The 46,694-nt window shown below is 69.0% G+C and carries 36 protein-coding genes, 1 tRNA gene and 4 pseudogenes; 26 read left to right on the top strand and 15 right to left on the bottom strand.

The genetic code is table 11. From position 1 onward, the window contains the following. Window positions 1-159 precede the first annotated feature (159 nt). The 16 genes from IEZ21_RS41380 (at window position 160) to IEZ21_RS41305 (ending at window position 20,532) form a co-directional block, all read left to right on the top strand. Complete coding sequence (locus tag IEZ21_RS41380) at window positions 160-1,341, top strand: ROK family transcriptional regulator (RefSeq protein WP_189326998.1); 1,182 nt, start codon at window positions 160-162, stop codon at window positions 1,339-1,341. A gap of 166 nt (window positions 1,342-1,507) precedes the next feature. Then, entirely contained in the window at window positions 1,508-3,025 is a 1,518-nt protein-coding gene (locus tag IEZ21_RS41375; protein WP_189326974.1) for a sugar ABC transporter ATP-binding protein, read from the top strand. After that, entirely contained in the window at window positions 3,022-4,041 is a 1,020-nt protein-coding gene (locus IEZ21_RS41370; protein WP_189326973.1) for an ABC transporter permease, read from the top strand. Before IEZ21_RS41375 ends, IEZ21_RS41370 begins: the two co-directional genes overlap by 4 nt. Window positions 4,042-4,152: 111 nt before the next feature. Next, window positions 4,153-5,190 carry a substrate-binding domain-containing protein gene (locus IEZ21_RS41365; protein WP_189326972.1) on the top strand — a complete coding sequence of 346 codons (1,038 nt, stop codon included), beginning with the start codon at window positions 4,153-4,155 and terminating at the stop codon, window positions 5,188-5,190. A 142-nt stretch (window positions 5,191-5,332) separates the two neighbouring features. Further along, window positions 5,333-6,568 carry a Gfo/Idh/MocA family protein gene (locus IEZ21_RS41360; protein ID WP_189326971.1) on the top strand — a complete coding sequence of 412 codons (1,236 nt, stop codon included), beginning with the start codon at window positions 5,333-5,335 and terminating at the stop codon, window positions 6,566-6,568. A 13-nt stretch (window positions 6,569-6,581) separates the two neighbouring features. Then, the gene (locus tag IEZ21_RS41355) at window positions 6,582-7,586 is read left to right on the top strand and encodes a sugar phosphate isomerase/epimerase family protein (RefSeq protein WP_189326970.1); all 1,005 of its coding nucleotides are present in this window, start codon (window positions 6,582-6,584) and stop codon (window positions 7,584-7,586) included. Between the two features lie 84 nt (window positions 7,587-7,670). Then, window positions 7,671-10,181: a PQQ-dependent sugar dehydrogenase gene (locus IEZ21_RS41350; RefSeq protein WP_189326969.1), complete on the top strand. Its 2,511-nt coding sequence runs from the start codon at window positions 7,671-7,673 to the stop codon at window positions 10,179-10,181. A gap of 15 nt (window positions 10,182-10,196) precedes the next feature. Then, window positions 10,197-11,600, top strand: coding sequence for a ThuA domain-containing protein (locus IEZ21_RS41345; protein ID WP_189326968.1), 1,404 nt, complete (start codon window positions 10,197-10,199; stop codon window positions 11,598-11,600). A 149-nt stretch (window positions 11,601-11,749) separates the two neighbouring features. Further along, on the top strand, window positions 11,750-12,910 hold the full coding sequence (locus IEZ21_RS41340) for an inositol-3-phosphate synthase (protein WP_189326997.1): 1,161 nt from the start codon (window positions 11,750-11,752) through the stop codon (window positions 12,908-12,910). Next, the gene (locus tag IEZ21_RS41335; RefSeq protein ID WP_189326967.1) at window positions 12,907-14,118 is read left to right on the top strand and encodes an SCO3242 family prenyltransferase; all 1,212 of its coding nucleotides are present in this window, start codon (window positions 12,907-12,909) and stop codon (window positions 14,116-14,118) included. The genes IEZ21_RS41340 and IEZ21_RS41335 overlap by 4 nt, the downstream gene beginning before the upstream one ends. Continuing rightward, window positions 14,115-15,203: a sugar phosphate isomerase/epimerase family protein gene (locus tag IEZ21_RS41330; protein WP_189326966.1), complete on the top strand. Its 1,089-nt coding sequence runs from the start codon at window positions 14,115-14,117 to the stop codon at window positions 15,201-15,203. Before IEZ21_RS41335 ends, IEZ21_RS41330 begins: the two co-directional genes overlap by 4 nt. Further along, window positions 15,200-15,919 (top strand): EboA domain-containing protein, encoded by a 720-nt coding sequence (locus tag IEZ21_RS41325; RefSeq protein ID WP_189326965.1) that lies wholly within the window; start codon window positions 15,200-15,202, stop codon window positions 15,917-15,919. Before IEZ21_RS41330 ends, IEZ21_RS41325 begins: the two co-directional genes overlap by 4 nt. Further along, window positions 15,919-16,794 carry a TatD family hydrolase gene (locus tag IEZ21_RS41320; protein WP_189326964.1) on the top strand — a complete coding sequence of 292 codons (876 nt, stop codon included), beginning with the start codon at window positions 15,919-15,921 and terminating at the stop codon, window positions 16,792-16,794. Before IEZ21_RS41325 ends, IEZ21_RS41320 begins: the two co-directional genes overlap by 1 nt. A 3-nt stretch (window positions 16,795-16,797) precedes the next feature. Next, on the top strand, window positions 16,798-17,970 hold the full coding sequence (eboE, locus tag IEZ21_RS41315) for a metabolite traffic protein EboE (protein WP_189326963.1): 1,173 nt from the start codon (window positions 16,798-16,800) through the stop codon (window positions 17,968-17,970). Further along, entirely contained in the window at window positions 17,967-19,364 is a 1,398-nt protein-coding gene (locus IEZ21_RS41310) for an alkaline phosphatase family protein (protein ID WP_189326962.1), read from the top strand. Before eboE ends, IEZ21_RS41310 begins: the two co-directional genes overlap by 4 nt. A gap of 115 nt (window positions 19,365-19,479) precedes the next feature. After that, entirely contained in the window at window positions 19,480-20,532 is a 1,053-nt protein-coding gene (locus tag IEZ21_RS41305; RefSeq protein WP_189326961.1) for a sugar phosphate isomerase/epimerase family protein, read from the top strand. Window positions 20,533-20,612: 80 nt separating this feature from the next. Here IEZ21_RS41305 and IEZ21_RS41300 read toward each other — a convergent pair whose 3' ends face one another. The 4 genes from IEZ21_RS41300 to IEZ21_RS41285 all read right to left on the bottom strand — a co-directional run bounded on the left by IEZ21_RS41300 (window position 20,613) and on the right by IEZ21_RS41285 (window position 27,259). Further along, the gene (locus IEZ21_RS41300) at window positions 20,613-22,007 is read right to left on the bottom strand and encodes an OFA family MFS transporter (RefSeq protein WP_189326960.1); all 1,395 of its coding nucleotides are present in this window, start codon (window positions 22,005-22,007) and stop codon (window positions 20,613-20,615) included. Window positions 22,008-22,119: 112 nt separating this feature from the next. Further along, on the bottom strand, window positions 22,120-24,270 hold the full coding sequence (locus IEZ21_RS41295; protein ID WP_189326959.1) for an acetate--CoA ligase family protein: 2,151 nt from the start codon (window positions 24,268-24,270) through the stop codon (window positions 22,120-22,122). Between the two features lie 3 nt (window positions 24,271-24,273). Next, entirely contained in the window at window positions 24,274-25,563 is a 1,290-nt protein-coding gene (frc, locus tag IEZ21_RS41290; RefSeq protein ID WP_281399676.1) for a formyl-CoA transferase, read from the bottom strand. A gap of 10 nt (window positions 25,564-25,573) precedes the next feature. Next, entirely contained in the window at window positions 25,574-27,259 is a 1,686-nt protein-coding gene (locus IEZ21_RS41285) for a thiamine pyrophosphate-binding protein (RefSeq protein ID WP_189326958.1), read from the bottom strand. A gap of 188 nt (window positions 27,260-27,447) precedes the next feature. On the opposite strand from IEZ21_RS41285, the gene sucC reads away from it, so the two are divergent. The 4 genes from sucC to IEZ21_RS41265 all read left to right on the top strand — a co-directional run bounded on the left by sucC (window position 27,448) and on the right by IEZ21_RS41265 (window position 31,410). Further along, entirely contained in the window at window positions 27,448-28,578 is a 1,131-nt protein-coding gene (sucC, locus tag IEZ21_RS41280) for an ADP-forming succinate--CoA ligase subunit beta (protein ID WP_189326957.1), read from the top strand. An 11-nt stretch (window positions 28,579-28,589) separates the two neighbouring features. Further along, window positions 28,590-29,474, top strand: coding sequence for a succinate--CoA ligase subunit alpha (sucD, locus tag IEZ21_RS41275; RefSeq protein WP_189326956.1), 885 nt, complete (start codon window positions 28,590-28,592; stop codon window positions 29,472-29,474). 99 nt (window positions 29,475-29,573) lie between these two features. Further along, a complete protein-coding gene (locus IEZ21_RS41270) occupies window positions 29,574-31,115 on the top strand; it encodes an aldehyde dehydrogenase family protein (protein WP_189326955.1) in 1,542 nt (513 codons plus the stop codon). Between the two features lie 210 nt (window positions 31,116-31,325). Then, a tRNA-Leu gene (locus IEZ21_RS41265) sits at window positions 31,326-31,410 on the top strand. A 721-nt stretch (window positions 31,411-32,131) separates the two neighbouring features. On the opposite strand, the gene IEZ21_RS41260 is transcribed toward IEZ21_RS41265, so the two are convergent. Next, entirely contained in the window at window positions 32,132-33,082 is a 951-nt protein-coding gene (locus IEZ21_RS41260; RefSeq protein ID WP_189326954.1) for an MBL fold metallo-hydrolase, read from the bottom strand. Between the two features lie 82 nt (window positions 33,083-33,164). On the opposite strand from IEZ21_RS41260, the gene IEZ21_RS41255 reads away from it, so the two are divergent. Then, window positions 33,165-33,881, top strand: coding sequence for a TetR/AcrR family transcriptional regulator (locus IEZ21_RS41255; RefSeq protein ID WP_189326953.1), 717 nt, complete (start codon window positions 33,165-33,167; stop codon window positions 33,879-33,881). 34 nt (window positions 33,882-33,915) lie between these two features. Here the strand turns inward: IEZ21_RS41255 and IEZ21_RS49015 are convergent. After that, window positions 33,916-34,029 (bottom strand): annotated as a pseudogene (locus tag IEZ21_RS49015) (hypothetical protein); the annotation flags it as partial. Window positions 34,030-34,047: 18 nt separating this feature from the next. Then, window positions 34,048-34,266, bottom strand: a complete 219-nt coding sequence (locus IEZ21_RS47240) for a transposase (protein ID WP_220450467.1) — start codon at window positions 34,264-34,266, stop codon at window positions 34,048-34,050. On the opposite strand from IEZ21_RS47240, the gene IEZ21_RS47235 reads away from it, so the two are divergent. Then, window positions 34,259-34,450 carry a hypothetical protein gene (locus IEZ21_RS47235; RefSeq protein ID WP_220450466.1) on the top strand — a complete coding sequence of 64 codons (192 nt, stop codon included), beginning with the start codon at window positions 34,259-34,261 and terminating at the stop codon, window positions 34,448-34,450. The genes IEZ21_RS47240 and IEZ21_RS47235 overlap by 8 nt on opposite strands. Window positions 34,451-34,598: 148 nt before the next feature. Here the strand turns inward: IEZ21_RS47235 and IEZ21_RS41245 are convergent. The 4 genes and pseudogenes from IEZ21_RS41245 to IEZ21_RS41225 all read right to left on the bottom strand — a co-directional run. Then, window positions 34,599-34,689, bottom strand: a pseudogene (locus IEZ21_RS41245) (IS5/IS1182 family transposase); the annotation flags it as partial. A gap of 1,471 nt (window positions 34,690-36,160) precedes the next feature. Then, window positions 36,161-36,376 carry a tautomerase family protein gene (locus IEZ21_RS41235; protein ID WP_189326952.1) on the bottom strand — a complete coding sequence of 72 codons (216 nt, stop codon included), beginning with the start codon at window positions 36,374-36,376 and terminating at the stop codon, window positions 36,161-36,163. A gap of 25 nt (window positions 36,377-36,401) precedes the next feature. Beyond that, window positions 36,402-37,297 (bottom strand): annotated as a pseudogene (locus tag IEZ21_RS41230) (SDR family NAD(P)-dependent oxidoreductase). Between the two features lie 58 nt (window positions 37,298-37,355). Then, window positions 37,356-38,156: an SDR family oxidoreductase gene (locus tag IEZ21_RS41225; protein ID WP_189326951.1), complete on the bottom strand. Its 801-nt coding sequence runs from the start codon at window positions 38,154-38,156 to the stop codon at window positions 37,356-37,358. A 196-nt stretch (window positions 38,157-38,352) separates the two neighbouring features. On the opposite strand from IEZ21_RS41225, the gene IEZ21_RS41220 reads away from it, so the two are divergent. The 4 genes from IEZ21_RS41220 to IEZ21_RS41205 all read left to right on the top strand — a co-directional run bounded on the left by IEZ21_RS41220 (window position 38,353) and on the right by IEZ21_RS41205 (window position 42,135). Continuing rightward, a complete protein-coding gene (locus IEZ21_RS41220; RefSeq protein ID WP_189326950.1) occupies window positions 38,353-39,225 on the top strand; it encodes a helix-turn-helix transcriptional regulator in 873 nt (290 codons plus the stop codon). A gap of 404 nt (window positions 39,226-39,629) precedes the next feature. Beyond that, on the top strand, window positions 39,630-40,502 hold the full coding sequence (locus IEZ21_RS41215) for a helix-turn-helix transcriptional regulator (protein ID WP_189326949.1): 873 nt from the start codon (window positions 39,630-39,632) through the stop codon (window positions 40,500-40,502). A 91-nt stretch (window positions 40,503-40,593) separates the two neighbouring features. Continuing rightward, window positions 40,594-41,454, top strand: coding sequence for an oxidoreductase (locus IEZ21_RS41210; RefSeq protein WP_189326948.1), 861 nt, complete (start codon window positions 40,594-40,596; stop codon window positions 41,452-41,454). 27 nt (window positions 41,455-41,481) lie between these two features. Beyond that, window positions 41,482-42,135: an SDR family NAD(P)-dependent oxidoreductase gene (locus IEZ21_RS41205; protein WP_189326947.1), complete on the top strand. Its 654-nt coding sequence runs from the start codon at window positions 41,482-41,484 to the stop codon at window positions 42,133-42,135. A 248-nt stretch (window positions 42,136-42,383) separates the two neighbouring features. Here IEZ21_RS41205 and IEZ21_RS41200 read toward each other — a convergent pair whose 3' ends face one another. The 4 genes and pseudogenes from IEZ21_RS41200 to IEZ21_RS41185 all read right to left on the bottom strand — a co-directional run. Next, window positions 42,384-43,562: a phthiocerol/phthiodiolone dimycocerosyl transferase family protein gene (locus IEZ21_RS41200; protein WP_189326946.1), complete on the bottom strand. Its 1,179-nt coding sequence runs from the start codon at window positions 43,560-43,562 to the stop codon at window positions 42,384-42,386. 139 nt (window positions 43,563-43,701) lie between these two features. Continuing rightward, window positions 43,702-44,850: a sigma-70 RNA polymerase sigma factor region 4 domain-containing protein gene (locus tag IEZ21_RS41195; RefSeq protein WP_189326945.1), complete on the bottom strand. Its 1,149-nt coding sequence runs from the start codon at window positions 44,848-44,850 to the stop codon at window positions 43,702-43,704. Further along, the gene (locus IEZ21_RS41190; protein WP_189326944.1) at window positions 44,766-45,359 is read right to left on the bottom strand and encodes an ATP-binding protein; all 594 of its coding nucleotides are present in this window, start codon (window positions 45,357-45,359) and stop codon (window positions 44,766-44,768) included. The genes IEZ21_RS41195 and IEZ21_RS41190 overlap by 85 nt, the downstream gene beginning before the upstream one ends. Before the next feature lie 138 nt (window positions 45,360-45,497). Next, window positions 45,498-46,694 (bottom strand): annotated as a pseudogene (locus IEZ21_RS41185) (hypothetical protein); the annotation flags it as partial.

The following is a 46,694-nucleotide window of genomic DNA, read 5'->3' as shown; positions in this document are numbered from 1 at the left end:
GGCACCTGAGTCACCAGACCCCCGTCTTTGTCCTGTCAGTGGAAAAAGTCAGCGCTAATTCCTGCGCAACTTCTTCCCACTCTCGGCAACCGCTGCTACGTTCCCCTCGAAAGCACGACGAAGCTGTGCCGATGAGGCGGGGAGGGGCTCGTGAGACGTATGACGGCGCGACCCGCGAACGCCCACCAGGCGCGGCTGCTCAGGCTGTTGCGTGACGACGGGCCCAACTCCCGTGCCCAGCTGGGCGATCGGGTCGACCTCTCGCGGTCCAAGCTGGCTGTGGAGGTCGAACGTCTCCTGGAGACGGGGCTCGTGGTCGCCGACGGACTCGCCGCCTCGCGCGGTGGCCGACGTTCCCACAACATCCGGCTCGCGCCCGCTCTGCGCTTCCTCGGCGTGGACATCGGCGCGACGTCGATCGATGTGGCCGTCACCAACGCCGAGCTGGAAGTGCTGGGACACATCAACCAGCCCATGGACGTACGCGAGGGCCCGGTCGCGGTCTTCGAGCAAGTCCTGTCCATGGCGGCGAAGTTGAGGGCCTCGGGGCTCGCGGAAGGTTTCGACGGCGCCGGCATCGGCGTACCAGGACCCGTCCGTTTCCCCGAGGGTGTCCCGGTCGCCCCGCCGATCATGCCGGGCTGGGACGGGTTCCCGGTGCGCGAGGCGCTGAGCCAGGACCTCGGCTGCCCCGTCATGGTCGACAACGATGTGAACCTGATGGCCATGGGGGAGCAGCACGCGGGCGTCGCACGCTCCGTGGGCGACTTCCTCTGCGTCAAGATCGGCACCGGTATCGGCTGCGGCATCGTCGTCGGCGGTGAGGTCTACCGCGGTACGACGGGCAGCGCCGGCGACATCGGCCACATCCTCGCGGTACCGGACGGCCGCCAGTGCGCCTGCGGCAACCGGGGCTGCCTGGAAGCCCACTTCAGCGGCGCCGCCCTTGCCCGCGACGCCACGGAAGCCGCCCAGCAGGGGCTGTCGCCGGAGCTCTCCAGCCGCCTGGAGACGAACGGCAGCCTCAGCGCCGTCGACGTCGCCGCCGCGGCCGTCGCGGGCGACACCACCGCGCTCGATCTGATCCGCGAAGGCGGCTTCCGCACCGGCCAGGTCATCGCCGGACTCGTCAGCTTCTTCAACCCCGGCCTGGTGGTGATCGGCGGCGGGGTGACCGGCCTCGGCCACACCCTGCTCGCCGCGATCCGTACCCAGGTCTACCGCCAGTCGCTGCCCCTCGCGACCGGCAACCTCCCGATCGTTCTGGGGGAGTTGGGCCCCACCGCCGGAGTCATCGGCGCGGCCCGGCTCATCAGCGACCACCTGTTCTCACCCGCTTAACGCAGCACGTCAAGCTCACCAGGGCCGCACGTCACGCTCACCAGCGCCACGTAAAGCCACCAGCACGACGACACCCTGCCACCACTCCGACTCAGCACCCCGCACCGCCCCTGCCCTACCCCGCCCTGCCCTGAACCGGCCCGCACGCCCGCCAAGGGGAACCGTCATGGCATCAGAACCACCGCTGCTCACCATGTCCGGGATCACCAAGTCGTTCCCCGGCGTCCGCGCGCTCGACGGCGTCGACCTCGACGTCCAGCCCGGCGAGGTGCACTGTCTGCTCGGCCAGAACGGCGCCGGGAAGTCCACCCTCATCAAGGTCCTGGCCGGCGCCCACCAGCCCGACAACGGCACCATCAACTGGCGCGGCGACCCCGTCACCCTCCGCTCGCCGATCGCCGCGATGCGCCTCGGTATCGCCACCATCTACCAGGAACTCGACCTGGTGGAGGGCCTGTCGGTGGCCGAGAACGTCTACCTGGGCCATGAGCCGACGGCCGCCGGTTTCGTCGTACGACGCAAGGGCGCGCGCTCCTCAACTGCCGCTCTTCTCAAGCGACTTGGCCACCCGGAGATCGATCCGGCCCGGCTCGTCGGCGACCTGTCCGCCGCCCAGCAGCAGATCGTCTCCATGGCGCGGGCGCTCTCCCACGACGTACGCCTCATCGTCATGGACGAGCCGTCCGCCGCACTCGACCCCGACGAGGTCGACAACCTCTTCCGCATCGTCGGCGACCTCACCGCGGACGGCGTCGCCGTCGTCTACATCTCGCACCGCCTGGAGGAGATCCGCCGCATCGGCGACCGCGTCACGGTCCTCAAGGACGGGCGCGCGGTAGCGGGCGGGCTGCCCGCGAAGTCGACGCCGACGCGCGAGGTCGTGGCGCTGATGACGGGACGGAACGTGGAGTACGTCTTCCCCGAGCGGCCGGTGCACGACGCGCTCCCGGATCCGGTGCTCGAGGTCAAAGGCCTTGCGCGGGAAGGGGAGTTCGCACCCCTCGACCTCAGCCTCCGGCCGGGCGAGATCGTCGGCCTTGCCGGACTCGTCGGCTCCGGGCGCTCCGAGATCCTGGAGACCATCTACGGCGCACGCAAACCGACCGCAGGTCAAGTCCTCGTAGACGGAAGGCGGTTGAAGCCGGGCAGCGTACGGGACGCCGTCCGCGCCGGACTGGGACTTGCCCCCGAGGAGCGCAAGGCGCAGGCCCTGCTGATGCTGGAGTCCGTCACGCGGAACGTGTCCGTGTCCTCCATGTCCCGCTTCTCGTACGGGGGTTGGCTGGACCGCAGCGGCGAGCGGGAAGCGGCCCTCAAGGCCACGCGCGAGCTGTCGCTGCGCCCCGACAACCCCTCCGTGCCCGTGCGCACCCTCTCCGGCGGCAACCAGCAGAAGGCCGTACTGGCCCGCTGGCTGCTGCGCGGTTGCCGGGTGCTGCTGCTCGACGAGCCCACCCGCGGCGTCGACGTCGGCGCCCGCGCCGAGCTGTACGCCGTCATCCGCCGCCTCGCCGACGAAGGCCTGGCCGTGCTCCTGGTCTCCAGCGAAGTGCCCGAAGTCCTCGGGCTCGCCGACCGCGTCCTGGTGCTCCGCGAGGGCCACGTCGTGCACACGGCGCCCGCCCGGGAGCTCGACGAACCCCGCGTACTCGACCTCGTCATGGAAGGAACTCCGGCGTCATGACGCAGCACGCATCACCGCCCCGGGATGACACCCCGAAAATGTCGCCGGTGGAGGGACCCAGCCCCTGGCGGGCACTCACCGCCCGCGCCGACGTCCGCACCCTCTCGCTGCTCGGCGTACTCGCCGCCCTGATCATCATCGGCGGCATCACCAAGCCCGACCAGTTCCTCGACACCCGCAACCTCCAACTCGTCCTCACCCAGGCCTCGGTCATCGGTGTCGTCACCGTCGGCATGACCTTCGTCATCGTCTCCGGCGGCATCGACCTGTCCGTCGGCGCGATCGTCGCGCTCGCCTCCGTATGGGCCACGACCGTGGCCACCCAGGAGTACGGCTTCATCGGCATCCTCTTCACCTCGGTGATCGTCGGCGTGGGCTGCGGCCTGGTGAACGGCATGCTGATCGCGTACGGCGCAATGGTCCCGTTCATCGCGACGCTGGCCATGCTCGCCTCGGCCCGCGGGCTCGCCCTGCAGATCACCGACGGAAACACCCAGGTCGTCACGGTCCAGAGCGTGCTGGACCTCGGCGGGCGCGACGCCTACGTCCTGGGCATCCCGCCGCTGGTCATGGTCTTCGCGGTGGTCACCGTCATCGGCTGGCTGCTGCTCAACCGCACCACCTTCGGGCGGCGGACCGTGGCCGTCGGCGGCAATGCGGAAGCCGCCCGGCTCGCGGGTATCGACGTACGCCGGCAGCGGCTGTACCTGTATCTGCTCTCCGGGCTGTGCTGCGGCATCGCCGCCTTCCTGCTGATCGTGCTCGCCGGCTCGGGCCAGAACACCAACGGCAACCTGTACGAACTCGACGCCATCGCCGCCGCGATCATCGGCGGCACGCTGCTCAGCGGCGGGCGCGGCACCATCGTCGGCTCGGTGCTCGGCGTACTGATCTTCACCACGATCACCAACATCTTCGCCTTGAACAACCTGCAGAGCGACGTCCAGCAGATCGCCAAGGGCGCGATCATCGTCGCCGCCGTGCTCGTCCAGCGCCGTACCGCACATACGACTTGACGCCCGTACGGCATCCACGACTTGACGCCAGTACCGCCAGTACGACTTGAAGCCGTAGCACCAGCACGACTTGAGCCGTTTCGCACGTCCTTCACGGAAGGGTCCACCGCCATGCCAGAGTTCACCAGCCGCAGAGGACTGCTCTTCGGCACCGCCGCCGTAGGGGCCGGTGCGCTCCTCACCGGTTGCACGAGTAACGAGTCCAGCGACGAGCCGGCCTCCAACGACCAGCCCGCCGCCGACGACAAGCCAGGCAAGCCCGTCACCATCGGCTTCGCCGGCCCCCAGGCCGACCACGGCTGGCTCAACGCCATCAACGACAACGCCAAGAACCGGGCCAAGAAGTACAAGGACGTGACGCTGGAGATCACCGAGGGCTCCAACGACACCGCCGCGCAGATCGGCCAGATCGAGACCCTGATCAACAAGAAGGTCGACGTCCTGGTGGTTCTGCCCGCCGACGGCAAGGCCCTCACCCAGGTCGGGCTCCAGGCCATGCGCGCCGGCATCCCCGTCGTCAACCTCGACCGGATCTTCAACTCGCCGCAGGCGTACCGCTGTTGGATCGGCGGCGACAACTACGGCATGGGCCTGAACGCCGGTCACTACATCGGCGAGAAGCTCAAGGACAAGAAGAACGCCAAGGTCATCGAGCTCGCGGGCATCGACAACCTGGAGCTGACCCAGCAGCGTACGCAGGGCTTCGACGCGGCCCTCAAGAACTACCCGAACATCAAGAAGGTCGCCCGGCAGTCCGCGGACTTCACCGTCGAGTCCGGCCAGGCCAAGATGTCCCAGCTCCTCCAGGCCCAGTCGAACTTCGACGCCCTGTGGAACCACGACGACGACCAGGGCGTGGGTGCCCTGCGCGCCATCGACCAGGCAGGCCGCGACGACTTCCTGATGGTCGGCGGCGCGGGCGCGCTGTCCGCCTTCCAGGCCATCAAGGCCGACGACGGCGTCCTCAAGGCCACCGTCCTCTACCCGCCCACCATGGCCGCCTCCGCGATCGACCTCGCCCGCGCCCTCGGCCAGGGCAAGGGCGTGGGCGGCCTCGCCGAGTTCGAGATCCCGGCGTCCCTGACGCTCTACTCGGCAGTCGTCGACAAGGAGAACGTCGACCAGTACATGCCTACCGGCTTCAAGTGACGGCGCCCCGTCAGGGCGCGTGAGCGCCCCTTTAGGGGCGCGGGGAACTGCGCGCCCAGCCACAACGAACCCGCAGTCGTCCGACCGCATACGCGCCCCGCTCATACCCCCCACCGCGCCACAACACGAGGAGGACTCCCGCATGGGACAGCCGCAGCAGCCCGATGAGGCAGAGGCCGGGGCAGCGGTCGAGAAGCCCGACGGTGCAAGGCCGCCGCTAGGCATCGGCATGGTCGGATACGCGTTCATGGGCGCCGCCCACTCCCAGGGCTGGCGCACCGTGGGCCGCGTCTTCGACCTGCCACGCCGCCCCGTCCTCGCCGCCGTCTGCGGCCGCGACGGACAGGCCGTACGCGCGGCGGCCGACCGGCTCGGCTGGGCGGCGGCCGAGACCGACTGGCGGGCACTGATCACACGGGACGACGTCGACCTCGTCGACATCTGCACGCCCGGCGACAGCCACGCCGAGATCGCCCTTGCCGCACTGGCCGCCGGCAAGCACGTGCTGTGCGAGAAGCCCCTCGCCAACACGGTGGAGGAGGCCGAGGCGATGACCGAGGCCGCCGAAGCCGCGGCCGCACGCGGCCAGGTGGCGATGGTCGGCTTCAACTACCGCCGGGTGCCCGCCACTTCGCTCGCCCGGAAGATGGTCGCCGAGGGACGGTTGGGCGCCCTGCGCCACGTACGGGTGACGTACCTTCAGGACTGGCTGGTGGACCCACAGTTCCCGCTGACCTGGCGGCTGCGCAAGGAGACGGCGGGCTCGGGCGCGCTCGGCGACCTGGGCGCGCACATCGTCGACCTCGCGCAGTACCTCGTGGGCGAGCCGGTCGTGGGAGTGTCCGCGCTCACCGAGACCTTCGTACGGGACAGGCCGCTGCCCGGCGGACCGACCAGCGGCCTGTCCGCGGTGTCCGCCAACGGAGTCGGCCAGGTCACCGTGGACGACGCCGCCGTCTTCACCGGCCGTTTCGCCTCGGGTGCGCTTGCCTCCTTCGAGGCCACCCGGTACGCCACCGGCCGCAAGAACGTTCTGCGCATCGAACTCAACGGTGAACACGGCTCGTTGGCCTTCGACCTGGAACGGCTCAACGAACTCGAGTACCACGACCACCGCGAGCCCGGCACCCACGCCGGCTTCCGCCGCATCCTCGTCACCGAGCCCGATCACCCCTACCTGGAGGCCTGGTGGCCGCCGGGTCACGGCCTCGGCTACGAGCACTCCTTCGTCCACCAGGCCCGCGACTTGGTGACCGCCATCGCCGAAGGCAGCGCGCCGGTTCCGTCCTTCGCCGACGGACTGCAGGTGCAGCGCGTACTCGCGGCGGTCGAGGAGAGCGCCGCGAAGAACTCCGTATACACCCCCATCCCGAGTTGAGGAGGGCCGTTCCATGCCGCGCAACTTCACGCTCTTCACCGGCCAGTGGGCCGACCTGCCGCTCGAGGAGGTCTGCCGGCTCGCCCGCGACTTCGGCTACGACGGACTCGAACTCGCCTGCTGGGGCGACCACTTCGAGGTCGACAAGGCCCTCGCGGACTCCTCGTACCTGGACTCCCGGCACCAACTGCTCGACAAGTACGGCCTGAAGTGCTGGGCCATCTCCAACCACCTGGTCGGCCAGGCGGTCTGCGACGCCATCATCGACGAACGCCACCAGGCGATCCTCCCGGCCCGCATCTGGGGCGACGGCGAGGCGGAAGGCGTACGACAGCGGGCGGCGTCCGAGATCGCCGACACCGCACGCGCGGCGGCGGCCTTCGGCGTCGACACCGTCATCGGCTTCACGGGCTCCGCGATCTGGCATCTGGTCGCGATGTTCCCGCCCGCCCCCGAGTCGATGATCGAGCGCGGCTACGAGGACTTCGCCACCCGCTGGAACCCGATCCTCGACGTCTTCGACCACGAGGGCGTGCGGTTCGCCCACGAGGTCCACCCGAGCGAGATCGCGTACGACTACTGGACAACCCAGCGCGCTCTGGAGGCAGTTGACCACCGTCCGGCCTTCGGGCTGAACTTCGATCCCTCGCACTTCGTCTGGCAGGACCTCGACCCGGTCGGCTTCCTGTGGGACTTCCGCGACCGGATCTACCACGTCGACTGCAAGGAAGCGCGCAAGCGCCTCGACGGCCGCAACGGACGCCTCGGCTCGCATCTGCCGTGGGGCGACCCGCGCCGCGGCTGGGACTTCGTGTCCGCCGGCCACGGCGACGTCCCCTGGGAGGACGTCTTCCGGATGCTGCGCTCCATCGACTACAAGGGCCCCATCTCGGTCGAGTGGGAGGACGCGGGCATGGACCGCCTCCAGGGCGCGCCCGAGGCACTCACCCGGCTCAAGGCGTACGACTTCGAGCCGCCGACGGCGTCCTTCGACGCGGCGTTCGGCGGTAACGACTGATCTTTTCGGCACACCTCCGGGGTGACGGCGCACCCCGGCGTTCCGCACACACCCGTACGACCAGCCCCATCGTGGAGGCAATTCGTGCACCCGCATGTCAGAAACAGGAACACCAGAAGCCACACCAGACGCCCGAGACTTCGTGGGGCCCTCGCGTTGCTGAGCGGTCTGCTGCTCGCGGGCGCCTCACTCGGCCTTACCGCCCCCGCGGCCGGCGCAGCCGTTGCCGACCCGGGTGGCGCCCCTGCGGCGGCTGCCGAGCCCAAGGCCGAGGACTTCCAGCAGGTCACCCTCGCCAAGGGCGAACCCGAGACCGGCGAGCCCATGTCGCTCGCCGTCCTCCCGGACCGCTCGGTCCTGCACACCTCGCGCGACGGGGAGTTGCGGATCACCGATGCCGCGGGCAACACGAAGCTCGCGGGCAAGCTCGACGTGTACGCGCACGACGAGGAAGGTCTGCAGGGCATCGGCGTCGACCCCGACTTCGCCGACAACCGCTTCATCTACCTCTACTACGCGCCGCCGATGAACACCCCGGCGGGCGACGCCCCGGAGACGGGCACCGCCGCCGACTTCGCGCCCTTCGACGGCGTCAACCGGCTCTCGCGCTTCGTCCTGAAGGCCGACGGCACCCTCGACAAGGCCAGTGAGACGAAGATCCTCGACGTCCCGGCATCCCGCGGTATCTGCTGCCACGTCGGCGGCGACATCGACTTCGACGCGGCGGGGAACCTGTACCTGTCGACCGGTGACGACTCCAACCCGTTCCAGTCGGACGGCTTCACCCCCATCGACGAGCGCGCGAACCGCAACCCGGCCTTCGACGCCCAGCGCACGGCCGGCAACACCAACGACCTGCGCGGCAAGATCCTCCGCGTCAAGGTGAACGCCGACGGCTCCTACGCCATCCCCGACGGCAACCTCTTCGCGCCCGGCACGGACAAGACGCGCCCCGAGATCTACGCGATGGGCCTGCGCAACCCGTTCCGCTTCAGCGTCGACAAGGAGACGGGGATTCTGTACGTGGGCGAGTACGGCCCCGACGCCGGAGCCGCCGACCCCGCCCGTGGACCCGCGGGCCAGGTCGAGTTCGCCCGTATCACCAAGGCCGGCAACTTCGGCTGGCCGTACTGCACAGGCGACAACGACGCCTACAAGGACTACGACTTCGCGACCGGCACTTCGGGCGAGGCCTTCGACTGCGCCGCCCCCAAGAACACCTCGCCGAACAACACCGGCCTGACCGATCTGCCTCCGGCGCAGCCCGCCTGGATCCCGTACGACGGTCCGTCCGTCCCGGAGTTCGGTGACGGTTCCGAGTCCCCGATGGGCGGCCCGGTCTACCACTACGACCCGAACCTTGACTCGCCGGTCAAGTTCCCGGAGGCGTACGACGGCGACTTCTTCGCCGGGGAGTTCGGTCGCCGCTGGATCAAGCGGATCAGTTCGGACGCCGACGGCACCGTGCAGTCCATCAACAACATCCCGTGGACCGGCACCCAGGTGATGGACATGGCCTTCGGCCCGGACGGCGCGCTGTACGTCCTCGACTACGGCCTGGCGTGGTTCGGCGGCGACGAGAACTCCGCTCTGTACCGGATCGAGAACGCGACCGACGGACACTCGCCCGTGGCGCAGGCCGCGGCCGACCGTACGTCCGGACAGGCACCGCTGCGGGTGAAGTTCTCCTCTGCCGGCACCAGTGACGCCGACGGCGACTCCCTCACGTACAGCTGGGACTTCGGCGACGGCGGTACGTCCACGTCGGCGAACCCCACGCACAAGTACACGAAGAACGGGACGTACACGGCGACGCTGACGGCCAAGGACCCCAGCGGCCGTACCGGCAGCGCCAGTGTGCAGATCGTGGTGGGCAACACGGCACCGAAGGTGACCCTGGAACTGCCGCGGGACGGGCAGCTGTTCAGCTTCGGGGACGCCGTGCCGTTCAAGGTGAAGGTCACCGACCCGGAGGACGGGACCATCGACTGCGCCAAGGTCAAGGTCACGTTCATTCTCGGCCACGACAGCCACGGTCACCCGGTGACCTCGGCGAACGGCTGCACCGGCACCATCCAGACCAGCGCCGACGGCGGCCATGACGAGGACGCGAACATCTTCGGCGTCTTCGACGCGGAGTACACCGACGGCGGTGGCGGCGGCCAGGAGGCGCTCACCAGCCACGACCAGTCCGTCGTCCAGCCCACGCACCGCCAGGCCGAGCACTTCGGCAAGGCCTCGGGAGCCAAGGTGCAGACACGTGCCACCGCGCACGGCGGTGAGACCGTCGGCGACATCAACAACGGCGACTGGATCTCCTTCGAGCCCTACGCCCTGAGCAACGCCACGAAGATCACGGCGCGGGTCGCCTCCGCCGGCACGGGCGGAAAGCTCGAGATCCGCGCGGGCTCACCCAAGGGACGCGTCCTCGGCACCGCGACCGTTCCGGTGACGGGCGGCTGGGAGAACTACCAGGACGTCAGTACGTCCCTGAAGGGCGCACCACGCGGGACGACCACGCTCTACCTCGTGTTCAAGGGGCGTGGCACCGGAGCGCTGTACGAGGTCGACGACTTCACGTTCACGACCGGCTGAGGGGGGTGCGACGCGATGCGAGCAACAGGTAGAACGGTGACCGCGCTGTTAGGCGCCGCCCTGCTCATCGGGTGTGTGTCGGGGCCGGCCTCGTCCAAAGGGCCTGAGCCCACGTCGAAGGAGGGCGGCATCAAGGGCCGTGCCGGCGATCGGGTCCTGGTGTTCTCCAAGACCGCCGGGTTCCGGCACGACTCCATCCCGGACGGGATCGCCGCGGTGAAGGACCTCGGCGCCGCGAACGGATTCGCCGTGGACGCGACGGAGGACGGGGCGGCCTTCACCTCCCGCAACCTCGCCAAGTACGACGCCGTCGTGTTCCTGTCCACCACCGGCGATGTGCTCAACGAGATCCAACAGCGCGCCTTCGAGAGCTACGTCCGGCGCGGGGGCGGCTATGTCGGCGTCCATGCCGCCGCCGACACCGAGTACGACTGGGCCTTCTACGGAGGCCTGGTGGGCGCCTACTTCAAGTCGCACCCGGCGATCCAGCCCGCGACTGTCCACGTCGAGGACCATGCGCATCCGGCCACCTCGCACCTGGGCGAGTCCTGGAACCGTACGGACGAGTGGTACGACTACCGCTCCAATCCGCGGGAACGCACCCATGTCCTGGCCTCGCTCGACGAGTCGTCGTACACCGGCGGCACGATGAACGGCGATCATCCGATCGCCTGGTGCCAGAACTACCAGGGCGGCCGTGCCTTCTACACCGGGGTCGGCCACACCAAGGAGTCGTACGCGGATCCCGCCGTCCGGCAGCACCTGCTGGGCGGGGTCCGCTGGGCGATCGGGGCCGCGGAGGCCGACTGCCGCCCGGAGAACGGTTACCAGCCGCTCTTCGACGGCACGGAGGCGTCACTGTCCGCCTGGAAGCAGGCGGGGCCGGGTTCGTTCACCCTCGGCGACGACGGCACGCTGACGTCGTCGGGTGGCCTGGGCATGCTCTGGTACGGCGCCTCGGGGTTCCGTTCGTACTCGCTGAAGCTCGACTGGAAGATGGCGAGTGCCTCCGGTGACGACAACTCCGGTGTCTTCGTGGGCTTCCCGGCCTCCGACGATCCCTGGTCGGCGGTCAACAACGGGTACGAGATCCAGATCGACGCGACCGACGCCCCCGATCGCACCACCGGGGCCGTGTACAGCTTCCAGTCCGCCGACATCAAAAAGCGCGACCGTGCGCTGAACCCGCCGGGGGAGTGGAACACGTACGAGATCCGCGTGGAGGGCGAACGGCTCCGCGTCTATCTCAACGGCGTGAAGATCAACGATTTCACCAACACCGATCCCGCGCGAAGCCTGCGCGACGGTCATGTCGGCATCCAGAACCACGGGGCCGACGACCAGGTGTCCTTCCGCGACATCCGGATCAAGAAACTGCCCGCGAAGACGTCGACACGGTCGGCTCCACCGGGTGACTGAGCGACGGCGGGCGGGGGACGCCGGACTTCCGCCCGCCGTCTTACCTCGTCTTTCCTCGTCTTTTTCCTCTGGTTTCTGTACGGCCGTCTGGTTCGCGTACGACAAGGAGACTGACCATGTCCGCCGAAGCGTTCCCTTCCGAGTCCCGGATGTCCGAGTCGCGGGTGCCCGAGTCACGGGTGGGCGTGTGGTTGATCGGAGCGCGCGGTTCCGTCGCCACCACCGCCGTCGCGGGCTGCGCGGCCATGACCGCGGGCCTGCATCCTCCGACGGGCATGGTCACCGAGACCGACCTCTTCGCCGGCTCCGGACTGCCGACGTTGTCCTCTCTCGTCTTCGGCGGCCACGACACGGAGGACTGCCCCCTGCCCAAGCGCGCGGAGGCCCTGGCCGCCGGGGGAGTCCTGCCGCACGGCCTCCCGACGGCCGTGGCGGCCGAACTCGCCGCCGCGGACCGGGAGATCAGGCCGGGCGGTCCGCTCCCCGGGGACAGCCGGGACATCGAGGAACTGGTGGCTGCCTTCGCCGCGGACATCGGGGACTTCGTACGCCGCCACGGTCTCGCGCGGGCGGTGGTCGTGAACGTCGCCTCCACGGAACCGGCTCCGGTCGGGACCGAGTTGCCCCCGAGCTCGCTCTACGCGGCGGCGGCGTTGCGGGCCGGCTGCCCGTACGTCAACTTCACGCCGTCCACGGGTCTGCACCACCCGGCGCTGGCGTCAGTCGCCGTCGCGTCCGGGCTGCCGTACGCGGGCCGTGACGGCAAGACCGGCCAGACCCTGCTGCGGTCGGTGCTTGGCCCGATGTTCGCTCAGCGCGCGCTGGCGGTCCGCGCCTGGTCCGGCACGAACCTGCTGGGCGGCGGCGACGGTGCGGCCCTGTCCGACCCGGCTGCCGCGGCGGCGAAGAACGCAGGCAAGGAACGCGTCCTCGCCGACACCCTCGCCGCGGTCCCCGAGGGCGAGGTCCACATCGACGACGTACCGGCGCTCGGCGACTGGAAGACCGCCTGGGACCACATCGCCTTCGACGGTTTCCTCGGCACACGCATGATCCTCCAGACCACCTGGCAGGGCTGCGACTCCGCCCTCGCCGCACCCCTGGTCCTGGACCTGGCCCGCCTGGTGGCTCGGGCCCACGAGGCGGGTCTTTCGGGCCCGTTGAGCGAACTCGGCTTCTACTTCAAGGACCCGGTGGGCGACGGGCCTTCGGCTCTGGGGGAGCAGTACGCGGAACTGGGGCGGTTGGCGGGGCGATTGCGGGAGCCAGGGGCGCGGGCGCCGCGAGGGCTTTCGGGGGAGGGGCGATGAGGCGGCTGGGGCGCGGGGTGACGGGTGGCACTGACACACGGCCGTGCGCGACGAGCCCCCGGCCGAACCCCTGGGCCGAACTGCTCCGCCTCCCCGCCCTGTTCACCGTCCCCGGCGACGCACTCGCGGGCGCAGCCGCGGCCGGAGTCCGCCCGACCTCGCGCACCTTGCTCGCCATCGGCTCCTCCCTCTGCCTGTACGAAGCGGGCATGGCCCTGAACGACTGGGCCGACCGCGACGAGGACGCCATCGACCGCCCCCACCGCCCGCTGCCCTCGGGCCGCATCAGCCCACCCGCGGCACTTGCGGCAGCCGGAGGCCTGACGGCTGCGGGCCTGGCTCTGGCAGCCCGCGCGGGCCGCCGACCGCTGGCGGTCGCCGGAACGCTGGCGGCCACGGTCTGGTCGTACGACCTGGTCCTCAAACGCACGGCCGCCGGTCCCGCGGCGATGGCCACCGCCCGAACCCTGGACCTCCTCCTCGGCGCGGCAGCCACTAAGGGCGATACACGCGGAGCATGGCCCTCAGCCCTGACTCTCGGCACCCACACCCTGGCCACCACCACCGTCTCCCGCCACGAAACCCGGGGCGGCACACCCGCAGCCCCCTTGGCCGCCCTCGCCACCACCACAGCGCTGACCTGGGCCATGACGCGCCGCCCTGGGGCGACGGCCCGGGCGGTCGGCGCGAACGGAGACACCGGCTCCGGCACGCGGCCGACCGGAACCCATGGCACCCACCGTGCGGAACCCGCGTCGAGCCGACGCACCGACTCGACGGCGGCCGGCACTGTCGGTCTCGTCAGGGCTCTGGGGTCGCTCAGCGCCCTGCCACCCGCCGGGTCCCTGCCACCCGTCAGGGCCCTCAACCAGGAGCACGGGCGAGACCCGGGACCGGGCCTCGTGGAAAGCCCTGGCTCGGGCCCCGGCCGCAGCCTCGTCTCACGCTCCGCGCAGGCAACCGCCGAAGACGCCATACGCACAGCACTCGCCGTCGCCTACGCCGCGACCTGCGCCCGCCCTCTCTTCCACGCCGCCCTCAACCCGTCGCCCCCGCTCACCCAACGGGCCGTCGGCGGCGGCATCCGAGCCATGATCCCGCTCCAGGCCGCCCTCGCCGCACGCTCGGGCGCCCTCACCACGGCCCTGCTGACGGCCGCCCTCGCCCCGGCGGCCCACAAGTTCGCCCGGAAGGTGAGCGTGACATGAGCCCTCAGCCCAGCCTCCAAGCCACCGGCTCACAGCCGAGCCCCGGAGCCGATACGCCCACCGCCCCTCAGCCGAGCCCTGGCGCCGCCGCCCGCTCCGGACCTCCGCCCGACAATCACCCCCTCCGCTACGGCTACGGCACCAACGGCCTCACCGACCTCCGCCTGAACGACGCACTCTCCCTGCTCGCCGACCTCGGCTACGACGGCGTAGGACTGACCCTCGATCACATGCACCTGGACCCGCTCGCCCCGGACCTCGCGGCCCGCACCCGCCGAGTCGCCCGCAGGTTGGACGAACTCGGACTGAGCGTCACCATTGAGACCGGCGCCCGCTATGTCCTCGACTCGAGGCACAAGCACGGCCCGTCGTTGCTGGACCCGGACCCGGATCAACGGGCCCGACGCGTCAACCTGTTGATCCGGGCGGTCCGGATAGCCACCGACCTGGGTGCCCACGCCGTGCACTGCTTCAGCGGCATCGCCCCCGAGGGCACGGACGAGGACACCGCCTGGAAACGCCTCGCCGAAACACTTGCCCCCGTCCTCGACACCGCCGCCACCGCCGGCATCCCACTCGCCATCGAACCCGAACCAGGCCATCTCCTCGCCACCCTCACCGACTTCCACCGCCTCCGCCGAACCTTGGGCAGCCCCGACGCCCTCGGCCTCACCCTCGACATCGGCCACTGCCAGTGCCTCGAACCCCTCTCACCCGCGGAGTGCGTACGCGCCGCCGCCCCCTGGCTCCGCCATGTCCAGATCGAGGACATGCGCCGCGGCATCCATGAACACCTCCCCTTCGGCGACGGAGAGATCGACTTCCCGCCCGTACTCGAAGCCCTGGCCACCACCCCCTATCAGGGCCTGATCGTCGTCGAACTGCCCCGTCACTCCCACGCGGGTCCTCAACTCGCCGAGCAATCCCTCCAGTTCCTGCACCACACGGCCGTTTGTCTCGATTCCAAAGAGCCCGCCGACTCCCAAGCCCCGAGAACTCCCAAGCTCCCGACGTGCTCCCAAGTCCCCGACGAGACACCGATCCCCGGCGAGGGCCCCGCCGCCTCCGAAGGGAGAACCCCGTGAACCACCTCCACAACGCCGCCGCTTCTCCCACCGCCTCTTCTCCCGCCCCACCGACGGAAGCCGTCGCCGCCCTGCACGCCCGCTTGAACTCCCAGCTCGACGCCACCGCCCGCGCCTGGCTGGACAGTGCCCTGGACGAGGCGGCCGCCCACCCGGGCACGCACGGGCCCATCTCCGTCTGGGAGTTGCGCATCGCCGAGGCGGGGCGCCGCTGCGGACCCGAGCACGCCGACACCGCCCGCGTCCTCCTCCTGCACGCGGCCCGGGCCGACGCCGACACCCTCGCCCGCGTCTACCGCCAGGGCACCGCCGCAGAACGCCGCGCCGTCCTGCACGCCTTGCCCCACCTCGTACCGGGTCCCGACGCCCTGCCGATCATCGAGGACGCCCTGCGCACCAACGACACCCGGCTCCTGGCCGCCGCCGTCGGCCCGTACGCCGCCCGGCATCTGGACGCCCACAACTGGCGGCACGCCGTCCTGAAGTGTCTGTTCACCGGCGTCCCCATCGACGCGGTGGCCGAACTGCCCCGCCGCGCCCGTGGCGACTTCGAACTGGCCCGCATGCTCGGCGACTACGCCGACGAACGCTCCGCCGCGGGCCGTCCCGTGCCCGAGGACCTGTACCGCGTCCTGGCCCTGACCGAGCCCGGGAGCGATGTGCCGACCGCTTCGGCACCGCGCCACCCCGGCACCCCGTCCGGCAAGGAGTCCTGATGCGCATCTTCGACCCCCACATCCATATGACGTCACGGACCACCGACGACTACGAGGCGATGCACGCGGCCGGCGTCCGAGCCGTCGTCGAACCCTCCTTCTGGCTCGGCCAGCCCCGTACCTCACCCGCCTCCTTTCTCGACTACTTCGACTCGCTTCTCGGCTGGGAACCCTTCCGTGCCGCCCAGTACGGCATCGCCCACCACTGCACGCTCGCCCTCAACCCCAAGGAGGCGAACGACCCCCGCTGCGTGCCCGTCCTCGACGAACTGCCCCGGTATCTCGTCAAGGACCACGTCGTGGCCGTCGGCGAGATCGGCTACGACTCGATGACCCCCGCCGAGGACACCGCACTCGCCGTCCAGCTTCAGCTCGCCGCCGCCCATGAGCTGCCCGCCCTCGTCCACACCCCGCACCGCGACAAGCTGGCGGGCCTGCGCCGCACCCTCGACGTCGTACGGGAGTCCGAGCTGCCCCCGGACCGGGTGCTCGTCGACCACCTCAACGAGACCACGGTCAAGGAGGCCAAGGACGGCGGCTGCTGGCTCGGGTTCTCCGTCTATCCGGACACCAAGATGGACGAGGAGCGGATGGTCGCGGTCCTGCGGGAGTACGGACCCGAGAAGGTTCTGGTCAACTCCGCCGCCGACTGGGGCAGAAGCGACCCGCTCAAGACCCGCAAGGTCGGCGACGCCATGCTCGAGGCAGGTTTCACCGAGGACGACATCGACCAGGTGCTGTGGCGCAACCCCGTCGCCTTCTACGGGCTCAGCGGCAGGCTCGACCTCGACATCGCCGACACGGACGCCACCCATGAGGGCAACTCCATCCTCCGTGGCACCCCCGTCACCGACGCAGCCACCCCGGAGGCGTAACCCATGCGCTTCCGACACCCCGACGGCTCGACCGTCCACCTCGCCTATTGCACCAACGTCCACCCGGCCGAAACTCTCGACGGCGTCCTCGCTCAACTCCGTGACCACTGCGAACCCGTACGCCGTCGCCTCGGCCGCGACCGTCTCGGTATCGGCCTGTGGCTGGCCAAGGACGCCGCCCACGCCCTCGTGAGCGACCCGTCCGCCCTGCGCCGGCTGCGCACGGAACTCGATGCCCGAGGCCTCGAAGTCGTCACCCTCAACGGCTTCCCGTACGAAGGCTTCGGCGCCGAAGAGGTCAAGTACCGCGTGTACAAGCCGGACTGGGCCGACGCCGAACGCCTCGAGCACACCACCGCCCTGGCCCGTGTCCTCGCCGGCCTGCTCCCCGACGACGTCACCGAGGGCAGCATCTCCACCCTGCCGCTCGCCTGGCGCACCGCCTATGACGACACCCGTGCCGCCCAGGCCCACACGGCCCTCGCCACCCTGGCCGAACGCCTCGACGCCCTTGAGGAGTTGACCGGCCGCTCCATCCGTATCGGCCTGGAACCGGAGCCCGGCTGCACCGTCGAAACCACCACCGACGCCATCGCCCCGCTCACCGCGATCGACCACGACCGCATCGGCGTCTGCGTCGACACCTGTCATCTCGCCACCTCCTTCGAAGATCCGCACACCGCCCTGGACGCGCTGACCACCGCCCGCGTCCCCATCGTCAAGTCCCAGCTCTCGGCCGCCCTGCACGCCGAACACCCCCACCTCCCCGAAGTCCGCGAGGCCCTCGCCGCCTTCGACGAGCCCCGCTTCCTGCACCAGACCCGAACCAGCACCACCACAGCCGGCCTCGCCGGCACCGACGACCTCGGCGAAGCCCTCAAGGGTGACGCCCTGCCGGACACGTCCCCGTGGCGCGCCCACTTCCACGTCCCGCTGCACGCGGCCCCCGCCGCACCCCTCACCTCCACACTGCCCGTACTCAAGGACGCACTGACCCGGCTGGTCGGCGGCCCGCACCCGCTCACCCGTCATCTGGAGGTCGAGACCTACACCTGGCAGACCCTCCCGCCCGAGCTGCGCCCACGCGGACGCGCCCAGCTCGCCGACGGCATCACCGCCGAACTCACCCTCGCCCGCGACCTGTTGACGGATCTCGGCCTGAAGGAGCTGCCGTGAACCAGCCCCCGGAAGCTGGCGGGCCCACCCCTCTTCTCGTCCTCGACGTCGTCGGCCTCACCCCCCGTCTCCTCGACCACATGCCCCACCTCAAAGCCCTCGGCCAGTCCGGCTCACGGGCCCACCTCGGCACCGTCCTGCCCGCCGTGACCTGCGCCGCCCAGTCCACCTTCCTCACCGGCACCCACCCGGCCGAGCACGGCATCGTCGGCAACGGCTGGTACTTCCGCGAACTCGGCGATGTGCTCCTGTGGCGCCAGCACAACGGTCTGGTGTCCGGAGACAAGCTCTGGGACGCTGCCCGGCGCGCCCACCCCGGCTACACAGTCGCCAATATCTGCTGGTGGTACGCCATGGGTGCCGACACCGACATCACCATCACCCCCCGTCCGATCTACTACGCCGACGGCCGCAAGGAACCCGACTGCTACACCAGGCCCCCGGCCCTGCACGATGAACTCACCGAGAAACTCGGCACGTTCCCGCTCTTCCACTTCTGGGGTCCCGGCGCCGACCTCGTCTCCAGTCGCTGGATCATCGACGCCACCCGTCACATCCTGCGCACCCGCCATCCAGACCTGGCCCTCTGCTACCTCCCTCATCTCGACTACGACCTGCAGCGCTTCGGCCCCGACGACCCGCGCTCCCTGCAAGCGGCCGCCGACCTGGACGCGGCCATGGCCCCTCTTCTCGACGAGGCGCGGGCGGAAGGCCGTACCGTCGTCGCCCTGTCCGAGTACGGCATCACCCGCGCGGACCGCCCCGTCGACATCAACCGCGCACTGCGCCGCGCCGGACTCCTCGAGGTGCACACACAGGACGGCATGGAATACCTCGACCCGATGGCCTCACGCGCCTTCGCCGTCGCCGACCACCAGATCGCCCACGTCTACGTACGCCGGCCCGAGGACCTCGACGCCACCCGAGCGGCACTCGCCGACCTGCCCGGTATCGAGCAACTCCTCGACGACGAGGGCAAGAAGACCCACCACCTCGACCATCCGCGCTCCGGCGAACTCATCGCCGTAGCGGAGCCGGACGCCTGGTTCACGTACTACTACTGGCTCGACGACGCCCACGCGCCCGACTTCGCGCAGCTCGTCGAGATCCACCGCAAACCCGGCTACGACCCGGTCGAGCTCTTCATGGATCCCCTCGACCCGTACGTCAAGGTCAAGGCGGCGGGCGCACTGGCCCGCAAGAAGCTCGGCATGCGCTATCGCATGGCGGTCGTGCCCCTCGACCCGTCACCTATTCGCGGCAGCCACGGCCGCCTTCCCACGAGCGACGACGAAGGTCCGCTCCTCATCTGCTCCACCCCCCGCGCTGTCGACGGCCGCCTCGCGGCCACCGACGTGAAATCACTCCTGCTCCACCTGGCCGGTCTCGACTGATCGGCGCCGACGGACACGCCATGGCCCGCGGTCCCACCCGACCTGTCTCTTCCAACTGGTCACAAGTGAAGCACTCACCACTGACAACGCCCTTCGACATCGAGGAGTTCCAGGCATGAGCCGCTCAAGCCGCACCGCATTCACGGCCGTCACCAGCAAGAACGACGACCCCGAACTCACCCACCGCCTCAGCAGACGAGGCATGCTCGGCGTGGCCGCGGGCGCCACAGCCGCCGCCCTGCTCGGCACGGCCGCCACCCCCGCCACGGCCGCCGAAGCGGGCCGGGGACGCCCCGTCCTGCCGCCCGGCCGACTCGGCATCCAGCTCTACAGCCTCCGCGACAAGGTCTCCACGCTCGGCTTCGCCCCCGTCTTCGCCGAGCTGAAGAAGTACGGGTACGACGAGGTCGAGTTCGCCGGATACACCCAGGGCTCGGCGGGACCCATCACGCTCGCCCAGCTCAAGCGACTGGCCCGCGACCACGGCCTGAACCCCATCGGCAGCCACGTCGGCTACTACTCCAGCGACCCGAACGCGTACACCTTCGCGCAGAACCTCAACAAGGTCCTCGACGACGCCCAGGCCCTCGGTCTCAAGCACATCGGCACCGCCTCGAACCCGTTCCGCTACGGCTCGACCGTCGACGCGTGGAAGCGCGCCGCTGAGGAGTTCAACACCTACGGCGCGGCGGCGAGGGCGCGCGGCATGAAGTTCTACCAGCACAACCACTCCGAGGAGTTCTCCTTCGCCACCGACAAGCCGAAGGTCCGCCTCTACGACGTGCTGCTCGCCGAGACCGACCCGAAGCTCGTCTACCTGGAGATGGACATCTACTGGGCCTACGTGGGCCAGTTCCGCTTCTCCAAGCGGGTCGACGGCACACCGGCACCCTTCGAGCCCCTCGACTACGTACTCAAGCGGCCCAACCGCTACCCGCTCTTCCACGTGAAGGACGGCGTCAGCGACCCGTCGAACCCCTTCGGCTACCAGATGACCGACGTCGGCGACGGCGACATCGACTACCAGCGCTTCATCTCCGGCGTCACGCGCCTGAAGGGCCACCGCCTCGCCCACCACTGGCAGGCCGAACACGACAACCCCACCGAGTCGTTCACCTTCGCCCGCCGCTCCAGCGAGCACCTGCACTCCCTGCGCGAGAAGTGCTGACAGTTCCCACAGCGCGCGCCCTCCCTTCGGCACACGAGGCTGCCGAAGGGAGGGCGCGCGCTGTGGGCCCCGCCGTCATCTCAGTCCATCTCCCGGCTGATCGGCTGGGGATTCGGCTTGATCCCGCCACTGCCCCTGCTCTTGGGCCGTCCCGGTGGGGTCAGGAAGAGCGCCACGAATCCGGCGAAGAACGAGATGCAGCCGGCCAGGATGAAGGCGCCGTCGAGCCCCCAGGCGTCGACGACCACGAAGCCCATACCCGCGCCGAGGCCGGACACGAGCTTCGAGCTGTAGACCATGCCGTAGTTGGTCGCGTTGTTGTTCTCACCGAAGTAGTCGGCGGTCATCGCCGCGAACATCGGGAAGATGGCGCCACCACCGAAGCCGGAGATGGCGGAGAAGACCAGGAACAGTGGAAGGTTCTCGGCCTCGGCCGACCAGAGGATGCCGAACTGGGCAGCGCCCAGAATGACGCAGACGTACAGCAGGCACTTCTTGCGGCCGAAGAGGTCGGAGAGCCAGCCGATCACACCGCGTCCGGTGCCGTTGACGATTGCCTTGAGCGACATGGCGGTGGCCACGATCCCGCCGGCGAAGCCTGCCTCCTTGCCGATGTCGATCTGGAAGGAGATACCGAAGATGTTCACGCCCGAGGTGCAGGCGAGACAGAACCACATCAGCGCCACCCGGCCGGTCCTCCAGGCCTCCATGGGGCTGTACTGGTGGACGGCCGGCGGGTTCTTCTCCAGGGAGCGACGCGCGCGCGGGTCCTCCGGCGGGTTCAGCGGGTCGATCTCGGCAGGCCACCAGTTCTTCGGCGGGTCCTTGAAGAAGAAGCCGGCGACGGCCACGACACCGGCGAGGAAGACGCCGACCGTGACCAGGATGACCTTGAAGTTGGAGATGTCCATCACGTTGGTGAACAGGAAGACGAAGGGCACCGAGCCGTAGGCGAAGCCGCCGTTGACGAAGCCGGTCTTGCCGCCCTTGCGTTCCGGATACCACTTGCCGACCATGTTGACGCAGGTGGCGTACACCATGCCCGCGCCCATACCGCTGAACATGCCGAAGCCGATGAAGGCGAGTACGACGCTCGGCGCGTAGGCCAGTGACAGATAGCCGAAGAGCGTTCCGGTGGCGCCGAGCATCATCGCCCAGCGGGCCGGCAGCTTGCCGGTCTCACGCAGCCGTCCCGCTGGGAAGGCCACCGCGGCCTGGAAGAACACCCAGGTGGTCAGCAGCCAGAAGATGCTGCCTTCGGACCAGAGATGTGCCTGGTGCAGAGTGTCCTCGGCGGACGCGAACGCGTACTCCGCCGAGCTGATGCCCATCATGCCCACCCAGGGCAGGATGACCATCCACTTGCGTTTGCGGCCCATGATGTCGATATCGGTCTCGCCGACCCGGTACATCCGGCCGTTGGCGTCCGTCACCTCCCTGTAGGGGACGGATGTGGAGATGTCAGTTGTCGCCATGTCGATCGAACCCTTCGCGTGGAAGAAGTCTGGCCAGCGCCCCCTGTCCGTTCTCTTCGCGCCGGGGCCCGCGGCGAGCGGTCACCGTAGGCCCCGTGGTTCGGGCCGTCGCTCAGTTCATCGACCGCCCCCCCAACCGTCCCGCAGCTCGCGCCCAGCGGTACTTCGCGCCCAGCACGGCCACCGGCTTCTCGGTCGTGTACGGGTACGCCACGACGCCGCGCTCGAAGAGGTACTGGGACGCCTCCTCGACCTCGACATCGCCCGCGAGCGACGCCACCACCGGCTTCTCGATGCCGCGCTCCCGGAATTCGGCCACCACGCGCGCGGTGAGCTCGGCGAAGACCATGGGAGGGGTCACGATGGTGTGCCAGTAGCCGAGGACGAGCGAGTGGATCCGCGGGTCCTCAAGGCCCAGCCGGATCGTCGCCTCGTACGTCGACGGGGGCTCGCCGCCGGTGATGTCCACCGGGTTGCCGGCGGCTCCGAAGGGCGGGATGAACTTCCTGAAGGCCTCGTCCAGATCCGGCGGAATCTCCATCAGGGAGAGGCCGTTGTCGGTCACCGCGTCGGACAGCAGTACGCCGCTGCCGCCGGCGCCCGTGATGATCACGACGTTGTCGCCCTGAGGAGTCGGAAGCACGGGCAACGCGCGCGCGTACTCCAGCATGTCGTTCAGTCCGGGAGCCCGGATGACACCGGCCTGCTTCAGGATGTCGTCGTAGACGGCGTCGTCGCCTGCGAGAGCGCCCGTGTGTGAGCCCGCGGCCTTGGCACCGGCCGCCGTACGGCCCGCCTTCAGGACGACCACCGGCTTCTTGGGTACGGTCGCCCGCGCCGCCTCCACGAAGGCGCGCCCGTCCTTGAGGTCCTCCAAGTGCATGGCGATGCACTGGGTGTTGGGGTCCTCGCCGAACCAGGTCAGCAGGTCGTCCTCGTCCAGGTCCGACTTGTTGCCGAGCCCCACGATCGCCGAAACACCCGTCTTCGTAGTGCGCGCGAAGCCCAGAATGGCCATCCCTATGCCACCGGACTGCGAGGTGAGTGCGACGCCGCCCTTGACGTCGTACGGCGTGCAGAACGTGGCGCACAGGTCCTGCCACGTCGAGTAGTAGCCGTAGATGTTCGGCCCGAGCAGCCGCACTCCATAGCGCTCGCCGATGGCCACGATCTCGTCCTGGAGCTGCTGCTCACCGGTCTCCGCGAACCCGGAGGGGATCAGTACGGCGTTGGGGATCCCCTTGCGGCCCACCTCCTCCAGTGCCGAGGCCACGAACTTGGCGGGGATCGCGAAGACCGCCACATCCACCTCACCGGGAACGTCGGTGACACTCTTGTACGCCTTGCGGCCCAAGATGTCATCGGCCTTGGGGTTCACCGGATGGATCTCTCCGGAGAAGCCGCCGTCGACGAGGTTGCGCATCACCGAATTGCCGATCTTGCCCTGCTCGTTGGAGGCACCGATCACGGCGACCGAGGAAGGCTGCATCAGGCGGCGCATGGAGGTGAGGATCTCCTCGCGCGTGTACCTGCGACGCGCCTTCGGGACCGACTCCGCGAGGATCACGCGGATGTCCGCCGCGACCGCCCCCTCCGGGGTGGCGATCACCGGATTGAGGTCCACCTCGGCGATCTCCGGGAAGTCCGCGACGAGTTCGGAGACCCGGCGGATCTGCTCGGCGATCGCCCACCGGTCCACGGCCGGCGCGCCGCGCACCCCGTGCAGGATCTCCGCCGAGCGGATCGAGTCCAGCATCGACAGAGCTTCGTCGGCGTCTACGGGGGCGAGGCGGAAAGTGACGTCCTTCAGGACCTCCACCAGCACACCGCCCAGCCCGAAGGCGACGACTTTCCCGAACGTCGGATCGGTCACCGCTCCGACGATGACCTCCTGCCCCTGGGGGAGCAGTTCCTGCACCTGTACGCCCTCGATACGGGCGTCCGGCGCGTACGCGCGCGCGTTGTCGATGATTTCGCGGAAGGCGGCCCGTACGTCGGCCGCGCCCTCCACTCCGACTATCACGCCACCCGCGTCGGTCTTGTGCAGGATGTCCGGGGAGACGATCTTCATCACGACAGGCCCGCCGAACCGCGCCGCATACGCGACCGCCTCGTCGACGTTCGTCGCCAACTCCTCGCCGGGGGCGGCGATCGCGTACGCGTCGGCGATCACCTTGCCCTCGGGCGCGGTCAGCGCGGTCCGGCCCTCGGCCCGTACGGCTTCGAGGAGCGTACGCACCCTCAGCACCCGGTCTTCGGCCATCAATCAGATCACTCCGTTCGACTTGAGCAGGCGCAGCTCCTCGTCGCCGAGACCGAGCTCGCCGACGTACACCTCTTCGTTGTGCTCGCCGAGCAGCGGCGAACTGGCCACGTCCACGGGGGAGTCGGAGAGCTTCAGCGGACTGCCCACCGTCACGAACTCGCCCCGCTCGGGGTGCGGCACCTTCACGACCATCTCGTTGGCGACCAGCGACGGATCCTCGATGATCTCCTTGGTCGACAGGATCGGCCCGCACGGGATGTTGTGGGCGTTGAGCTTCTCCAGGACCTCCCACTTGGGGAGCGTGGCCGACCACTCCTCGATCAGCTGGAACATCTTGTTGAGCTGCGGCAGGCGTGCCTCCGGCGTCGCCCACTCGGGGTCGTCCGCCAGCTCCGGCCGTCCGATGAGCTCGGTGATCGGCTTCCAGCCGACGGGCTGCACGATGACGTACACGTAGTCGTTGGGCCCGCCCGGCGCGCACTTGACGGCCCAGCCGGGCTGGCCGCCGCCGGACGCGTTGCCGGACCGGGGAACTTCGTCGCCGAAATCGTCGTTCGGATATTCAGCGAGCGGGCCGTGTGCCAGGCGCTGCTGATCGCGCAGCTTCACCCGGCAGAGGTTGAGCACAGCGTGCTGCATGGCCACATTGACCCGCTGACCGCGCCCGGTGTTCTCCCGCTGAAGCAGCGCCGCGAGAATCCCCGCCACGGCGTGGATGCCCGTGCCCGAGTCCCCGATCTGGGCCCCCGTCGCCAGCGGCGGCCCGTCCTCGAACCCGGTGGTCGACATCGACCCGCCCATGGCCTGAGCGACGACCTCGTACGCCTTGAAGTTGGTGTACGGGCCGTCCCCGAACCCCTTGATGGAGGCATAGACGATACGCGGATTGATCTCCTGGATGCGGTCCCAGGTGAAGCCCATGCGGTCGATCGCGCCCGGTCCGAAGTTCTCGACCATGACGTCCGAGCGCCGGATCAGCTCGGTGAGGATCTCCTTGCCGCGCTCGGTCTTGGTGTTGAGGGTGATGCTCCGCTTGTTGCAGTTGAGCATCGTGAAGTAGAGGGAGTCGACGTCCGGGAGGTCACGCAGCTGCTTGCGCGTGATGTCACCGGTCGGCGCCTCCAGCTTGACCACGTCCGCCCCCAGCCAGGCCAGCAACTGGGTTGCGGAGGGGCCCGACTGGACGTGCGTCATGTCGAGGACACGGATGCCTTCGAGAGCCTTGGGCGCGCTGTTCGGCGCTTCGTTCGTCGCAGTGTGAGTCGCGTTGTGCGTCGCGGTGCTGGTCATGGCGGGCACCTCACTTGTACATCGTCTGGTTCATGGTTCCGGGGGCGTACGCGTCCGGGTCGACCCAGACGTTGATCAGCGAGGGCTTGCCCGACTCGCGGGCGCGCCTCAGGGCGGGGCCGATGTCGGCGGGGTCGCGGACCTCCTCGCCGTAACCGCCGAGCATCTGGGCGAACTTGTCGTAGTGGACGTCGCCGAGGGTGTTGCCGACGCGCTCGCGCGCCTCGCCGTACTTGGCCTTTTGGCCGTAACGGATCTGGTTCATCGAGGAGTTGTTGCCGACGATGCCGACGAAGGGGAGGTTGTAGCGGACGAGGGTCTCGAAGTCCCAGCCGGTGAGCGAGAAGGCACCGTCTCCGAAGAGGGCCACCACTTCCTTGTCGGGCCGCGCCTGCTTGGCCGCGAGCACGAACGGGACGCCGACGCCGAGCGTGCCGAGCGGTCCCGGGTCCATCCAGTGCCCGGGTGACTTGGGCTGTACGACCTGACCGGAGAAGGTGACGATGTCGCCGCCGTCGCCGATGTAGATCGAGTCCTCGGTGAGGAAGTCGTTGATCTCGCTGACCAGGCGGTACGGGTGGATGGGCGAGGTGTCCGACCTGAGGCTGGGCAGCCGCTTCTCGATGGCCGTCTGCTCGGCCGCGCGCAGCTCGTCGAGCCACTCCTTGCGCTTCGACGCGCCCCCGTTCAGGCGTCCCGAGGCGGCCTCGGTCACCGACTTCAGGACGAGACCCGCGTCGCCGACGATCCCGAGGTCGATGTCCCGGTTCTTGCCGACGGTCCGGTAGTCGAGGTCGATCTGCACCACGGTCGCGTCCGGCGACAGCCGCTTCCCGTAGCCCATACGGAAGTCGAAGGGCGTGCCGACGATGACGATGACGTCGGCGTTGGAGAAGGCGTACCGGCGGGAGAGCTGGAAGTGGTGCGGGTCCCCGGGCGGCAGGGTGCCGCGTCCGGCGCCGTTCATGTAGGCGGGGATGTTGAGGCTGCGTACGAGTTCGATGGCGGCCTCGGTGCCACGGGTCGTCCAGACCTGGCTGCCCAGCAGGATCGCGGGCTTCTCGGCGTGCACGAGGAGATCGGCGAGCTTCTCGATCGCCTCGGGGTCGCCGGCCGAGCGGGTCGAGGCCCGGTACTGGCCGGCGGCGGGGACCCGGGCCTTCTCGACCGGCACCTTGGCGTCGAGCACATCGCGCGGGATCTCCAGGAAGGAGGGCCCGGGGGCGCCGTGGTAGCACTCGCGGAAGGCCATCGACACCATGTCGGCGGCGCGTGCGGTGTCCGGAACGGTCGCCGCGAACTTCGTGATCGGCGTCATCATGTCGACGTGCGGCAGGTCCTGAAGGGACCCCATCTTGTGCTGCGTATGCGCCCCTTGGCCGCCGATCAGCAGCATGGGCGACTCCGCGCGGAAGGCGTTGGCGACACCCGTCACGGCGTCCGTCGTGCCGGGGCCCGCGGTGACGACCGCACAGCCGGGCTTGCCGGTGATGCGCGCGTAGCCGTCGGCGGCGTGGGCGGCGACCTGTTCGTGGCGTACGTCGACGACCTCTATGCCTTCGTCGACGCAGCCGTCGTAGATATCGATGATGTGGCCGCCGCACAGGGTGTAAATGACCTCCACACCCTCGGCTTTGAGTGCCTTGGCGACCAAGTGCCCACCGGAGATGAGGTTCTGGCTGTTGTCGTCGGGCATGGCGAAGTCCTGTCCCTTCGTAGGGGATCGGGCACGCGAACGTGCACTTCAGACACGGTTCGCGCACTGCTCGTGGATGCCGTCACGGTTGATTGCATACAGTCGACGAATACTGTATGAAGCTTGTTATCCCGCATCCAGTGGGTGGTGTCCAGGGGGCGTGCGGCACTTTTGAGGCAGGAGCCGGAATGGACCTGTACGAACACCAGGCAAGGCAACTCTTCGAGGACCACGGCATCTTGGTGCCGCGGGCCGAGGTAACCGACTCGTCCAAGGAGGCACGCGAGATCGCCCGCAGGCTGGGCGGGCGCGTCGTGGTCAAGGCGCAGGTGAAGACCGGTGGACGCGGCAAGGCGGGCGGCGTGAAACTCGCCACCGATCCGGCCGCCGCCGAACTGACGGCACGCCAGATCCTCGGCATGGACATCAAGGGCCACACCGTCGGCAAGGTGATGCTGGCCCAACCCGTCGACATCGAAAGCGAGTTCTACGTCAGTTACGTACTCGACCGCGCCGCCGGCCGCTTCCTCGCGATCGCCTCGGCCGAGGGCGGCATGGAGATAGAAGAAGTGGCCGCGACCAGGCCGGAGGCCGTGGCACGCATCCCCATCGACCCGGCCGAGGGCGTCGCCGCGGCGAAGGCGGCACACATCGCCGACACGGCAGGCCTGCCCCCGCAGACCGTCGACGTCCTCGTACGACTCTGGGAGGTGCTGACCCGCGAGGACGCCGTACTCGTCGAGGTCAATCCCCTCGTGCGTACCACCCAAGGACAGATCCTCGCCCTCGACGGCAAGGTCACGCTCGACGACAACGCCCGCTTCCGACAAGCCCGTTGGGGCGAACAGAAGTCGGCGCACGACGACCCGCTGGAGGCGGCGGCAGCCACGAAGGGCCTCAACTACGTCAAGCTGGACGGCGAGGTCGGCATCATCGGCAACGGCGCGGGCCTCGTCATGTCGACCCTCGACGTGGTCGCCGGCTGCGGCGCCCGCCCCGCCAACTTCCTCGACATCGGCGGCGGGGCCAGTGCCCAGATCATGGCCGACGGCCTCTCCGTCATCCTCTCCGACCCGGCCGTGAAGTCCGTCTTCGTCAACGTATTCGGCGGCATCACCGCCTGTGACGCGGTCGCCGACGGTATCGTGCAGGCCCTGGAAACCGTCCAGTTGACCAAGCCGCTGGTCGTACGCCTCGACGGAAACAACGCCGTACGCGGCCGCGCGATCCTCGACGGCCGCGCACACCCCCTGGTCCAGCAGGCCACCACCATGGACGGCGCCGCGCGCCGCGCCGCCGAACTCGCCAACGCCGGCTGAAGGAGCGAGACATGGCCATCTACCTCACCAAGGAGAGCAAGGTCCTCGTCCAGGGCATGACCGGCGGCGAGGGCATGAAGCACACCCGGCGCATGCTCGCGGCCGGCACCGACGTCGTCGGCGGCGTCAACCCGCGCAAGGCCGGGCAGACCGTCGACTTCGACGACCGGGCCGTACCCGTCTTCGGCTCCGTACGCGAAGGAATCGAGGCGACCGGCGCCGACGTCACCGTCGTCTTCGTCCCGCCCGCCTTCGCCAAAGCGGCAGTTGCAGAAGCCGCGGACGCGGGCATCGGACTCGCCGTGGTCATCACGGAGGGCATCCCCGTCCACGACTCGGTCGCCTTCACCACGTACGCGAAGACGAAGGGCACCCGGATCATCGGCCCCAACTGTCCGGGCCTGATCACCCCCGGACAGTCCAACGCGGGCATCATCCCCGCCGACATCACCAAGCCCGGCCGCATCGGCCTCGTGTCCAAGTCCGGCACGCTCACCTACCAACTCATGTACGAACTCCGCGACATCGGCTTCTCCACCTGCGTGGGCATCGGCGGCGATCCCGTCGTCGGCACGACGCACATCGACTGCCTGGTGGCTTTCGAAGCAGACCCCGACACCGAACTCGTCGTGCTGATCGGGGAGATCGGCGGAGACGCGGAGGAACGAGCGGCCGCGTACATCCGGGAGCACGTCACCAAGCCCGTCGTCGGCTACATCGCGGGCTTCACCGCGCCCGAAGGCAAGACGATGGGCCACGCGGGCGCGATCGTGTCCGGTTCGTCCGGCACGGCACAGGCGAAGAAGGAAGCGCTGGAGGCGGTCGGGGTGCGCGTGGGTGGTACGCCGACTGAGACGGCGCAATTGGTCGTCGCCGCACTGGAAGCGGAAGCGTGACGTCACTCATAGTTGGCCAGAGGTGACTTTCCGAAATCGTGTCGCCTCGCCCCGTTGTGTCCCCGCCCCCGACTGTGCACCGAGAGCGGAGCAAACCGAATGGCATCCACCCTCACCCTCAAATCAGGCACGTCCTGGGCCGACGCCTGGCAGCGTTGCCTCGCCGTAGCCCCCGAGGCGTTCCGGGACGACCGAGTCCTCAACCTCTGGAACACCGCCTGGCAGGCGGACGGCCGGGCCCTGCCCGCCACCAGCCCCGTCGACGGCACCCCGATCGCGGGGCCGCCCCGCCTCGACGCCGCCACCGCCCGGCAGGCCGTGCGCGCATCCCTCGACCAGCACCGCGCCTGGCGTCACGTACCCCTGGACGAACGCCGCTGCCGCGTCGCGGCCACCCTCGACGCCCTCACCCAGCACCGCGAACTCCTCGCACTCCTCCTCGTCTGGGAGATCGGCAAGCCCTGGCGGCTGGCGCAGGCGGACGTCGACCGGGCTGTCGACGGCGTGCGCTGGTACGTCGACGGAATCGAGCCCATGCTCGAGGGCCGGGCCCCACTGGACGGCCCGGTGTCCAACATCGCGAGCTGGAACTACCCGATGAGCGTGCTCGTTCACGCAGTACTGGTACAGGCATTGGCAGGGAACGCGGTCATCGCCAAGACCCCGACCGACGGCGGCGTCGCGTGTCTCACCCTGGCCTGCGCGCTCGCCGCACGCGAAGGGATTCCCGTCACCCTCGTCAGCGGCAGCGGAGGCGAGCTGTCGGAGGCGCTCGTGCGCGCGCCCGAGATCGGCTGCGTCTCCTTCGTCGGCGGCCGCGACACGGGCGCCGCGGTGGCCACGGCCGTCGCCGACCTCGGCAAACGACACGTACTCGAACAGGAAGGACTCAACACCTGGGGCATCTGGAACCACACGGACTGGGACGCGCTCACGGCGGTCATCCCGAAGCTCTTCGACTACGGCAAGCAGCGCTGCACGGCGTACCCGCGCTTCGTCGTCCAGCGTGCGCTGTTCGACGAGTTCCTCGCCGCGTACCTGCCGGCCGTACGCACCCTGCGGATCGGCCACCCGCTCGCGGTGGAGCAGCCCGACGACCCGTATCCCCAGCTGGACTTCGGGCCGGTGATCAACGCGGCCAAGGCGAAGGAGCTGCACGACCAGGTCGCCGAAGCCATCGACCGCGGTGCCGTCCCGCTGCACCGCGGCAAGCTCACCGACGCGCGCTTCCTGCCCGGCCAGGACACGGCGGCATACGTCCAGCCCGTCACGCTGCTCAACCCGCCGCCGTCCTCACCGCTGCACCACGCGGAGCCCTTCGGCCCGGTCGACACCATCGTCCTGGTCGACACCGAGGCCGAGCTGCTGGCTGCCATGAACGCGTCGAACGGCGCCTTGGTCGCCACCCTCTCGACCGACGACCCGGCCACGTACGAGCGGCTGGCCCCGCAGATCCGGGCGTTCAAGGTCGGCCATGGGAAACCGCGCTCCCGCGGGGACCGGGACGAGCTGTTCGGCGGCTTCGGAGCGTCGTGGCGCGGCGCGTTCGTGGGCGGCGAACTGCTCGTGCGCGCCGTCACCCAGGGCACGGCGGGGGAGAGGCTGCCCGGCAACTTCCCCGACTACCACCTGATGCCCTGAGCCCCACGGCGTGACCGGGGGAGCTCCGCACGTCGTCGGCTTGCTGCGCCTGCTCGTAGCTGTGCCGGCCCGACTACTCGCGGTGCCTTCCCCGGCTCGTCCCCTCCGCCCCTGCGCGGCCCGGATACGCAGGTGAAACGACGTCCCAAAGCTTGGTATTGTTGTCTCTGTCGCCGCGCGGAACACTCCCTGCAAGGCGGCAGACACCTGGTCCGGGTGGCGGAATGGCAGACGCGCTAGCTTGAGGTGCTAGTGCCCTTTATCGGGCGTGGGGGTTCAAGTCCCCCCTCGGACACAGACCGTATCCCCAACTTGTGCGGGTCGAGGCGAGCCTCGGCTCGCACAAGCTGTTTTTCGGGCTCGTAGGTGAGCCGGAGCCCGAGGTTCTGGTAGACGTCGACCTTGTCCTGGGGTTCGGCGTCGGCGGGTATGCCGCGGATGCTGCCGAGTGATGTGCTCATCGCGTGGATGTCCTCCTTGCTGTGTCGGTGCTTGCTGGTGGGCGTGCGGGTCCGGGCAAGGGCCTGGGCGCGGCGGGCTTGGGTCTCGGCGGTCCACTGGGCGATGAGTTTCGGGTCGATGCCCGCTTCCAGGGCTTCGCGGTAGCGGGCGATCTTGGCGTCGCATTCGGCGATCACGTGTAGGGCGTCCTCGGCCTCCGGCGCGGCGGCGGGTTCTGGCTGGGCTGCGTGCATGCGGGTGATGGTGTCGTGGAGGCGGTGCGGGGCGAAGGCTCGCGCTGGCCACGCGCATGCCTCTGCTCTTCGGCAAACGGCAGCCCGATACGCGTGGCGAACGCGGCAGGTACGTCTTGCTCAGGTACGTCGAAGATCTTGGCGTAGACCGAGGTACCGCGCCCTCGTCGACGGTGGGATTCCAAGGCGGCCGGACTCGCTGTATCCGGTTGGATCTGTGTCCTCATGACGTGGTTCTCCATCTCTTGGGGCCCTGAGCGTCGGGGGGTGTGTGACGCCGACGCATGGCGGCTGAGTTGTTGTGGATGTGCCGTGGTGGTCTCAACTGATGGCGTCGGCGTCGTAGAAGGCCCGGGCGGCGGAGCTGATCCATTCGGGCCGTTCCCAGGTGCTCCAGCGGGTGCGGGCGTCCTGGTCGATCGTGGCCGCCGACTCGTCGGCGGAGAGGCCGGCCGCCCGTAGACGACCGGCTTCGTCACGGACGTACACGAGGAAGTCACGGACATCGCGGATCAGCGACACGTCGGCCACCTCGCCGTGCCCGGGGACCACTACCTCGGGGCCAAGGGCGATGAGCTGGTCGAGCACGCTGATCCAGCGCCCCGGAGCGACGTCTGTGTCGTGCGGCGGGAAGTACGGCGTGATCGGGAAGATACGGGTCTCGAACAGGTCGCCCCCGAACAGCACGCGGTCGTCGATGAGCACGACCTGGTCGGAGGCAGTGTGGGCTGGGCCGACGGTGCGCAGTACCGCTGTGCGGCCACCGAGGTCGATCTCGGCCTGGCCGTCGTAGACGAGGTCGGGGTCGACGAGCTCGACCCCGTCGAGCGCGCCCGCGACGTTCGGGCCCAGTCCCCGGAACATGCCGAGGTAGCCGGAGCCCTTGCGGTGCAGCTCGTCGCGCTGCCCGCGGTTGTAGACGATCGTCGCGGCGCCCTTGAATGCCTGCGCGCCGAAGCCGTGCTCGGGGTGGAAGTGCGTGACGGTCAGGTACAGGCGCCGTTCACCGGCAAGATGTCGGGCCTGCTTCAGGACGTATGCACCGTTGGCAGGACCCATGCCGGTGTCGATGACCAGCGCGGCCTTCTCGCCCACGACGATGCCGACGTTCGGGACGAGCTCCACCCGCTGGTCGGGGATCACATGGACACCGTCGGCGACCTGGACCGGCTCGCCGCGCACGATCGGCGCAGGCCCGCTGCTCACGTCGGGCGCGCCCTGTGTGGTCGGCTCGGTGCTCGCGGTACCCGGCGAAGGTTTGGTGGTGGACATGGCCACTCTCCAATCTAATCAGTGTTCAGATTGAGTATGTCTCGACCGTAGCACTTAATCTGAACACTGTTAAGATCAAGCCATGAGTAAGAGGCAGTACCACCACGGAGAGCTGCGGAACACCCTGCTGGACGCGGCTGAGGTGCTGGTCCGCGAAAATGGAGTCGTGGGCTGGTCACTGCGGGAGGCCTCGGCCCGGGTCGGAGTCAGCCCTAGCGCCGCCTACCACCACTTCACCTCACGCGATGCACTGGTCAACGCCCTGTCGGTGCGGGTGCTCGCCCGGCTCGGGGAACGTATGAGCAGCGCCGCCGCGCAGGCGGCCGGACCGGGCGTCGACACTCAACAGGGCATCATCGCAGCAGGTTGCGCCTACGTCCGCTGGGCGCTGGAAGACCCGGCGGTCGCCCGCCTGGCCTTCGGTTTCGGAGCCCAGGACTCTGAAGCGATGATCGCACCGCACCCGCACGACGTGATCGAAGCCGAACTCGACCGGCTCGTGGCCACCGGTGCCCTGAACGCCACGGCCCGCCCCGGAGCCGAGTTCGCCATCTGGGCAGCCATGCATGGACTCGCTACTCTCCTCGCCGACGGGCTCATGATCCTCGACGGCCCCGAGGCCGCCGACCTGCAGACGGAACGCCTCCTCCGGGCTGTCCTCACCGGCCTGACGCAAGAGACCGCACCATCCCAGGGGCGGCCGACAGCGCACTCCGCTCACACCGAGCGCCGGACCAGGCGGCAAGGCAACAGCACCCCGGACGAGCCGTCGGCGACCGCCCCAACCCGGCTGCAATGATGCTGGTCACCTTGCCCTTGCGGCAGTGCTCTCCGTCGCACCGTGCGGTCGCTGCGACCTCGGAGGATGAGCAGCTCTTGAGCTGGGAGCAGATGCAGACGTTCTTGCGCTCGACATGCCAGTCGATCATCACGCCGTTACCGCCGTAGCGGGCGTGGGTACTCGGTCATGAAGTTCGACGACCAAGACCCGAACTTCTCGCTGTTGTTCGCGCATGCGGCGCCTTGGCCCACCATGCGGTGTCGCGGACGCCGAAGGTGGCGTTCACCAGCTTCGTCACGGCGGCCCGCAGGTTGTCGATGGCGATGAAGTGCCGGCGTACGGGCCACAATGCGGCCTCGGCCTCGCCGTGTTCGCCGGTCGCCACGATCGCCCGGATGCCCATGTTGGGTGCCCAGCGCGAACAGCGCCAGGAGGAGGCGGCGTTGGAGGGTGGCGCGGTCGATGCGCTCGTATGCGGCCACCGAGGAGAACTCGTCGGTGAAGCCGGTGAGGACGTCGGCGTTCCTCAGCACGTCCAGCCGGTCGAGCACGCCCCGCGGCGTACGACCTCGTCCTTGAGCACCTGAAGGCCGGTGGGCTCGTCCATGTGAGCAGAAAGCCCGATGATCCGCCCATGACCGAGCGGCCGTCACGATCCGCTTGCCGGTGGGGCTCGATGCGGTCGACGCGGCACTGCACGTGAGGTCGACCGTTGGGGCTGGGCGTGGTGGCGGTCGTTGGAGGGGTCATGCCTCGTTTGGTGACCGGCGACCATGGGCTTCAAGCCTTCGCTGCCGTGGGTGTTGGTGGCGGAGAGGCCGATGAGCGTGGTCGGGCTCCTCATGGTCGTCACGGACACCGACGGAAGACTGCTGTTCTACAACCCGACCGAAGGCGGTGCGACCCCACTGATTGGTGACGGTGAATGACGTATCACACTCCGCCATACGCCGGGTCAGGCGCGTCATGCGGGCCTGCAGGGCGCGTCGGCTGAGCGGACGCTGCGCATCGCCGAGAAGGAGGCACAGGTCGTGGCAGCACCATGGATGCCTCACAGCCTGTATGAGCTCCAGAATAATTTCCTGGGAGCCGTGCTTTATGTTCAGTGCGAGCCTCAGGCGTTCGCGGGTGTCGTCTGTGGAATGAAGTGGGGAAAGCGCTGCCAGCCAGCGCCGCTCGGCGGCTATTCGGCTGGCCAGCTCCTTGGGGGACGTACTGCGGGATAATACGTTGGCGGCGCCGGCCCGCAGCAAAGGGACCGAGTCAGTGCCATCGGGTACCAGGGCGACGACCGTGGACAGCCTGCTGAGTACGTGAACCCGCTGTGGCAGGTCAGAAATGAGGCTGATGTCCGGCACATCCAGAAGTGCCAGCGGGCGCGGTCGGCGCAGTAGGGAAAGGTAGGCGCCGATCGATCCCCATGGATGGGGAAACGTCGGCATGATCTGCTGGCTCCTCATATCGCGCAGCAAGGCTGCTGTTCCGTCCCGCTGCATCGAGAAAACCGCGTCGACCGGGCCTGGCATTCCTGAGTCGGCCGATGGGGAATCCATCGCCCCGTAAAGAGTCTGAGGGATGAGCATTACCGAAACCCGACGTAGTGCAGATAGTGGATGATGACTAAGAGCATCGGGGAATTATTGAACCGCGTACAGTCAAGGCGATGTTCATAAAGTGCTCAACCAGTAGTCATGATCTTTCATCGAGTGCGCTGCGTGGTGGCGCGCTCACTCTCTTGTCGTGAATTGCGGAGAAGGTGTGAACATCGACCAGTTGTCGGCGGACGGTTGGTGCGATGATCGAGCCCGGCCTCATCTCGCTCACTCCGTCTCGCTGCCTCTTTTGTACTTTTAACCAGATCTTGAGCCCATATTGCATCGAGGTGAGCAAATACCGGCCACTTGGTGATCAAATTTCTGCGCTTGGGACAAGCGATGTCCGCGGTGATCCTTCCGTTGCGAGAACACGGTGGTGCCACCCAGTACAAGTGCATCCAGGGAAGCTCGGAATGCGTAACACGAATAGTCCAACCATCGGGCGCTTAGGTAAGATCTCGGATCCGCGGGAAGTCAGGCGTCGATCGATCGCCGGAGCAAACGGGCGGACAGTCAACCGGACCCGGGGCCGCCCCACTGTGGAAGGGCGGCGCCGGGGCCGATGGTGCTCAGCCCCAGTCTTGATCTGGGAGACGTTGCCGCTGCTGAGGCGGACGGGCGGGGCGACCCTGAGATCCGGTGGCGGGTCCCGACCGGGCGGCGGCCTGTGCCGACTGAGTCTGCCGTGGGTGTCTGGAGGCGTCAGGCCTCGGGCGATTGCTCGAGCATGGCGAGTGTCAGGACGTTGCCGCCGATGCCCCAGCCGCCGTCGGTGACCTCCTCGACCAGGACCATGGTGTTGGCGCGGGCCCGTTCGCCGTAGATCTCGACGTAGAGTTCGGTGGCGCGGGTGACGATCTTCTCCTTCTGCTTCTCGTCGAGGGTGCCGGCAGGGACCTTGAAGTTGGCGAACGGCATGATGGTTCTCTTTTCTGGGATGGAGTTACAGGGAGCTGCCTGCGGTGAGCAGGTCGTCCAGCCCGACGCGGCGGAAGAAGTCGGCACGGACACGGTCGGCGACCGCGGAGACGACTTCGTTGCCGGCACGGCTGGGGTCTATGTGGGTGCGCAGCGGCCGGGTGCCTGCGGGCATGGCCAACAGGCGTACGACGGCGTCGGCGACCTGCGCGGCGTCCGCGTCCAGTGGGATGAGCGCGGCCAGTCTCTTGTCGGGTCCGGCCAGCAGGGCGCCGTAGCGCTCGTCGTAGGCGGCCGCGCGGTCGGTGTCGGCGGGGGCACTGGCATGGAGGAAGTGGTTGGTGCCGGAGGTGAAGGCGCCGGGGACGACGATGGCACTGTCGATGCCGAAGCGCAGCACTTCGGTGGCGTAGCTGGCGGCCAGGGCGTCCATGGTCGCCTTCGCGGTGAAGCAGGGGCCGACGAACGGCGGGCAGCCGCCGCGGGTGCTGGAGGAGCTGAGCCACACCAGCAGACCCGCGCCCTGGGCGCGCAGGTGGGGGAGCGCGGCGCGGTTGACGCGCTGGGTGCCCAGGACGTTGATGTCGTAAAGGTCCGCGAGCTGGTCCGGGGTGAAGTCCTCGGTCGGTCCGGTGGTCATGTGCCCGGCGTTGTGGACGACCGCGTCCAGCCGGCCGTGGGCGGCCAGGATGTGGGCGATGGCGGCGTCGGCGGATTCCTGGGAGGTGACGTCGAGTTCGACGGCGTGCAGGTCGGCGGCGTAACGCCTCAGGTCGTCCACGGCGGGCGCGTTGCGGGTGGCCGTCTGCCGGATTTCGCGTAGACCGTGTGGCCGGCACGGGCGAGAGCGCGTGCGATCAGCGCGCCGAAGCCACTGGAGGCCCCGGTCACCAGGATGGTTCTGGTCGTGTCGGAGGGCATGGCGGTCCCTGCGAGGAGAGTGGGTGCGGAATACGTACGGCAAAGGCGCCGTGGTCGGTCAGATGATGCCGCCGTTGGCGCGAATGACCTGGCCGTTGACCCAGTGGCCGGCCGGCGAGGCGAGGAAGGCGACGACCTCGGCGATGTCAGCGGGGGTGCCAAGCCGTTCCAACGGGGACTGGGCGGCCAAGCGGGCGATGGTCTCCTCGTCCTTGCCATCGAGGAACAGGTCGGTGGCCGTTGGACCGGGGGCGACGGCGTTGACGGTGACGTCCCGGCCGCGCAGCTCTCGGGCGAGGATCATAGTGAGCGCCTCGATGGCACCTTTGCTGGCGCTGTAGGCACCGTAGCCGGGAAAGGCCAGGCTTACTACGGAAGTTGAGAAGGCGACCATTGCCCCGCCACTGCGGATCTTCCGGGCGGACTGCTGGGCGACGACGAAGCTCCCGCGGATGTTGGTTCGGTGGACCGCGTCCAGCTCCGCCAGGTCCAGGTCGGCGACAGGGGCCAAGTACAGTCGGCCGGCCGCGTGGACGACTACGTCGACACCGCCGAACTCGGATTCGGCGGTGTCGAACAGCGTGGCCACTTGCTGCTCGTCGGCGACGTCCGCCTGGACGGCGATGGCCCGGCCGCCGGCGGCGGTGACCTCCTTGGCGGCGGCCTCGGCCAGATCACGATTGCCCGCGTAACCGACCACGACGGCGAATCCGTCGGCGGCCAGTCGACTCACCGTCTCGCGGCCGATACCGCGGGAGCCTCCGGTGACGATGGCGACGCGGGGCTGGTCCGCATGGTGGTTGAGCGCGCTGCGGCTCGCCGAGGTTTCTTGAGAGGACGCGGTTTCTTGGGAGGACATGGAGACTCCTGTGGGAGATGCCAGAGGCGGGGATGCCACGACGGGTGGATCGGGGTGGGGGCGTCGGCGTTGTCACCGGCTGCTCCCTGCTTGCGTCTCCAGCGTGGGCCGGTGCTGCCGCGACAGCCATGGCTGTCTCTACCCAGGGGTTGCCACCCCCTGGCTCAGAACGCCGGTGCGAGTGACGATAGGCAGCGTGAACCACTCCGAACTCGCCGCGTTTCTGAAGTCCCGGCGCGCCCGAATCCGCCCGTCCGACGTCGGCCTGCCAACCGGTCCGCGGCGCCGGGTGCCCGGACTGCGACGCGAGGAGGTCGCCCAGCTGGCGGGCCTGTCCGCCGACTACTACACCGAGTTGGAACGTGGACGCGGCACCCAGCCCTCCGCTCAGGTGCTGGCCGCGCTGGCCCGGGCGCTGCGTTTGAACGGCGACGAACGCGATCACCTGTTCCACCTCGCCGACCGGATGGTCCCCCCGGCTGCGCACGGCCCGGCCGCGCACGTCCAGCCTGGACTGCTCGGCCTGCTGGACCAGCTGACCACCACTCCCGCCCAAGTCATCACCGACCTGCACGAAACCCTCGTCCAAAACCCCCTGGCAGTCGCGCTCGTCGGCCGGCCCCCGGCGGCGCGCGGCCCCGCGGCAAGCTTCGTCTACCGCTGGTTCACCGATCCCGATGCCCGCACCCTCTACCCGGCCGAGGACCACCCCTACCACTCCCGGGTCTTCGTCGCCGACCTACAGGCGGTTGCCGCCCGGCGCGGCCACGACACCGAAGTGACCCAGATGGTGGCCGCGCTTCGACGGCGCAACCAGGAGTTCGCCGGACTGTGGGACACCCACGACGTCGCCCTCCGACGGACCGACCACAAACGCATCGTGCACGCCACGCTGGGCGTCATCGAGCTGGACTGCCACAGCCTGTTCAGCGAGGACGGACGCCAGCGTCTGCTGTGGTTCAGCGCCCCACCCGGCACCGAAGGCGCCGCCCAGCTGCAACTTCTCTCCGTCATCGGCACCCAGGACATGACTCCCAGCGCGAACGAACTCGGACGGCCACAGGCCTGAGCAGGGTCTGGAAGCGGCACGGTAGCGGCCAGACCGGGCGCGCGGGTACGCGCCGCGCGCAGGTTCAACGAGCGGGAGGCGCACTTGCGGTGCCGTACCGTCCACAATGAAGGCGCCGCCTCGTGGGGCAGTGAATGGTGGAACAACGCTGCGCGTACGGGCCTGTCAGAAGCCGGGCGAGCGCACCGAACGACTGGAGGCCTTCGGCGTGGCCTGGCGCGCCGCCCGCTCTCGGCGCCCGCATAGCCGGGGTCGCCAGGACGCCGACGACGATCCCGCGAGACCGCTGAGACCGGACAAGCACGGGGTGAGGTCCCGTTCCGCCCGGGCATGGCGATCCTAGGAGTATCGCGGCCCCCCTGCGCTGCTGCATGGAGTGTGGTGCCGGGGCTACCGTCGATGGCATGGACAGCGACAACCTTCTGGGGCAGTTTCTGCGAGCTCGACGCGGCCTTGTGCGGCCCGAGGAGCAGGGCGTGCCCGTGATCGGCCACCGCCGTGTGGCGGGCTTGCGCCGGGAAGAAGTGGCCATGCTGTCCGGGCTGAGCACCGACTACTACGTGCGCCTGGAACAGGGCCGCGAGAGAAACCCCTCGGTGCAGGTGGTCGACGCGCTGGCCCGAGCACTGATGCTGGACGACGACGCGATCGCCCATCTGCACCGGCTGGCCCGGCCCGTGCCGGGACGCTCCCGCAAGAACACCCGGCGCCAGCGGATCAGTCCCGCTCTGCTGCAGATGATGAACAGCTGGACCGGCACACCTGCCGTGATCCTGGGGCGCCGTATGGAGGTGCTGGCGCACAACCCCCTGGGCGGCGCCCTGTTCGCCGGCCACACCTACAGCGGGGACCTGATGCGGCTCGTCTTCCTCGACCCCGACGCCCGGGATTTCTACCCGGACTGGGACCGGGTTGCCGCCAACACGGTCGGCGGCCTGCGCGAGGCAGCGGGAACCGACTACGACGACCCGCAGTTGATCGAGCTGGTGGGCGAGTTGTCACTCAAGAGTGAAGCGTTCCGTACGTTGTGGGCGCGTCATGACATCCGCCAGAAGAGGCATGAGACCAAACGCTTCCGGCATCCGGTCGTCGGCGAACTCACCCTGCACTACGAGTCCTTGACCATCAACAGCGCGCCGGGTCAGCAACTTGTCGTCTACCAGGCCGAGCCCGGCAGCTCCTCCGCCCACGCACTGTCGCTGCTCGGCAGCCTCACCGCGACGGAGACGTCGCAACCTTCGGATTCCGTGCGGCAGGACATCGCCGCAGACGACTGAGTTCACTCCGGCCGCATTCCTTGGGTCCCGCCGCGCCCGTATGCCGCGGCGTCTCACTCAACGACGCGCTCAACGAAGGGATATATCCCCTATGTCAGTAGATGCTACGCCCGTCTGGTTCATCACGGGCTGCTCGACCGGACTCGGCCGCGCCCTGGCCAATGCGGTTCTCGACCGGGGTTGGCGAGCGGTGGTCACCGCCCGCGCCCCGCGGTCAGTGGCGGACATCGTCGCCCGCCACGAGGACCGAGCACTGGGCCTCGCGCTCGATGTCACCGATGCCCAACAGATCGGTGAGGCCGTCGCGGCCGCGCAGGAGTCCTTCGGCCACATCGACGTACTCGTCAACAATGCGGGCTACGGCTACCTCGCGGCGCTCGAGGAGGGCGAGGACGATGAGATCCGCGCCCTGTTCGACACGAACGTCTTCGGCCTTGTGGATGTCACGCGCGGCGTTCTGCCGGGAATGCGCGCCCGCCGCCGCGGCCACATCGTCAACGTCTCCTCTCTCGGCGGCCTGGCCGCCTTCGGCGCCACGGGTTACTACCACGCCACCAAATTCGCCGTCGAAGGGCTCTCCGAATCGCTCGCGGCCGAGGTGTCACCGCTGGGCATCAACGTGACGATCGTCGAGCCCGGAGCCTTCCGCACCAACTGGTCCGGCCCCTCCATGCGCCAGTCGGCCACGCAGATCGACGACTACGCGGACACCGCCGGCGCCCGCCGCAAGAGCACCCTGGACACCTACGGGCACCAGCCCGGCGACCCCGAACGCGCCGCCGCCGCCATCGTCGAAGCGGTGCAGTCCGAAAACCCCCCGCTGCGCCTGCTCCTGGGCAAGGTCGCTCTCGACGTCGCCCTGGCCCGGCTCGACACCCTCAAGACCAACTTCACCGCATGGCGCGACGTCACCCTCAGCGCCGACTACCCCGAGGACCGCACCACTGTCTGACGGGAACGACCTCACACTGGAGGAGACATGCCCACCCTGGCGATCATCGGAGCAGGACCGAACCTCGGCCTGGCCACCGCCGCCAGATTCGGCGCGGAAGGTTTCGACGTAGGCCTGGTCGCACGCAACCGCGACCGGCTGCAGAACATGCAGGACACACTGAAGAAGGAAGGCATCACTGCCTGCGGCGCGGCGACGGACATCACTCGTTCGCAGGCCGCAGCCGCGGCACTGACGGAGTTGGCGGAGCGCCTCGGCCCGATCGAGGTTCTGCTGTACAGCCCGCTGCCTTCCCTGGACTGGATCAAGCCCGTCACCCACACCGCCTCCGAGGACGTCCGACTGTCACTGGGACTGAGCGTCCTCGGCGCCATCGACTCGGTTCAGGCCGTGCTGCCCGCCATGCGGGAGCGTGGCCGAGGAACCCTTCTGTTCACCACAGGAGGTGCCGCCGTAGCACCCAGCGCCACGCGTGCCAGTTCCGCCGTCTCCTACGCCGCGGAGGTGGCGTACGCCCGTCTGCTGCACGAAGAGCTGAGCCCCGAAGGCATACGTGTGGCACACACTGCGATCGTCGGCGCCCTTGGCCCCGGGCTACAGCATGAGCCCGCGACGGTGGCCGAACTCCTGTGGCGACAGCATGCCGAGGGCGGCGACTTCCAAACCGTCTGCGCGAGATGAAGCCATTGGCCCACAGGGTCGTGCACCGGGACTCGACGTTCGGATGTGGTGCGGCTCGCGCGGGCCGCGTTGTCCGGGCATTTCGCGGTGCGCGGTCAGAGACGAGGCCGGCTGGGGCACTTCGCTGGTGTCGGGGGATCAGCCGGTGCCGCAGATGGCTGACAGCAGCCGTTCTCGGGTCAACTCCAAGAGCTCGGGCACCGGGTTGAAGCTCGTGTGCAGAATGCGCAGTGTGCCGGCGAGTGTACTCAAACCGAGGGTCTGTTCCCCTCGAATCCGAAGAGGACCGAAGGTCCCCACAGGCTTTCGAGGGTCAACGAACCGTAGGACGTCCCGATGGGCAGGGCTCCGAGATTGGTGAGCAGCAGTTCGTGGGGTGCGGCGGCGGCGAGCATACCGGCCATGTCGGCCGGGGCCGGGCGGCTTCGCAGGACGCCTGTCCACAGAGCGAGCGACTGAAGCAGCGCGCTCTTGCGGCGGAACGGGGCGAGGGTGTCGGTGAAGGACCGGGCCGCCTCCCACGGGTCGCTCCACTTGCCGACCTGTGCGGTGGTGGCCGGGGCAAGGATGTTTCCCATGCCTTCAGCCGGCGCGGGAAGGAGCCCGCGCAGGCTGAGGGGCGAGTGCACCCGCAGCGGGACGGTCGACCAGTCCGCGTTGAGTTCGGCCGCCGCGCCCAGGGCCGCGGCGGCGACAGCACCGTGCACGGTCGTGCCTTCTGCCCGGGCGCATTTGCGCAGTGTCGCTGTCTGGGTCTGGGTCAGAGTGGCGGCATCGATGGAGAGCGCGGCGTCCGGGTCGGGTGTCCGGTAGATGCCGGGTCTGTCGGAGAGGGGGATGTCCATGCCACTCGGCAGAGTCGCGGCTGCGGCGGCGATCTCTCGAGCCAGGAAGTGGTCCACCGGATGTCCAGGATGCCCTTCGGCCGCCCCTTCGGCCGCTCCCTCGATGCGCCCGCCGCTGACGAGGGTCAGCAGGTCTCGTACGAGATATGCCTGTGACAGCCCGTCGACCACCGCATGGTGCGCGACGAGAACCAGCGCGCATCGTTCGGGGTTGTACAGCAGGACGGCCCGTACGGGCGGCATCGCGGCCGCATCGACTCCGTGGCGCATTTCGGCGGCCAGTTCGTGTTGCCACCCGGTCGCCGCCAGGTCGGTCACTCGCAGCGGAATCTGTGCGGTGTGGCCGAACGAGAGCCGGGGGCCGTTGCCGCTGTCGCGGATACGGGCGCCGAGGAGGGCGTGGCGGCGCTGGAGGGTGTTCAGCGCCGTTCGCCACTCATGCACCTCGGTGGGGCCCGCGATCTCGATGGCGGTGGCCGAGTGGGTGGGGCGGTTCTGGTTCATCAGCCACATGAAGTGTTCAGCCACGCCGAGCGGCCGTTCTGCGGGCATGCTGGTGGACTGTGCTGGGGCCGTGGTCACGATGGTGCTCCTCGGGCGAACGTGGTCCGCACACGCTCCGGATCTGGTGGGTGTGCGGACGGTGGACACAGCTCCACTCTCAGCCGCCGACCAGGCCCGGACCAGCCCTTTCCCTGTCCGCTAGTTGTTCACTTCGCGCTCAGTCGACCTTCACTCCCGGCGCACCCGCGTCGTGCTCCAGCTCCCACAGCCGGTCGGCCACGCGTGTGAGCCCACGGCTGAGGTGTCTGCGGTAGGTGCTGAACGGCAGGCGGAGCTGCTCCGCCGACTGCTCCTGCGAGGTGGCGCCATGGAAGAACGTCGCGGCCAGGGCCCGGTGCAGTCGCGCATCGCGCGGATCCGCGCTCAGCTGGTCGACGGCGTCGGTGAGCCTCTCCCGCAGGACCTCCACGGGGTCGTCGGAGTTCTGGTCGGTCACCAGACGACTGCGGATCAGAGGGCTTTTGGCCAGTGCGTCGGTCCGGTGCCACATACGCAGAGCGCCGCGTACCTCACTGTCGAACTCGGGCCGGGACAGCACGGCCACCTCGGGCACGACCGTTGCCCGGCGGCTCTGCGGCCCGAACAGCTCTTCCTGCGCCGTGAATTCGAGCCAGGCGTCCATCGGCATGCTGCGCCAGTCATGAGCGAACAATGTCCAGGAGCGGTCGCCGAGTGCCACTTCGCCCTCGTCCTGGAGAGCGTGATGGTCGGAGTAGGTCATCAACGGTTCCCAGAAGGCCGCGTCCTCGAAAGCGACGAAGGACCACGCGCGCCGGTCGACGTCGATGAACCCGGCGAGTACCCGGTGCATCATCAAATCCATCACTGGGGAAGGCCGCTGGTAGGCCGTCGGGTGCACCATGAACCGTGCGACAGCGATGTGCTCCCCCGTGCGCACCGGCCCACGTCGGTGTGTGTGCTGCCAGGCTGCTGCCACCACCGGGTCGGTCTTCAGCTCCGCGTCGACGGGCTCGGTCAGGCGCAGCCAGGCGACGAATGCGACGGCGTCACCGGTCGCGGAGTCCCGGTGAACATGGAACGCCTCCGGTTGCCGGTCCAGCCAGAACTCCACCGCGGCCGCGGCCGCCGGACCTTCGGCCTCATGTGCCAGACGCAGCACTGTTGGTGCGTCACCGGGGCGCAGGCTGTCCTCGAACACTCCTCCGTCACCGCTGAAGACGAAGAACCTGGGGGTGACGCCGCCCGCACGGTGCAGGTATTTCACCGCCTCCATGGCCGGCAGCACGCCGTTGCCCGCGGCTGTGCGGGCGCGTTCGAGGAGATGGGCCCGCAGCCGGTGGTGCATGGCCTCGTATTCCTGCGGGTCACGCCAGCGCAGATCGGAGTCGAGCGCTTCGCGGACCACATCATGTGGGAAAAGACCGTCCGGGCCGGAATCGACGAACGGCTGATCACGCAGCCAGTCGAAGAGCGCTGCCGGATCTTCGTCCGGGAGTTCATCAGTACATCGGCGGCCTTTTCCTCGAAGGCCGCAGGCATCGGAAGCAGAGTCCGGCCGTCGAGGTGGATCACCGTGCGTCCCTGGGCCTCTGCCTCCTCGGCGAACCGCAGGAGCAGCGCGGATTTACCCACACCACCCGGCCCGTGGACGTGCATCACCGCGGGCGCCCCAGGCTTGCCTTCGAGCGCCTCCCGGTAGATCTCCAGCTCTTCCGATCGCCCGACGAAGGCGCCTCTACGCGCCGTCCGCAGTCGCACGCTCAGCGCGGTCTGCTGAGCCCCGTCGCGGATCACCAGCTCGCCGTGGGGCGGGTGATAGGCACTCACGAGCGTCTCCTTGCCCAGTTCGTTCACGACACAGTTCACGCACGATGGCCGGGCCTGGTTCGGAGCGAACCCCTTCCACGGTCACTCGGGCTTTCCATGAGGTACGACAACTGCCAGGCGGCGCGGATCTCCCACGCCCGGCCTGCCGCAGCCGAGTTGCCTGCCTCACCGTTCTGCTGATCGGTCCAGGCCAACGGTGATCGGTGCTCCGCTCAGTTCATGACTCCACAAAACATCGGTGACGTGCTTCACGGCGGCGGTCAGATGCCGGCGGTAGGTGCTGAAGGACATTCCGAGGCGCCTGGCCGCCGCTTCTTGGGTGGGGGCGGCCTTGCTGTACGTGGTCGTGACGACGAGGTGACGTTTCTCCCCACCACGCTCTTCCAGCACGGTATCGATGGCACGCAGCAGGACGTCATGGAGGCTCCAGCCCGTCTCCGCGACCAGGCGGCCGCGGCTGAGGGGGTTCGCCGCAAGCTCATTGGGCCACCACAGTGCACGCAGGGCGTCCCGTACGGCGGTGTCGAACTCCGGCCGGGACAGCACCATGTGTTTCCCCCGCTTTTGCGGAGTTCGGGCCGGAGATGTGACGGCACCCGCGCCCGCCAGCAGAGCTTCGTTCTCCGCCAACCACACCACGGCGGACTGGGTACGCCAGTCGCGGGCGAACAGGCGGTACCCGTGGTCGCCGACCACGGGTCTGGCATCGGTCGGCATCATGCCCTTGTGCCCGAGGTAACCGTTCCAGAACCCGTCGTCCCGCATGACGACGAACGACCATGCGAGATGGTCAGCCCGGATGATCTCTCCCATCACGCGCCACTGGGCCAGATTGTTGGAGGCCGAGGGCCGCTGGTACGCCTGCGGGTCCACGTGGAACCGCGCGATGGCCATGTGCTCCCCTGCTCTCAGCGGCGTGCCGGCGTGTGCGTGGGCCCAGGCGGCGGCCACCACCGGATCGACGTCCTCCCCCTCCGGCCCGCTGAGCCGCAGCCAAGCTGAGCAGGCAACGATGTCATCGGTCCGGGTCGATCGGTAGACACTGAACGCTTCGGGCTGCCGGTCCAGCCAGAAGCGGGCAATCGCGGCGGACTCGGCACCTTCTGCCTCATGGATCAGTTCCACCACGCGCATCTCGTCGGCAGGAGCACAGGGCAGTTCCCGCACCAGGCCGTCGGGGTGCCAGTCGATGGTGTCCAATACATGGCCGACGGACCGCTCCAGGTACACCAGGGCGTGCACTGCCTGGAGCATCTGTGCGGCGGGCGCCTCCCGGACCCGGCCGAGCAGATACTGGTGCATCCGCCGATGGAGGGCGGCGAATCCGTCGGAATCTCGCCAGCGGAGATCGGCTGCCAGTAC

The organism is Streptomyces flaveus (genome assembly GCF_014647675.1).
GTDB classification, from domain to species: Bacteria; Actinomycetota; Actinomycetes; order Streptomycetales; family Streptomycetaceae; genus Streptomyces; species Streptomyces flaveus.
This window is presented reverse-complemented; position numbering and strand designations above follow the sequence as displayed.

Bases quoted from the DNA above. Each gene is read 5' to 3' on its own strand.
- IEZ21_RS41195 (WP_189326945.1), bottom strand. From the start codon at position 44,850: ATGCACCACCGGCTGCGGGCCCATCTCCTCGAACGCGCCCGCACAGCC.
- IEZ21_RS41305 (WP_189326961.1), top strand. From the start codon at position 19,480: ATGAGCCGCTCAAGCCGCACCGCATTCACGGCCGTCACCAGCAAGAAC.
- IEZ21_RS41260 (WP_189326954.1), bottom strand. From the start codon at position 33,082: ATGTCCACCACCAAACCTTCGCCGGGTACCGCGAGCACCGAGCCGACC.
- IEZ21_RS41380 (WP_189326998.1), top strand. From the start codon at position 160: ATGACGGCGCGACCCGCGAACGCCCACCAGGCGCGGCTGCTCAGGCTG.
- IEZ21_RS41205 (WP_189326947.1), top strand. From the start codon at position 41,482: ATGCCCACCCTGGCGATCATCGGAGCAGGACCGAACCTCGGCCTGGCC.
- IEZ21_RS47240 (WP_220450467.1), bottom strand. From the start codon at position 34,266: ATGGGCATCCGGGCGATCGTGGCGACCGGCGAACACGGCGAGGCCGAG.
- IEZ21_RS41355 (WP_189326970.1), top strand. From the start codon at position 6,582: ATGCCGCGCAACTTCACGCTCTTCACCGGCCAGTGGGCCGACCTGCCG.
- IEZ21_RS41330 (WP_189326966.1), top strand. From the start codon at position 14,115: ATGAGCCCTCAGCCCAGCCTCCAAGCCACCGGCTCACAGCCGAGCCCC.
- sucD (WP_189326956.1), top strand. From the start codon at position 28,590: ATGGCCATCTACCTCACCAAGGAGAGCAAGGTCCTCGTCCAGGGCATG.
- eboE (WP_189326963.1), top strand. From the start codon at position 16,798: ATGCGCTTCCGACACCCCGACGGCTCGACCGTCCACCTCGCCTATTGC.
- IEZ21_RS41225 (WP_189326951.1), bottom strand. From the start codon at position 38,156: ATGTCCTCCCAAGAAACCGCGTCCTCTCAAGAAACCTCGGCGAGCCGC.
- IEZ21_RS41235 (WP_189326952.1), bottom strand. From the start codon at position 36,376: ATGCCGTTCGCCAACTTCAAGGTCCCTGCCGGCACCCTCGACGAGAAG.
- IEZ21_RS41295 (WP_189326959.1), bottom strand. From the start codon at position 24,270: ATGGCCGAAGACCGGGTGCTGAGGGTGCGTACGCTCCTCGAAGCCGTA.
- IEZ21_RS41255 (WP_189326953.1), top strand. From the start codon at position 33,165: ATGAGTAAGAGGCAGTACCACCACGGAGAGCTGCGGAACACCCTGCTG.
- IEZ21_RS41370 (WP_189326973.1), top strand. From the start codon at position 3,022: ATGACGCAGCACGCATCACCGCCCCGGGATGACACCCCGAAAATGTCG.
- IEZ21_RS41365 (WP_189326972.1), top strand. From the start codon at position 4,153: ATGCCAGAGTTCACCAGCCGCAGAGGACTGCTCTTCGGCACCGCCGCC.
- sucC (WP_189326957.1), top strand. From the start codon at position 27,448: ATGGACCTGTACGAACACCAGGCAAGGCAACTCTTCGAGGACCACGGC.
- IEZ21_RS41335 (WP_189326967.1), top strand. From the start codon at position 12,907: ATGAGGCGGCTGGGGCGCGGGGTGACGGGTGGCACTGACACACGGCCG.
- IEZ21_RS41345 (WP_189326968.1), top strand. From the start codon at position 10,197: ATGCGAGCAACAGGTAGAACGGTGACCGCGCTGTTAGGCGCCGCCCTG.
- IEZ21_RS41320 (WP_189326964.1), top strand. From the start codon at position 15,919: ATGCGCATCTTCGACCCCCACATCCATATGACGTCACGGACCACCGAC.
- IEZ21_RS47235 (WP_220450466.1), top strand. From the start codon at position 34,259: ATGCCCATGTTGGGTGCCCAGCGCGAACAGCGCCAGGAGGAGGCGGCG.
- IEZ21_RS41360 (WP_189326971.1), top strand. From the start codon at position 5,333: ATGGGACAGCCGCAGCAGCCCGATGAGGCAGAGGCCGGGGCAGCGGTC.
- IEZ21_RS41215 (WP_189326949.1), top strand. From the start codon at position 39,630: ATGGACAGCGACAACCTTCTGGGGCAGTTTCTGCGAGCTCGACGCGGC.
- IEZ21_RS41300 (WP_189326960.1), bottom strand. From the start codon at position 22,007: ATGGCGACAACTGACATCTCCACATCCGTCCCCTACAGGGAGGTGACG.
- IEZ21_RS41210 (WP_189326948.1), top strand. From the start codon at position 40,594: ATGTCAGTAGATGCTACGCCCGTCTGGTTCATCACGGGCTGCTCGACC.
- IEZ21_RS41285 (WP_189326958.1), bottom strand. From the start codon at position 27,259: ATGCCCGACGACAACAGCCAGAACCTCATCTCCGGTGGGCACTTGGTC.
- frc (WP_281399676.1), bottom strand. From the start codon at position 25,563: ATGACCAGCACCGCGACGCACAACGCGACTCACACTGCGACGAACGAA.
- IEZ21_RS41375 (WP_189326974.1), top strand. From the start codon at position 1,508: ATGGCATCAGAACCACCGCTGCTCACCATGTCCGGGATCACCAAGTCG.
- IEZ21_RS41340 (WP_189326997.1), top strand. From the start codon at position 11,750: ATGTCCGAGTCGCGGGTGCCCGAGTCACGGGTGGGCGTGTGGTTGATC.
- IEZ21_RS41270 (WP_189326955.1), top strand. From the start codon at position 29,574: ATGGCATCCACCCTCACCCTCAAATCAGGCACGTCCTGGGCCGACGCC.